The sequence below is a fragment of the Bacillus sp. SRB_8 genome, from assembly GCF_003264205.1.
Classification (GTDB): Bacteria; Bacillota; Bacilli; order Bacillales; family Bacillaceae_G; genus Bacillus_A; species Bacillus_A mycoides.
In genome coordinates, this window is the sequence record NZ_NADT01000063.1 from 57,672 (window position 1) to 115,342 (window position 57,671).

Consider the following 57,671-nt stretch of genomic DNA (forward strand, 5'->3'; position numbering starts at 1 on the left):
TACGCATTTGCATACATTCTTGAAGGAACAACAATCGAAATATATTGTTCAGAGCAAGTAAGATTCGTTGCAAAGCAAGATGCGATGGTAGAAGCGATAAGTCCTTTTGATGATGTCGCTAATTTTAAAATTTGATTTACAATTGAGCGAAGAATGCCAGTATGTTCTAGTACTCCGCCGAAAGTCATAGCGACAATTGTCATAGAAACTGTATTCATCATAGAGCTTAAGCCACCACGGTTAAATAGTTCATCTACTAGCTTGTTTCCAGTGTCTATGACAAATCCACTTTGGAGTGCACCGACAGCTGATGAGACAGAGCCACCTTGAATAAAGACTTGTGATAAGAATCCTAAAATAACACCTACGAGAATAGCTGGTATAGCAGGGACTTTTTTAGCGACCAATACCATAACGACTACGGGTATAATTAATAGGAAAGGCGAAATAACAAAGTTTTGTTGCAATACTTGTAACGTTTGATCGATGCTTTTTGCATCGATATTGTTATCGCCGAAGCTTCTTCCTAAGAAAGCATAGACGATAAGAGTAATAATTAAACCTGGAATTGTAGTAAATAACATATGACGAATATGTGTGAATAAATCTGTATTTGTTAATCCCGCTGCTAAGTTTGTCGTGTCTGAAAGCGGTGACATTTTATCGCCAAAATAAGAACCGGAAATTATAGCGCCAGCAACCATTGGAGCTGGGATTCCCATACTTAGGCCAATTCCCATTCCAGCAACACCGATTGTTCCCATTGTAGACCAAGAGCTACCGATTGCTAATGCAACGATAGAACAAATAATTGTAATTGAAACTAAAAATAGTGATGGAGTTAAAAGTTTTAAGCCGTAATAAATCATAGTAGCGACGATTCCGCCGCCAATCCAAGCACCGATCGTTAAACCTACAAGAATAATGATAACGATAGCGGGTAATGCAAGGCGAATTCCTTTATACATCGATTCTTCAATGTCATTCCATTTGTAACCGTACCGCCAAGCGACGATCGAAGCAACGGTTGTACCGATAATAAGTGGGACGTGAGGGCTTTGTTCTAATACAACAATTGTAACCATCATAACTGCAACTGTAATGATAATAGGGATTATTGCTATGCCAAAAGGTATTTCTCTTTTCATAAACTGCCTCCTCATTATGTATGTTTGTATTTTTAGAATTGTCGCAAAATAGACGTTATTAAGTTATAATAACTAAAAATAGATGTAAGCGTCAATATAAAAACAGAAAATATAGAATCTTCTATTTGTATGGATATCTTTATAAGATGAGTTGAAATCGGGTATTAACGGTATTGAAAAATAAACAATTGACTTTTTTCTTAAAATTCAATATGTTCATAAAAACATCTGTTTTTCATAAGTATAATTAATCTGAATGGTTTGTAATTAGGGGAAGGAGAATGAAGCTTTGAAAACATTAGAACTACAAGAGCGTTTAACTGAAATTTTTCAGCATTTACATGAAAACCCTGAAGTAAGCTGGAAGGAATATGAAACGACAGCTTATATTACTAACTTTCTAAAAGAAGAAGGAATTTCATATAAAATATTTGATGATTGCCCTGGCGTGATTGCTGAAATCGGAAGAGGGAATCCAGTTATCGCGATTCGTGCTGATATGGATGCACTATGGCAAGAAGTAGACGGAGAATTTAAAGCGAATCACTCGTGCGGCCACGATGCTCATATGACAATTGTGATGGGCCTTATTTTACAATTGAAAAATATGAGATGGGATAGTGGTACTGTTAGATTTATTTTTCAGCCGGCAGAGGAAAAAGGAAATGGTTCCTTAAAGATGGTAGAGAAGGGCGCCGTGGATGATGCTGATTTCTTATTTGGTGTTCATTTAAGGCCGATTGAAGAACTGCCTTTGAAACAAGCAGCCCCATCTATTCGTCACGGAGCTGCAGCATTTTTAGAAGGGATGATTCATGGAGATGATGCACACGGGGCACGCCCACATCAAGGTATAAATGCAATTGATGTCATTTCGATGATCAATATTGGATTGAAAAATATATGGTTACCGCCGCAGACGTCTTATTCTGTTAAGATGACGAGATGCCAAGCTGGTGGTGATAATCTAAATATTATTCCAGGTAACGGGCACTTTAGTTTAGATGTAAGAGCAGAAAATAACATATTACTAGATGAATTGAAGCGAAAAATAGAGCAAGTAATTCAGTCAGCTGAATCAATGGGATCTAAACTTTCTTATGAGTGGATTGATCTCGCACCAGGAGCTGAAGTGTCAGAAGAAGCTGAGCGTTTCATGCGGAAAGGCATTCTTGAAGTGTACGGGGAAGAGGGATGTACTGGACCACTGTATACGACAGGAAGCGATGATTTCCATTACTATACAGTGAAAAGACCCCATTTAAAAGCTGTCATGCTTGGACTAGGGGCGAACTTACAACCTGGATTACACCATCCGTATATGAAGTTTGATCATAGCTGTATAATGGATGGAGTAGAAATATTGAAACAAACTGTATTGAAAGTATTAGAAGACAGGGGCTAGAAAGCTCCTGTTTTTTTGGTAGGAATTTGTTGTTAAGTCGATATATTCGATTCCGCGATAATATAATTTCACGTACCAATTAATTTGATAAAAATGAGCATTCAGTACGTGGTGTATAATAATAGTAATATTTCTTAATAGGAGCAAACGAATGAACGAACAATATTACGATGCTGTATTAAATATAAAAACTGTCGGCGAGCAAAAAGGATTTAATAAGTCTATGCATTATCACCGTTATGAACCGACGCCATATAGCGGATTAGATGAGTTATTGAATCAATATGAAATAACAAGTAGCGATCGAATTGTAGACTTTGGGTGCGGAAAAGGGAGATTGAATTTTTACATGCACCATAAGTGCGATGCATTAGCGGTTGGAATTGAAATGAATGAAGAGTTTTATAAAGAAGCAATGGATAATCGTGATCGTTATGCGCGAAAAGTGAGAAACAGTAAAGATAAAATTCGGTTTGAATGTTGTTTAGCGCAGGAATATGAGATTGATCCACGTGATAACCGGTTTTATTTCTTCAATCCATTTTCTGTACAAGTGTTTATGAACGTAGTGAATAACATTTTGCTTTCAGTAGAAGCGGTGGAGAGAGAAATTGATATTATTTTATACTACCCTTCTGAAGATTATATTTTCTTCTTGGAGAATCAGACTGCATTTGAATTGAAGAAGGAAATAAGATTACCGGGTGCTTATGAGAAGAATGGGAATGAGAGATTTTTAGTTTATACATTAGGATTATAAAAAAAGCAGGTGCCTTGGCACCTGCTTTTTTAAAACTCACGTTTATATAATTAGTTACGGATTAAGTAATCAAATGCACCTAAAGCTGCATTCGCACCTGAACCCATAGAGATGATGATTTGTTTGTACGGATTATTTGTACAGTCACCTGCACCAAACACTCCTGGTACGTTTGTAGCGCCGTGCTTGTCTGTTACGATTTCACCGCGAACGCGTTCAACTGTTTCGCCTAACCAGTCTGTGTTTGGCACAAGACCGATTTGAACGAATACACCTTGTAATTCAACATGGTGTACTTCTTCAGTTTCACGATCGATGTAAGAAATACCGTTTACTTTATCAGTACCAGTGATTTCTTTCGTTTGAACGTTTTTCAGAACAGTTACGTTTGGTAAGCTGTTAAGACGTTCTTGTAATACAGCATCAGCTTTTAATTCTGGCATGAATTCAAGAACAGTTACGTGCTTAACAATACCTGCTAAGTCGATAGCTGCTTCAATACCAGAGTTACCACCGCCGATAACCGCTACATCTTTTCCGATGAATAATGGACCGTCACAGTGTGGGCAGTATGCTACACCTTTGTTTTTGAACTCAGCTTCACCCGGTACGCCAACATTACGCCAGCGAGCACCTGTTGAAACGATTACGCTCTTACTTTTCAGAATAGCGCCGTTTTCAAGTTCCACTTCAATAAGTTCTTTTTTCTCTAAACGTTTCGCACGTTGTAGATTCATTACATCGATGTCGTATTCTTTTACGTGCTCTTCAAGGCTTGCTACTAGCTTAGGACCTTCAGTGCGTTTTACGCTGATGAAGTTCTCAATACCCATAGTATCCATTACTTGACCACCGAAGCGCTCAGCAACGATACCAGTACGGATGCCTTTACGTGCTGCATAAATTGCTGCACTTGCACCAGCTGGGCCGCCACCAACAACAAGAACATCGTATGGATCTTTATCAGAAAGCTCTGATGCATCTGGACCGTTACCCATTTTAGCTAAAATTTCTTCAAGTGTCATACGACCGCTTCCGAAAGATTCGCCATTTAGGTAAACAGTTGGTACTGCCATGATGTCTTTACTTTCTACTTCCTCTTTGAATGCAGCGCCATCAATCATAGTATGTGTAATACCAGAGTTTAGAACGCTCATTACGTTAAGAGCTTGTACAACATCAGGACAGTTATGACAACTTAGGCTGATATAAGATTCAAAATGATATTCGCCTTGAATGTTTTTGATTTGATCGATTAATTTTTGTTCAACTTTTGGAGCACGTCCACTAACTTGTAGTAAAGCTAACACTAATGAAGTAAATTCGTGTCCTAATGGAATACCAGCGAATACGACACCAGTTTCTTCACCAGGGCGATTTACGCTAAAGCTTGGTGTTCTCTCTAGTTCAACTTTTTCTACTGTAATCTTAGATGACATAGTAGCTAATTCATCTACTAGAGATAACATATCTTTAGATACGTTATCGTCTCCTGCGCTTACTTTAAGTAAAATATCGTTCTCCATTAACTGAAGGTATTGGGATAGTTGTGTTTTTATATCTGCATCTAGTATCATTTTGATCGAACTCCTTAGATTTTGCCTACAAGGTCAAGGCTTGGTTTAAGTGTTGCAGAACCCTCTTGCCATTTAGCTGGGCAAACTTCACCTGGGTTGTTACGTACGTATTGAGCTGCTTTAATTTTGTTAACAAGGATGCTTGCGTCACGGCCGATACCGTCAGCATTGATTTCCATAGATTGGATAACGCCGTCTGGATCGATGATGAATGTACCACGAGCAGCAAGACCTTCTTCTTCCATTAAAACGTTGAAGTTTGTAGTGATTGTGCGAGTTGGGTCACCAATCATAATGTATTCGATTTTGCCGATAGTTTCTGAGCTATCATGCCATGCTTTGTGAGTGAAGTGAGTGTCTGTAGATACAGAGTATACTTCAACGCCTAAGTCTTTTAGAGTTGCGTATTGGTTTTGTAAGTCTTCAAGTTCAGTTGGACAAACGAATGTGAAGTCTGCTGGGTAGAAACAAACTACGCTCCATTTTCCTTTTAAACTTTCGTCAGTAACTTGGATAAATTCTCCATTATGGTAAGCATTAGCTTTAAACGGTTTTACTTCTGTGCCGATTAATAACATATTAAAATTCCTCCTAAAGGTTGGTTTTGAGCATCGGAAATTAGTTTGCTCATAAAATATATTTTTTAATTAACTATAATAATTCTAATTCGATATTAATTATCATATAGAAGTGGTTATTTTGTCAAGAGAATAAACCAACTTTATACCAATTTAATTAATATTTATTCTCAATTAAGGCTACTAGGGAATTAAAAGGTAATTTTCAAGTCATAAATTTTCAATGAGTGTTTGAAAGAGTAGTGTGTATGTTAGAGACATGGTGTAAGTATAAATTCTTAGGAAGGAAATATTTCTTAGAAGTTGTGGATTTGAAAAGGAACTGCTTACTTCTATTTTACAAAGAATTGTGCAATAAATAAAACAAAATGTATCGGAATCTTTGTGAACAATTATTGTCATCATAAATATATATAATAAGAAGTATATTGCAATGAGAAATAGAAACATTGACGCTCATTTCTAACAAGATATAATAAAAGCGAGATATGTATTGCAATAGTGAAGATATAGTATAGATTGAAAAAGTTTCAGTCTATTATTTTTTACGGCTTTTAGAAAACGTTTACATTTAGTGTGGAGGGGAAACCATGTCTAAGTTCACGAAGTATTTTTTAATGGAAGCTAAAGATGTGATTGCATATGTGCAAGAGAAATTACCTAAGTTCGAGCATGCAAAGGGGCTAAAGTGTAAAGAAATAGGTGATGGTAATTTAAATTATGTGTTCCGCGTTTGGGATGAACAGAAGAACATTTCTGTCATTGTAAAGCAAGCTGGGGATACAGCGCGTATTTCAGATGAGTTTAAGTTGTCGACGAATCGAATCCGTATAGAATCAGATGTTTTGCGATTAGAAGGAGAGTTAGCATCTGGACTCGTGCCAAATGTATATTTGTTTGATAGTGTGATGAATTGTTGCGTGATGGAAGATTTATCAGATCACACAATATTGCGTACAGCACTCATAAATCATCAAATGTTTCCGAGGCTTGCTGATGATTTAACTACTTTTATGGTAAATACTCTTCTATTAACATCAGATGTTGTAATGAATCATAAAGAGAAGAAGGAACTCGTGAAGAATTATATAAATCCTGAGTTATGTGAGATTACAGAGGACCTCGTATATTCAGAGCCATTCACAAACCATAATAAACGCAACGAATTGTTTCAATTAAATGAAGGATGGATTAGGGAGCATATTTATAGTGATAAAGAGCTTCGTATGGAAGTAGCAAAACTTAAGTTTTCGTTTATGACGAATGCACAAGCGCTACTTCACGGTGATTTACATACTGGTTCTGTTTTTGTAAAAAGTGATTCTACAAAGGTTATTGATCCTGAATTTGCTTTTTATGGACCTATGGGATATGACGTTGGGAATATAATGGCGAATTTAATGTTTGCTTGGGTGAATGCAGATGCAGTGATGCAATCTGGTATTGAGAAAGATACATATATGAACTGGATAGAATCTACCATGATAGATGTAATTGATTTATTTAAGAAGAAGTTTTTAGATGCTTGGGATATTCATGTGACAGAGATTATGGCGAAGGAAGAAGGCTTTAACCGAGTTTATTTACAATCTGTATTAGAGGATACATCTGCAGTGACGGGTCTTGAGTTAATTCGTCGTATTGTTGGTCTAGCGAAGGTAAAGGATATGACTTGTATTGAGAATGAAGAGGCGCGTGCTAGAGCGGAGCGAATTTGTCTTCAGACAGCGAAGAAGTTTATTTTACAAGCGAATCAATATGAAACAGGTAGTAGCTTTGTAGAAACGTTAAAAAAACAGTCAATGCATAGTGCGAAATAAGGGGAGAAGATGATGGCAGAGCAATTAATACCAATTCAGTGGAAAGATGATGCTTTAGTGTTATTGGATCAAACGGTATTACCGAACGAAGTAGTCTATGAATCTTTTAAAACGGCTGAGGGTGTGTGGGATGCGATTCAAGTAATGAAAGTACGAGGAGCGCCGGCAATAGGTGTTTCAGCAGCCTACGGTGTGTATTTAGGAGTAAAGGAAGTTGCGGAAAGTTCGGTGGAAGAATTCATAGCGGAAGTAAAAAAGGTATGTGCATACTTAGCGACATCAAGACCGACGGCAGTAAATTTATTTTGGGCGCTTGAAAGAATGGAAAGTGTCGCGAAAGAGAATGCTCACTTATTAATTGCGCAGTTGAAAGATAGATTATTAGAAGAAGCAAAAGAGATTCATAGAGAAGATGAAGAAATTAACCGTCAAATTGGAGAACATGCATTAACATTATTCCATAATGGCATGGGGGTATTAACGCATTGTAATGCAGGTGCGTTAGCAACGACTAAGTATGGCACTGCGACAGCTCCAATGTACTTAGCGAAAGAAAAAGGATGGGACTTAAAAATCTATTCCGATGAAACACGCCCTAGATTACAAGGTTCAACGTTAACGGCATTAGAACTACAGCGAGCGGGAATTGATGTAACGGTCATTACAGATAATATGGCGGCAATGGTCATGTCACAAGGGAAAATCGATGCAGTAATCGTTGGATGTGATCGTGTAGCAGCAAACGGGGATGTAGCAAATAAAATTGGAACATTAGGTGTTTCGATTTTGGCTAAATATTATAACATTCCGTTTTATGTAGCAGCACCAACGCCGACAATTGATTTGAAAACACCGACAGGAAAAGAAATTCCAATTGAAGAAAGAGATGCTTCTGAAGTGATCAATCGTTTTGGACAATATTCTGCTCCGAAAGAAAGTAAAGTATACAATCCGGCATTTGATGTCACGCCATATGAAAATGTAACAGCGATTATTACGGAAAAAGGGATTGTGAGAGCACCGTTTATGGAGAATTTAAAAAAGCTATTTCAATAAGTAGATAGTTTTTAGAAAAATAGTCATCATAAGTTTCTTACTAGGGGGATGTATATGTTACTGCAAAAAGAAAGAGAAGAAGTTGTAGCGTACGGAAAGAAAATGATTTCTAGTGGTTTAACAAAGGGGACTGGCGGTAATATTAGTATTTTTAATCGTGAACAAGGTCTTGTTGCAATTAGCCCAAGTGGTCTAGATTATTATGAAACGACGCCTGAAGATGTAGTTATATTGAATTTAGATGGTGAAGTGATAGAAGGAGAGAGAAAACCATCAAGCGAATTAGATATGCACCTTATCTATTATAGAAATCGTGAAGATATAAATGCGCTTGTACATACACATTCTCCTTATGCGAAGACAATCGCATCATTAGGATGGGAACTTCCTGCTGTATCATATTTAATTGCTTTCGCAGGCCCGAATGTACGCTGTGCACCATATGAAACATTTGGTACGAAGCAATTAGCAGAGGCAGCTTTCGAGGGCATGATTGATCGCCGTGCAGTTTTACTTGCGAACCATGGTTTAATGGCCGGAGCGAATAATATAAAAATGGCGTTTACTATTGCAGAAGAAATTGAGTTTTGTGCTCAAATCTATTACCAAACGAAAAGTGTTGGGGAACCAAAATTATTGCCAGAAGACGAGATGGAGAATTTGTCGAAGAAGTTTGAAGGGTATGGACAGCAGTAAAATGAAATGAAAACACCCTCAAGAAAAAATCTTGAGGGTGTTTCTTACACTTTCTTAAGCAACAAATACATAAAGTAAGGTGCACCAATTAAAGCAACGACAATACCAGCTGGAATACCGCTAGGTTCGACGATATTTCGTCCAATTGTATCCGCTAGTAGTAATAACCATCCGCCGATTAAAACGGCGATAGGGATGAATATTTGATGCCTTGGACCTACTAAAGATTTGGCGATGTGAGGAGCCATAAGTCCGATAAAGCTAATGCCTCCTGTTACGGAAACAGCAGCGGCAGCAAGTGCAACGGCTGCGATTAATAAGTATCTTCGTTCTTTTTCAATTTCAATTCCAACACCGATTGCTACTGGCTCGTTTAATGCTAGTATATTTAATCTATTTGCCTTATAGAAAACAAATGGGATTAATACGATTAGCCAAGGAAGCATTGCTAAAACAAATGTCCAGTCATCTCCCCAAATGTTTCCGGCAATCCATTTAGCGATAAAGTCTACTTTCATACGATCTGCAGATGAAATAAGTACAATCATCGCGCCAGATAGTGCAAAGGAAAAACCGATGCCGGTTAATGTTAATCTTATTGGCTGAAGGCCTGTGGATTTGCTATATGAAAATACATAAATTAGAACAGCTGTTAGAAACGCACCGATAAATCCAACGACTGGTAGTAGGTAAAGGAATGAACCTACGTCTATCGGGAAGTATAGAAAGAAAAAAGCAACTGCAACACCAGCACCAGCGTTAATGCCGAGAATACCAGGTTCAGCTAAATCGTTTCGGGTAATACCTTGTAATACAGCACCTGATAAAGCGAGTGCCATACCAGCTAATAATGTAATGACGATTCTAGGTAGCCTTAAAGAATATAAAACGAATTCTTCTTTAAATGAACCTTGTCCCATAAGTGTTGGGATTAATCTGTCATAGGAGAGAGCGGCAGAACCGAGCCCCATTCCAATTACAATTGTTGTGATGGTAAGTATGAGTAATGCAAGTATGATAAGGCGTTGTTTCTTTAGAATAGATTGCATCATGAGAAAGATCTTCCTCCTTTACGTACAATAAATAGGAAGAATGGTAATCCTACAATTGCGACGATTGCAGCAACTGGTGTTTCATACGGAGCGTTAATTGTGCGTCCGATTGTATCTGCGAGCAGCATAAAGGAAGCACCAGCGATCGCTGACATCGGTATAACAAAACGGTAATCTGGTCCAACGATTGGACGAACCATATGAGGTATCATTAAGCCGATAAATGCCATGTTTCCGACAAGCGCTACAGAAGCACCTGCAAGCAAGATAATAATGATAAATAAAATCGTTTTAATGACGATAATCTTTTGACCGAGTCCAACAGCAACTTCTTCACTGAAACTAAGAACTGTTAATTTCTTTGCAAGTAAGATAGCGATAAATATACTTATTGAAATAACCGGAATAATAATTTTTAATTGGCTCCAACTCGTTCCAATTACGCCCCCAGCCGTCCACATTGATACATCTTGTGAAATTTTAAAGTAAATGCCAACACCTTCTGAGATTGCAAGTAGAAATGCTGAAACAGCAGCACCAGCTAATACAATTCGAAGAGGGGAAAGTCCGCCCTTTTTCACCATGCCAATTCCAAATACCATAATAGCGCCAATTGCAGCACCGATAAAGCAAGCTAGTGTTAAGTAAAGATAGCTTATAGAAGGATTGAAGGCAAGTGTTAGTGCAAGTGCAGCATTTGCGCCACCAGTTAGGCCAAGTAATCCAGGATCGGCAAGTGGGTTTCGCGTTAATCCTTGCATAATTGCACCAGAAACAGCGAGTCCAGCTCCTACAAAAATAGCAGCAACTTCACGTGGTAAACGTATTTCACGAAGGATGGATAGCTTATCTCCTTTAGCAGAGGAAGTAAGTGCTAACCATACGTCTTTTATAGAAGTATCTGCAGCGCCTAACACCATTGCAAACATAAAAATAAGAAAGAATGCAATGATACTCAAAATTAATTTGTATGTAAAAGCGTTGGAACGTAGGTTGTCTTGCTCTTTTTTCATTCGTTTCACATCTTTTCTTTTCATAGAATAAAGGAAGAGGAATTCTTAAATTAAGAATTCCTCATGTTTGTATTATTGACCAAGAAAGCTCTTCTTGAAGAAGTCTAGTTGGAAATCTAATGTAAGTGGATCATTGAAATAGAATTCCATCATGTTTGCTTCATATACACGATTATTTTTTACTGCTGGAATGTTTTTATATGATTCTGTCTCTTGGAATGAGTTATCAGTATCTTTGTTTTTACTTACGATTAAGTAATCACCAGCAAACTCAGGTAATACCTCAGTAGATAATGCGTAGTATCCTTCTTTTAAAGCTTTTTCTTTTACTTTTTCAGGCATTTTTAATTTCATTTCTTGGTAAAGAATTTCTGTTCCGCGGCCCCAGTTTTCGCCGTATACGTAAAGCTGTTTGTTGAAGTTTTCAACAACAGAAACTGTTGCATCTTCACCAATCTTCGCTTTAATGTCTTTTCCAGCTGTTTGTGCGCGTTTCTTGAAATCATCAACCCAAGTTTTTGCTTCTTTTTCTTTATTTAATAATTTACCGATTTCTAAGTGTTGTGTTAAGTAATCAACTTTTCCGTAAGTGTATGTTACAGTAGGAGCGATTTTCTTTAACTTATCAACATTTTTAATATTTGATAAACCAATGATTAAATCTGGATTTAATTCTGCAATCTTTTCAACATTTTCATCTGATACTTCAGCGACATTTTTCAGTTTGCTATCGAAACGTGGGTTTTGTTTAGACCATGAATCTACCCCAACAAGATTTACACCTAATGACATTACGTTACCAGCGAATGATGATAGGACAACAACACGTTGTGGATTTGCTGGAACTTCTACTTTACCATTTTCAGATTGGTATGTAATTGTTTCTGATTTCTTACCTTTTGCGTCGTTCTTCTTGTCTGTTGAACCGTTGCTACAAGCACTCATAACAAGGACGAACAGAACTGTTAGTGAAATAAATAATTTTTTCATCGTCTTTCTCCTTTAAATAGATGATATGTGTATACAATAATTTGTTTAACTGCAATCTTTTTGAAAGAGTAGTGGTAATACAGAATACAAAATATTTATTAAAAATCTTGAATATGAGATTTCATAATATAGTATTGACCATATTAATGAAAGAAGATGTAATCCTAAATTTGCTAATTATTAACAAACTGATAATGATTATCACTATTGATTCTTTAAATAATATAATTTTATATAGGTGTATTGTCAATAGTAATTTTGATTGTAAATTTTGCGGAAACAGGTTATATTTTATTGAGAATGATAATCAATTGCTAATAGCTGAGGAGTGGGCACGAATGAATCGAGAAGAATTGTTTGATGTAACTGTGATAGGCGGAGGACCTGCAGGGCTTTATTCAGCTTTTTATAGTGGACTCAGAGAGATGAAAACGAAAATAATAGAATTTCAACCACAGTTAGGTGGAAAAATACATGTTTATCCGGAAAAAATGATTTGGGATATTGGCGGATTGTTACCGGTTACTGGTGAGAAATTAATTGAGCAACTTGTACAACAAGGATTAACATTTCAGCCTGAAGTTGTATTGAATACAAAAATAGAATCAATTATTCGTAATGAAGAGGGTATTTTTACGTTGAAAACAAGCTCTGGGGAAGAACATTTTTCAAAAACAGTGATCGTCGCAACTGGGAGTGGTATATTGAATCCACAAAAGTTATCAATTGAAGGTGCTGAGAGATTCGAAGTCTCAAATTTAAATTATACAGTTAAATCGTTAAAACGTTTCAAAGATAAAACGGTAATTATTTCAGGCGGAGGGAACTCTGCAATTGATTGGGCAAATGAATTAGAACCGATTGCGAAAAAAGTTTATTTAACATATAGAAAAGAAGAATTATCTGGTCATGAAGCACAAGTAAAACAACTTATGAACAGTTCGGCAGAATGTTTCTTTAATACATCGATTACAAAATTAATTGCTGGTGATAACCATGAAGCGATTGAATATGTAGAATTAACAAATCATGAAACAGGAGAGATTTCTCATTTATCTATCGATGAAGTTATTATTAATCATGGATATGAACGTGATATTACATTATTGGAAAATAGTGAGTTAGATGTTGCTATTGTTGATAATTATTATATTGCAGGGAATGCAAATAGTGAGTCGTCTGTAGATGGATTATATGCTGCTGGAGATATTTTAAAGCATGACGGGAAATTACATTTAATTGCAGGGGCATTCCAAGATGCTGGAAACGCTGTGAATAAAGCGAAACAATTTATTCAACCTGATGCAAGTGAGTACGGAATGGTTTCTTCCCATAATGAAGTATTTAAGAAGAGAAATCGAGAATTGATTAAGCAGATGATGAAATAATAAAGGAACAAGTATACCCCCATTTACATCTCTATTTCTATGGACGAGAGATACAAATGGGGTTTTTCCTGTTTACTATATTTTCAATCATTTTCATGACACCGTTTTCATTAGTTCATGTCATATGAATGTATTTCTATAAAAAGGGAACACAAAGACTTGAACATTTTATTTGTAAATATTTCTAGGAAACAATGAATCTATAGTTGGTTTGTGCGGACCATTATTAAATTATGCTGTCCCTTTTTCCTGTTCATTAGGAAATGGGATATTTTGTATAGAAACAATATATTGTTTTCCATGTTGTCGAGCTAATGATTCTAATATTTGACGAACGCGTTTTGTAAGATTGCCTTGTTTTTTTATAGCTTCACAATATGCATCATAGAAAACGTATTTAGCCCAAAGGAAATCATCTTGTTGGAATAAGAAATGATTTTTGTACCATTCACCAATCGTATGATAACAATTATTTTCATGTACTGCTGCACTTTGTGAAAGAATACGATCGGATAAAGACTTAGATAGATGAGAAATTGTGTTTTCTGTTTCAACTCGTAATGTTTTTTCTAACATTGTAATGATGTGACGAGTAGCCATATGTTAACTCTCCTTTGTGTAAATGGGTAATACCATTCTATATTTAAAAAAATACTTACTATACTATTATACAATATATGGAATGCATCTACCTGCTTTTTAATTTGTATTTACAAAATCTTTTTTATTTGTTTACAAAAATAAAGTAAGATACATTATGTATATGAAAAAATAATAAAGGAATGAACACATTGTATATAACGATAGAAGAGGCTGCGGAGTATTTGAAATTACCAAAATCGTATGTTGAAGACTTAATTCAGCAAAAGAAAATTCGTGCACTGTTTGATGGAGAGCAATATTTAATAAATAAGGAACAGTTTAATACACATTTAGAACAAATGGAGAAATATAAGCAGTTAGTGGAAGAAATATTAAATGAACCAATTCCAGAAGATATGGATGTTAAAGACGAAGATTAAATTTATAAAAAGCCCCCGTATTAAGNNCTTAATACGGGGGCTTTTTATATTAAGGGATGAAAAAGTCATCCGAAATCCTAGAGTTACTTTAAGGGAAAGAAGATTTTATGGGGATTAGTATTATTGGTTAAAAGCATATTTTTTCATAGCGGGGACAAACATAGCGAACATAACCTGTACAGATACATATACTATCAGTGCAAAAGCTTATAAATTAATGGAAGGGGTTTTCTCGTGAGTTTATTTCATTGGGATTTTTTGAAAGAATTAATTGGATCTTATGTAAGAGTAAACAGAGGTGGACCGGAATCTCAAAAAGGAATAATAGTGTCAGTATGTACGGACTACGTCGTATTACAGAATGAAAAAGGAGAGTACCATTACTACCAGCTTCGCCATCTGAAAAGCATTACAAAAAATACGAAAGATGGTGGGATAGGTGATTCTGTATGGTCGGAAGAAGACAGTGCAGAAGACTTTGAAACGCTACTTCAAGGCTTCAAATACCGCTGGGTGAAAATTAATCGTGGTGGTCCAGAGAAAGTTGAAGGTATTTTACAAGACGTTTCTTGCGATTATGTAACGTTAATTATAAAAGAAGAAGTGGTATTAATTGCACTATCTCATATTAAGAGTGTTAATTATAATGCACCAGTAAGTGGAGAGAATAGTGATGAGAGTAGCGATGAGAAAAGTAATGAAAACAGTAATAATTCAAGTCGCGCTCGTGCACAAAGACAATCAAGTAGAGGAAGATAATAAGAAAGGAGGGTACAAAATTGGAGAGTGTATTATGCTGTGATCAAATTAAAGGTTTAGTCGGTGAAAATGTAAAAGTAAATCTTCGCGGACCAGAAAGTAGAGTAGGTGTACTCGTATCATTAGGAAAAGATTACCTTACACTACAATTGCCTCTTGGAGAATTAGTATATTACCAGTTGAAACATGTGAAGAGTCTAGTTAGGAAAGTGAAAGAAGCACCGGGAGAATATGGTTCATATTTCTATGCTGATGAAGATACTTTTTTAGATGTATTAAATGACTTGAAGTATAAATGGATAAAGATTAATCGTGGTGGACCAGAGTGTGTGGAAGGTTTATTAAGTGATATACATGATGGAAGTATTACACTAGTAAACGGTGATGAGGTCATTTATATAATTAATTCTCATATTAAGAGTGTGAGTCAAATAGTTAAAAACAAAAAGAATGAAGAAGAATAATGTTTAATAAATAAAAGGGGCATTATGATTGAAAGTGAAGAACGATTTCATATTTTGCTGCAATAATTTCGCGGTATATGAAAAAGAATTCTTACTATTAAAAGACGGAACATTGCCCCTGATTATTTTTTTGAAATGGAAGACAGAAAAGCGCAATTTCATAGAAAGGAGGATATAGATGAATGAGTTAAACAAGAATATTGGAGAAAACATATACGTTAAATTGATCGGTGAAAAAAAATTTAAAGGTGTATTAATTGATGTAGGAAATGATATTGTAGTTCTTTACAATGGACAAGACTATGTATATATATCTTTATATCATATTCAATATTATAGATTTTTAAGAGAGTATGATGAAGAAATATTAAAGCCTGGTGTGGACTCTGTAATTAAGAGGGAATCACCTTCAATTTCTTTGAGAAAAGTATTAATCACATCTAAAGGGATTTTTACAGAAATTTATGTGGCAGGAAATGTTCCGATACACGGTTATGTTACAAGTGTAATGAACGATTATATTGTTTTTTATAGTCCAGTTTATAAAACGGTATATATATCTTTAAAGCATTTGAAATGGCTAATTCCTTATAAAGAGAACCAAGTCCCTTATTCCCTCAATAAAAATGAACTCCCCGTAAATCCATTAAATATTACTTTAGCGAGAACGTTCGAAGAGCAGCTTATTAAAATGTCTGGGAAAATTATGGTGTTTGATTTAGGTGAAGAATCTAATAAAATCGGAAAGATGGCGAAAATTGATGAAGGGCATATTGAAATATTAAAAGCACGTGATGCAAAAATGTATGTAAATATTCAACATGTAAAATCTGTCCATTGTCCGTAGACTAGTTGAAAGGGCTGGCTTTTTCTTTTATATATAGGGAAGAAAAGGTCGAGCCTATTTGTTTCATTCGATTTGGATATGAGGGGGAAATGAATTGAATATCATATAGGTATGTTAGTGTGATCTTTGAAGGGGCAATCTTGTACTAAAGGTGTACGAGCTACCTTTTTGTGTATTCAACTCACTTTTGAGGAAGTGCTGCTCAACTACTTTATTAAAGGGGTTTTGTTTGTGGAGCAGTTTCCAGATTCGTTTTCGATTACATTACTTGGCAGTGCGGGTGGAGCAGCAAAAGCAGTGTTAGCAATTTTGAATCAAGCGGTAGTAAATGAAAAAGATCCAATTTATGAAGTGATAAAGAATGTGAACTTCCATTTAGTGGATATAAAACAAAAAGATAAAAGTTATTATGATGAGTTGTTTCCAAATTTGAAAGAGCAATTTTTTTTATATGAAATAAACCTTCAAGATGTGGTCAAATTTAAACATCATTTAAAGGAAAAAAGAACGAAGGTTGTTATTGATGTTTCAGGTGCAGATACAATTAGGGTACTGAGTTGTTGTAATGACCTTGGCATTTGTTATATTAATTCGGCTTTGGAAAATGAGGCAGTAGATCAAGACGATAGTTTACTTGGTTTTCAGCTTACGGAAAGGTATACGAGGTTTGAGAAGGAGAAAGAAACATTTACAAATACAAGAGCGATTATAGGCTCAGGTATGAATCCTGGTGTTGTTCAATGGATGGTTGTTGAGCTTATGAAAGAACGTCCAAATGAAAAGCCGCGAGCATGCTATATTGTAGAACATGATAATTCATTTTTGAATGATAAAGAGCTTATAAAACCTCATACACTTTATGCATCATGGGCAGTTGAGCGTTTTCTTGATGAAGCGATATGGAGTTATCCTATGTATATGAGTCATCATCGTCCACTTTACTTTTATGAGGATGTATATGCTTCAGAGTATAAAGTAAAGTTAGATGAAAAAGAATTTTATGGTTGCTTAATGCCACATGAAGAAGTTTTAATTTTAGGGAAATCTTTTAATATGGAAGTGGGTTTTCTTTATCGGATCAATGAGTATACAACAAACTTAATTAGACAGAACTTAGATAAAGTGGAAGATTTATGGAATTGGAATCGTAAAGTATTTAATCCAGCAGAAGATGATATTATAGGAGAAGATTTAGTCGGTGTGTTACTCGTTTATGAACATAATGAGACATACATGTATAATGTAATGAATAGTAGCCAAGTTTTTCAAAAATATAAAACAAATGCGACGTACTTCCAAGTAGGGTGTGGAATTTATGCTGGCTTATGTAGTTTACTGTTAGATACTTTTGGACAAGGCGCTTATTATGTAGAAGAATTATTATTAAATACTGAAAGTAAGTATGGGGAATATTTAAATTTATATATGAAGGATTTTGTAGTAGGACATAATAATTTTACAGATGGATTGCTAAATGATAGGGTAAGATGGATATAAATTGTAACTGAAAAGGAAGGAGCTGTATCTCCTTCCTTTTAGTATTAGAAGGTTACATGTTGCCCTGAAAGCAATTTCATAATTATAATTTAAAGAGATAACACTTGAAATGTTTTTTTGTATTGATCAAGAGGAGTTTTTATATGAACAAATACAAGAGCTTGATTTATGAAGAAAGAGAAGCTTTAAAAGTATTTATATTATTATTCTATATTATATTCTTTTTATATGACGTTATCTATTATTTTGTTTATCCCGCTATGAATATTAATGAAGCAAGGGTAGGGTGGCCAGAAGGTGGTATGGGAATAGGTGTATATATATTAGTAATATCTTTATTTCCTATTTCAATATATCTTCAAAAACAAGGTTATGTATATTTTGTGAAATACTTATTTTTAATTGGGTACATGCTTATTGATCTTATTAATAACTTAATGATTTATTTACACAGTGATCGTGTTTTTGAAAATGGAAATATGGTTGAAATATTTTTAATTCTATTTGCACCGATTTTCGTGAACAGAAAATATTTTTATTTCGTTTCCTGTAGTGTAATTGGAAAATATGTATTTTTTACTTTAATATTACAAGATGTAAAAGTTGTGATTCCGCTTGTATTATGTATATTCTTTTTCATCATTTCGCATTCTTTATTAAAGAGATTTCAATCTTATGTAAGGACAGTTGTTGAGATGATGAACAGTATGAAAGAGACAGAAAATTTAGCGGTTATTGGGACTATGTCTACAACAATCGCTCATGAAATTCGAAATCCATTAACAGCTTTAAAAGGATTTACACAAATTCAAAAAGAAAGAAATCCTGAAGATACGATGAGCTATGAGATTATGCTGCAAGAAATTGAGAGAATTAATGGGTTTGTTAGTGAATTGATGTTATTAGGAAAACCGAAACCAACAAATTATGAATGGTGTAATATAGGGGAAATCCTTTTATATGTTGTACAGTTAATGGAAAGCTATGCGACTCAATATAAAGTTAAATTTAATTTGCAAGTAGATGGAAATTTACCCGTTATAAATGGTGATGATAAGCAATTAAAACAAGTGTTGTTAAACATCATCAAAAATGGAATTGAATCGATGCCAGGAGGCGGGAGTATTCGGATTCTGGCATATGAAAAGGCTGGAGAGAACTTGTGTATTTCTGTTGAAGATCAAGGTCTTGGGATAGAAAATGAGAAAATAGAAAAGATCGGAAAAGCTTTTTATACAACAAAAGAGAATGGTACAGGTCTTGGATTAATGATTACATATAAAATTATTGAAGAACATCAAGGGAGTATCGCGATTGAAAGTAGTATGGGGATAGGAACGAAAGTGGAAATTTATTTACCAACAGTGTAGTGCATTAGACGAAATTACTTTTCAGAAAAGTGTTCTTGTTGTGTAAATATAAACATTTTATAAAATGTTTCAAGAAGGGTTTTTTTTATAAAAAACTTCGTTTATAATGGAGGAAAATATCGACATAGAGCTTTTAGCTCATGTAACGGTTCAGTAGTGTTATGAAAAGAAAAGAAGGGGTGCACGCGCATCCTTTTTTCTATGCGGATATGATGAAAGGGGTGGTATGATGGAATTAACATTAAATTCGACTGTATGTTTACACACGATTCAATTTCGAAAAGAGCAAAAGAACTATATTGTAAAAGATACGATTACAGGAGAGACATATGAAATGCCGCCACTTTGGATTGATGCACTAGCAATGATGCGTGACGGTTTTTTATTGGGAGAAATTGAGGAGAAATTAAAAGAAGAATATCCAGCAGAAGAAGTAAATATGGTAGCATTTACGAGGCAACTGTTAGAGCTAGAACTTGTCGAAATGGTAGATGGAGAAGAGATAGCTTGTACAAAGAAGAAAGATAAAGATTATTTAGCTTGGATACGACCAAGGATGGAGCAATTCTTTTTTAACTTAAATAAAAAATATAAAAGCAAAGGTCAAAAGTGATCTTTGCTTTTTTTGTAGACCATGTTTAAAAAATAACAGCGAATGCCCTTGCGAAAGCACCGTCACTATTTTTAATTTTTAAAGGTGCTGCTGAGAAAAAGAATCGTTTCGCTTTAATGGCATCTAAGTTTGTTAAGTTTTCAATTAAGTAAATATTATTTCCTAACAGTATGTGATGAATCGGTGATGTTTCTGTCGTTACCTCATCAGGAGAAATAAAATCTAAACCGACAGATTTTACTTTTAATTGAACTAGTTCTTCAGCTAATTCTTCGGAAAGATAAAACGCTTCTTTCTCATAAGCTTCGGTATTCCATTTATTAGATAGATTGGAATGGAAAATGACAATATCGCCTTCTTTTATGTCGACAGTATGTAATACTTCCTTAGGTAATTTTCGCTCTTGAACATGAGTCACATCGATAAGAACAGCTTCGCCTACAAATTGATTTAGGGGTAATTGATCAATAGTGGTTGCGCCTGAAATGAAATGAGCAGGCGCATCACAATGCGTACCAACATGAACGACAGAATGAAAATTCGTAACTTGATAACCTGTTTCTTCAACGCTTGTAATGGCTTCTAGTTGGATTTTTGGTGTTCCAGGAAATTGAGACATATTATTTTCAAACGTTTGTGATAGATCAATTACTTTCATTTTACATACCTCCAATATATTTTTTTCAAATAATAAAAAGCCCATCCTTCATAATCAAGAAAGATGAGCTTTACATACTAGTTGAGTTTTATCTTCCAAAATGCAATGCATTTTGCAGGAATTAGCACCTATTCAGTTTGCATAAACTGAGGTTGCTGGGCTTCAAAGGACCGGTCCCTCTGCCTCTCTTGATAAAGGTTTATTCGATTTTAAATTCGGAATATTCGTGATATTTAAATTGTAATTCATTTCCTTTTTTCGCGCAATACAAATTAGGTGTTCACCCAAATAAAGTTGCTCGCATATTGTAGCTTATGTAAGTAGACTGTTGCGAAGGAGTGAGTGCAGTGACAGGGAATGTATTAAATTATTATGCCGGTGGAAATACAGCTAGAGGATTTCACAGCTTATACGAAGAGAATTTGAAGGGGCTAGACAGGTTGTTTATTTTAAAGGGAGGCCCAGGAACGGGAAAATCTTCTTTAATTAAGGCAATAGGTCGTGAATGGGTTGAAAAAGGATATGATATTGAACTTTTGCATTGTTCTTCTGATAATAAGTCAGTTGATGGGGTGATTATTCCGAAATTAAAAGTAGGAATTGTTGATGGAACATCACCGCATGTTATTGAGCCGAAAATGCCAGGAGTTATTGAAGAGTATATAAATTTAGGAGTTGCTTGGGACTCAGATAAATTAAGAAAGCAGAAGTTAGAAATTGAACGGTTTGTATTAGAAGCGGGCAAGGCTTTCAAATCTGCTTACGGATGTTTTAAAGAGGCGTTAGTTATACATGATGAGTGGGAGAAAATATATATTAATAACATTGATTTTAATAAAGCAAATGAACTAACAGAACAGCTAATTCAGAAATTATTTGCAGATAAAAAGGGAAAACAATCGATTGTGAAACATCGTTTTTTAGGAGCTGCTACACCGAAAGGAGCAGTTGATTTTGTTCCTAATTTAACAGAAGGATTACCACATCGTTATTTTATAAAAGGACGCCCGGGTTCTGGAAAATCAACAATGCTTAAAAAGTTATCGAAGGCAGCAGAAGAAAAAGGTTTTGACGTTGAAGTATATCATTGCGGATTTGACCCGAATAGTCTTGATATGGTTATCGTAAGAGAATTAGGATTTGCAATTTTTGATAGTACCGCACCACATGAATATTTTCCAAGTCGCGAAGGTGATGAGATTATAGATATGTATACTCTTATTGTTAAACCGGGGACGGATGAGAAGTATGCTACAGAAATTCGTGACGTTTCCATTCAATATAAAGCAAAAATGAATGAGGCAATGTCTTTCTTAGCAAAAGCAAAATCAGTTCGTGATAAATTAGAACGAATTTATATTGCTGCTATGGATTTTTCAAAAGTGGATGCATATAAAGAGGAGATTCAAAATGAGTTTGAACGCATTGCGGCTACTGTAATGGAAAAGAAAAAATAGGTGCTTTATTGAGCTGTCAGAAATTTTCTGACAGCTGTTTTGGTATATAGTAAAATTAGTCGTATATTTGTCGAATTACCAGGGAAATAATCAAAAAATGGAGATGGTATGAAATGAGAGAGAAAATTGAATTAGAACTAGAACGAATTGAAAAAGAGAATGATGTGAAAATTTTATTTGCAGTGGAATCAGGGAGTCGTGCTTGGGGGTTTCCATCGAAAGATAGTGATTATGATGTTAGGTTTGTTTATATACACCCTGTAGAATGGTATTTATCAATCCATGATAAGCGTGATGTAATCGAATATCCAATTAGTGATGATTTAGACATAAGTGGTTGGGATATTAAAAAGGCATTGCAACTATTCGCGAAGTCAAATCCAGCTTTACTTGAGTGGATTCGATCACCAATTTTTTATTCGAAAAACTCTAACTTTCCAGAGCAGCTTCAGCAAAAGAGTGAAAAGAATTTTGATCCAAAAGCAACGATATATCATTACTTACATATGGCTTCAAAAAATTATCGTGAATTTTTGCAAGGTGAAAATGTAAAGTTGAAAAAGTACTTTTATGTATTACGTCCTATTTTAGCTTGTCAGTGGCTAGAAGAGAAAGGGACATTACCTCCAGTAGAATTTGACCGATTACTTATAGAACTATCTATAGAACGTAGTGTATTGAATGAGATTGAGAAGTTGTTAGTAAAGAAAAAAGCAGGTACGGAATTAGATGTTGGATTGAAAGTTCAGGCGTTAAATCAATTTTTAGAAGAACAAATTGATTATTATCAGCAATACGTGAAAGGGATTGAAAAGGGATTAGGGATTGATATTGAGAGTTTGAATACATTATTTCGAAATATGTTGTTTGAAGTATATGAAAAAGAGCACAAGTGAGTTTGTGCTCTTTTTGTGTTTTAGGAATAAAGAAAACGGTGCTAGTTACGATTATTCTTACAAAAGGGAGTAAATGAAAACTCACGCTGAATCTGTAATTATTCGTTATCAACTCGCTTTAATGGTTGATCTGCTGGACCTTCCATAACATCCCCATCAATTGAAAAACGGGAACCGTGACAAGGGCAATCCCAAGTACAATCACCGCTATTCCATTCAACTTCACAGCCGAGGTGTGTGCAAGTTGTATCGACGATATGTAATTTTCCTTCTTTATCTTTATAAGCACCTGCTCGTTTACCGTTGACATGTACAACAGAACCCTCGCCAACTTCAAGATTTTCTGGCTTACGTAATGCGGTTTCAATTTTTCCTTCAATTAAGTGTTTAGCAACATCAATGTTCTGAGAGAGGAAAGTTTTTATATCCGGATTTGCATGAAAGCGTGATGGTGCAAACAGTTCTTTATATGGACTGTGGACTTTTAGAATGGAGTCCTTCAGTAAATGAGCTGCTGCAGTTCCAGTCGTCATTCCCCATTTACGATATCCAGTTGCCACAAATATATTTGGATTCCTTTCGTTAATATGTCCGATATAAGGGAGTTTATCTAGCGTGATTAAATCTTGCGCTGACCATCTATAAGGAATTTCATCTACTCCAAAAGTAGATTCAGCAAAGGAATATAGTGCATCATAATGAAGCATCGTATTAATTCCTTGGCCTGTTTTATGGCTCTCTCCGCCAATCAATATCAACTTTTCTCCATTGCTTGTCGTATAACGTATGGAGCGTTTTGGATCATCGATACTTAAATACATGCCCCCTGGATAATCCGTTTTTGCTTTTATTGCGAGGGCATAGGAGCGTTCTGCGTACATTCGCGTAAAGAAAAAGCTATTAGCATCATAAAAAGGAAAATGTGAGCAAGAGACAATATATTTACAAGTGATGCGATGGTCACCCTTTGTAATAACTTGTGGATAATCTCCTTTTTCCACATCAATGGCTGTTGTTTGCTCATAAACTTTTCCGCCCATTTCCACAAACTTTTCTAAAAGTGTTTTTAAATAAAGGAGGGGATGGAATTGCGCTTGATTTTTCATCACAAGTGCAGATTGTACGGGAATAGGAATCGACAGGGATTGAACATAGTCACAAGGAATATTTAATTTTTGATAGGCTTCATATTCTTTCGTTAAATTTCGCAGGCCATTATTGGTAGTTGTATATAAATACGAATCTTCATTTGTGAAATTACAGTCGATTTTATATGTTTGTACAGTCTCGTTTATGAATTGTAGAGCTTTACTATTTGATTCGTAGTAAAGCCTGGCTTTTTCGACACCAAAATTGTTTATTAATTCATCATAAATAAGATCATGTTGAGCTGTTACTTTTGCGGTTGTATGCCCAGTTGTTCCATTTAAAACAGAACCAGAATCAATTAAAACGACTTTTATTCCTTCTTTAGCGAGTAAATAGGCGGTGGTAATGCCTGTAATACCAGCTCCGATAACAGCAACTTCTGTCTTTATATTTTCGGATAAATGAGGAAAAGTAGGAAATTGAGTAGATTCAATCCAATAGGATGATGGTAACTGCGGAAATGTGTCATCTGTCATTTTGAAAACCTCCAAATTAGAACAATTTTCCTTTTAATATTTCCATATTATATGGAATTCATGTATGTTGTTTTCGTAGCGTTCTATTCTTACTAAATGAAAGAAAAAATATTTTAATATAATTATTTTATTGGGGCAGTATGAAGAAGTAGGATTTATATAAAGCTAAATTCAAGTGATTCCATTTGTTGATTACATAGAGAGTTCTTGAATAAGATAGAGTCTATGTTGTTTAAGTGGATATGTATATATACCTGATAAAGCCTTATGAAATCTATGCTTTTTCTTTAGTGAAATAAAGTATAATTATAAAAATATAACCAACTTTTATTACTAGGTCATAAAAGTTGTTGACAATATAGAAATTCTATTGTTATGATTCATCATGTGGAAAGGTTGATAGAGAGTAAAAAGAGAAATGTTTTTCATTGATAATAAAAGCGAAAATTAAGTGACGATAGAGTGAGTATATTTTCCTTATGATAAATGCTTTTTGGATCACGTAGTAAAATCAATCTGGAAGCAAGAATTGATATATGCAAGTTGCGCGGGGCGCGGCATAAGAAAGGGGCAAAAGGATGAAGGAGCTTCATACGTTTGGGTGGTATGCAGCACGTGTAGCACCACATTTGCCGAAAAAAGCATTTAAACCAGTTCCTAATCGATTATTTGGTGGACTGGCTTATTTACTTGTGGCATTGGCTGGTTTAATAACGATCGGTGTATTTGAATTGAATGTGTGGGCAAATCTAGGAATTGCAATTGTTCTTGGATTATGTTTTGCTTCACTTGGATTTTTAGGACATGAAATTTTACATGGAACAGTTGTAAGAAAGGCATGGCTTCGTGATTTTTTAGGTGCGATAGCATTTATGCCATTATCAACTGGCCCAAAACTTTGGAGAAAGTGGCATAATGCAACGCATCATGTTCACACACAGCATGAAGAGAATGATCCAGATGCATGGCCGACATTTGAGAAACTGAAAAAGAGTAAGTTTTTGAGCTGGGTATATCGCATGCCTCTTCATGTACGTTCATTCTTTAGTTTCCTGTCACTAACAATTCAATTTACGTTACATTCGACTCGAATGTTCTTTCATTTTATAAAAGAATTTAAGTCATCCAATCAAAAATCTGTATGGCTTCAACTTCTTTTGCCCTGGACAGTTTGGATTAGTTTATTGTTTATTATGGGACCTACAAAGTGGTTCTTTGCATACGTGATTCCGTTGTTAATTGCTAACTTTATTGTAATGGCGTATATCGCAACAAATCACCGCTTAAATCCTATTGTTCCAGTAAATGATCCTTTAGCAAACTGTTTATCAGTAACAGTACCGCGCTGGGTAGACGTTTTACATTTCAATTTCTCATACCATACAGAACATCATCTGTTTCCTGCTATGAGTTCTAAATACTATCCATTAGTAAAAGATAAAATTAAAGAAATGTGGCCGGAACGCTATCACGAAATGCCGATGACAAAAGCTTTGGCAGCACTTTGGAATACACCACGTGTGTATTATCACGGAAGTGAATTAGTTGATCCGCATAGGGAGCATTTCTATGGTTCTTTAGGAAATGGATTGGATCCTCATAATATTTCATATCGTGAGGAACATATAGAGGAAAAAGAGACTATAAAAAAAGTAAATCAATAATAGACATATCTTACGATGAAAAAGCAAGCTCTCTTAGAGCTTGCTTTTTGTTATAAAGAGACTTCTTTCTTGTTCTTCGTCTTGACCTGGACAGAGTTATTTTCTTTTCGTTGTAGTCGTTTTTCTAGAAGACTAACAAGATAAGTAAATAGAAGAACTAGTGCGAGATAGTATACACCAACAATGATATATGTATCTAATTGCTGGAAGTTACCTGCGGCAATTGATAAACCGGATCCCCATAATTCGGACATTCCTACATAAGCGACAAGTGAAGAATCTTTTAATCCAATAATAAATTGGTTCCCTAGAGGGGGAAGAGACAGACGAAATGCTTGTGGTAATATAATCCGGCGCATCGCTAAAGGGTAAGGCATCCCTAAAGAGCGAGCAGCTTCCAATTGTCCACGATCAACGGACTGAATGGATCCGCGGAAAATTTCAGTAATATATGCACCGTTATGGATTGCTAAAGCAATTGCTCCTGCCCAAAAAGGAGTGAAGACAATAATCGATGTAATACCGAAATAGAGAATGGCAATTTGAACAATTAAAGGTGTACCACGAATAATGGCGATATATACATGAGCAATACTATTTAAAACCTTATTGTTAGAGATTCGAAAGAAAGCGACTAGTAATCCAATTAGTGAACCGAGTAATAGGGATGTTAAAGTTAATTGTAATGTGACAATAGTAGCCTTTAAGAGTGTGGGATAGGTAGAGATAAAAATTTCAAACATATGTGTCACCTCATATTGTATGGATTTTAGTAGTGAATGAAGTGCCCCACATACAAAGTGGGGCATGATTTATGAAATCTCTAAATGGCTAACTTACTTTGTTTTTGCCTCGTCTCCAAGAATATTACGCCCAAACCATTTTTTACTGATCTTTTCATACGTACCATCTTTAATGATTTCATCTAAAGCTTTATTTACTTTCTCAACCATTTCTTTATCATCTTTACGAATAGCAATTCCCATTTCATCAAGATTTAATGGTTTTCCAGCTTCTTTTATATTTGATTTACCTTCTTTGATCATACGTAAACCGACCATTTGATCAGTGATTACTGCATCAATACGTCCAGGCTCTAAGTCCATAAGTGCAGTAATATCGCTATCATATTCTGTGATTTGATCTGTATGTTTTGCAACAAGGTCTTTAAAGGTACTAGCTTTTACAACCCCAATTTTCTTACCTTTCAAATCTTCTGGAGAAGAGATAGATGTATTCTTTTTAGCCACAAAAATTTGGGCACCAGAGCGATAATAAGGATTGGAGAAACTAACAGCTTTTAAGCGTTCTTCTGTAATTGCCATACTGCCCAATATAGCATCATATTTTTTCGATTGTAGACCTTGAATTAGCGTTTCCCATGGATTTGTAATAGGAGTGGGTTTCATATTCATTTTTTTCGCAAGTGCCTCACCAATTTCCACATCAAAACCGGCAAGCTTTCCGTCATTTTCTTTATAGTTAAAAGGTTTATATAATCCACTCATCGCATAACGAAATTCTTTTTCACCATTTGAAGAAGTAGTAGCACTTTCCTTACTACAGGCTCCTAGTATGAAGGATGTACATAATGTAATACTCGCAACAATGGTTAATAGTTTTCTTTTCATAAAACCCCTCCTATATATTGATCATACGGATGGTTTTAAGTATGTTACTGAGATATTTTATTTGGACAATTAGTTGTGCACCGTATGGATGTATTTCTTTTCATTTGAAACAGAAGTTACATTATAAAACGTTGCGTAAAAATTGTTTTGCTCGTTCATGTGATGGAGCTGAAAAGAATTGTGCTGGCGGAGCGTCCTCTACAATCTTTCCGTCATCCATAAATATGACGCGATCAGCTACATCTCTTGCGAAATTCATTTCATGAGTAACAATAATCATGGTCATTCCTTCTTCAGCAAGTTCTTTCATAACTTGCAATACTTCTCCAACAAGTTCAGGGTCTAAGGCTGAGGTAGGTTCATCAAATAGCATAATTTTAGGGTTCATAGCAAGAGCTCGTGCAATCGCAACGCGTTGTTTTTGACCACCTGAAAGTAGGTGAGGAGTTACATCCGCCTTATCTTGTAGGCCGACTTTTTGTAGGAGTTGATTCCCAACATCCTTCGCGTCTGCTGTCTCCAATTTTTTTACGTGAATAGGTGCTTCTATGATGTTTTCTAGTGAGGTCATATGAGGAAAGAGGTTAAAGTGTTGAAAAACCATACCGACATTTTCACGGACTTTGTTTAAATTTGAATGCTTCGGATCAATTCGTTCACCTTGTAAGTGAATTTCACCTTCATCGTACATTTCTAAAAAGTTAAGACAGCGAAGTAATGTACTTTTGCCGGAACCACTGGCACCGATTAAAACAACAACTTCTTTTTCTTTTACTTCTAAATCAATTCCTTTTAAAACATCAAGTGAGCCAAATGATTTTACTAGATTTCGAACTTGAATCATACAAAACCCCCAGTCAAAAATATATTTTACAAATGTTGCCCCTTATTTCTGTTATTAGTCATAAATTGTCAGAATCCTTTATTTTTTTGACGGGATTTGATATTCAAGGGAATTATGATTTTTAAAATCTCTATATCTTTCTATAACGAAAATATGGAAAATAATATATAGGTAGCACTTATATTGCTTATAAGAAGGGGGAAAGAAGAGATGGAAAAAGAAAGGAAGACATTTTCCTTTGGCTTACGTACACAACTTATGCTATTCACTACAGTTTTAGCTTTAATTACATATTCAACAAGTTTATTTTTTATTTACGTTATATATGATTATTTTCAAAGTTATGTAAGTCAAACTGTTTATAATATTATCGTTATGTTATTAGGTGTAGTATGGTCTGGAATTTTAGCGTATGGGGCAGCAATATTTTTAATTAAACCACTTCGAAAGTTGGAAGAAGCAGCAAGGAAAGCGGCTGATGGTGATATTCGTGAAGATGTCCCGTTGCCAAAAGTAGATGATGAGATTAAATCTTTAAGTGTTGCATTTAATATGATGCTCGAGAACTTAAGAGGTATGGTAAAAAATATTGATACTACATTTTCGTATACAAATAATCAAGTTCAGCAAATTAGAAGACAAACAGGGGAAGCGACAAAGCAAGCACGCGGTGTGTCTGAAACTCTTGCAGAGATTTCTTCTGGCGCCGAGCAATCAGCAGCTTCCATTCAGGCGATTGTTTCAACTGTCGATACAACAACCTCTATTGCGAGTGAAGTAGAAGAAAAAGCAAAAAAGTCCGACGAATTGTCTTTAGAAATGGTTCAAGCTTTAGGACAAAGTACACGTGTCTTTACTTCTTTAATTCAAGGCATTCAAACATTGGCAAAAGAGAATGAAGATTCGATGCAAAATGTACAGAAGTTAGAAGAACGAATGAAACAAGTAGAACATATTGTTTCTGTTGTGAGTGAGATTGCTAGTCAAACGAATTTATTAGCATTAAATGCTTCTATTGAGGCAGCTCGTGCTGGAGAGCATGGAAGGGGCTTTGCAGTTGTAGCTGAAGAAGTACGTAAACTTGCTGATGAAAGCGATCATTCTGCAAGAAATATATCGCAGTTATTACGAAATATGCAAGAGGAAGTGCAACAAGTCGCATTGAAAATGACGGAGCAAGTGAAAACAGCTAAAGAAGAGGCAAAACGAGGAGAAGCTACTGAATTCATTTTAAAAGAAATGTCATCAAGCATTATGGAAGTTGCCGATGCAACTAAGCAAATTAGTAGCTATATGAACGAGCAAGTGAGTCACATTCATCAAACAGGAGCACAGACGAAGGCTGTAGCAGCAATTGCTGAGGAAACATCAGCTGGTTCACAAGAAGTGGCACGTGTGACGTTGCAACAATCTAAAAATATGGTAGTAATCGATCAATTATTAAAGGATTTAGAGAAGCAAGCAGCGGACTTGAAACAAACCATTGAACGATTTTCAATGTAAAAAGGAGGAATGCTTTGTTGAAAACGAAAAACATTACAAGGGTCATATGCGGTCTTCACTTTACGCAACCTTTGAAAATTAGAGCCATAATAACTAGTTTGCCAATTTTTTATGTCAATATTGGGCCAATTGACATAGTCTCCTAGTGTGTAAGGATCTAAGCTTTCCCGTAAATCTTTAACCCAGCGTATATTTCGATTTTCTTCATCGTTGCATTTCCAAGAAGTAATATATTCTTGAGCAATAATTGCCTTGCGGTGGAAATAAGCTGTTTCATTAGGCGAAATGTTTTCTACAGCACCTACGAGTGATTGGTGCCAAATACTCGCATCTTTATTTGGTGCATGAGAAAGAAAATATTGTAAGATTTGAATACCTTTAAGAGGGATAGGTTTATATACGTAGGAACCAGAGCGTTTGAATTTTTCAGGAATATTTCCGCTATTAAAGAATTGAACAGCCTTTATATACGGGACTTCATCTATAAAGAGAGAAGGATTACCAGTTTCAAGAAGAGGAGATAATAGATGATAGAGTTCAGAAGGAGAGCCGACAAATTCACCTTTCACCTCGATTTTATTTCGTTGTTTAGAGAATAATTCAATTGATGAAGTGAGGCGTTCATCTATATAAGGTGCCCAGTTTTGCCAAGCTTGAAATGCAGCAATAAAGTCTTTCCATTCCCATGTAAGTGAGAAAATTGATACGTTTTTAATAGGGTGGACTCGAAAGGTTAAGGAAGTAACAATTCCGAAATTTCCACCGCCACCGCATGCCCAAAATAGGTTAGGGTTTTCTTGTTCATTTACACGAATGATTTTTACACCAAATTTCCCGCACGCTTGTACCATTTCGACTTCTACTAATTGATCACATGTTAGTCCAAATAAGCGTGAAAGCATGCCAATGCCACCGCCAAGTGTTAGCCCCACAATTCCGACACTTGCACTTGTGCCAGCTGGTATTGTAACACCATATTTCCAAAGTTCTTTATACACAGTGCCAAGATTTGCACCCGCTTCAATTGTTGCTGTTAATTTTCCTGTACTAACCGTAATTTGCTTCATTTCACTCACATCAATAATAAGCCCGCCATTTAAAAGAGAGAAATTTTCGTAGCTATGTCGTCCACTTCTTAAGCGAAATGGTATATGACGCTCACGTGCCCATTTTAAGGCGTTACACACATCATTTTTATTTTGACAAAAAACAATAATACAAGGAAATTTTGGAATGCTTAAATTTAAATTTATTCGGGCTATGTCATACCCAGGATCCGAGGGAACGACGATACGACCAGTTAATTTTGTTTGTTTCAATTTATATCTCCTTTCTGAAATAATATGAGCTTGTATTAGTATATGAAGAGTGTATTTAACACGCATGGACGAGAAGAAGAGAAGGGTTAGATTTATCCCGTTATTTGCGAGCAGTAAGACAATCCGGCTGAAACAAAGAAGATAGAGCTGCTCGTAAAAGCTCGATTGGTAAGGGCTAATAATCAGCGGGGAATGGACACCTCCTTAACGATTAAAGTTTCACTTTATCTTTGTGAGAAATAAATAAGGCATAAGAATAAGGAAACTACATAGAGTTCAATGAAAACAGTTGCAAACTATTCATATTTTGTTATGATAGTGTTACGAAAACGTTTGCATAAAAAATCCGATGGGATGCAAAAGGAGAGAATTAGTATGAATAAGACATGGTGGAAAGAAGCTGTCGCTTATCAAATTTATCCACGTAGCTTTATGGATTCAAATGGTGATGGTATTGGAGATTTACAAGGTATTATTGCAAAGCTGGATTATTTAAAAGATTTAGGTATAGATGTAATTTGGATCTGTCCAATGTATAAATCACCTAATGACGATAATGGTTATGATATTAGTGACTATCAAGATATTATGGATGAATTTGGTACGATGGAAGATTTTGATATGCTACTAGATGAAGTTCATAAGCGTGACATGAAGCTTATTATTGATTTAGTTATTAATCATACAAGTGATGAACATCCATGGTTTATTGAATCAAGTTCTTCTAAAGACAATCCGAAGCGTGATTGGTATATTTGGCAGGATGGTAAAGACGGCGCGGAACCAAACAATTGGGAAAGTATCTTTAATGGTTCTGCATGGGAATATGATGAAGTGACAGAGCAATATTATTTACATTTATTCTCGCGTAAACAACCAGATTTGAACTGGGAGAATAAAGAAGTTCGTGAAGTTTTATATGATACTGTTAATTGGTGGCTTGATAAAGGTATTGATGGTTTCCGCGTCGATGCGATTAGTCATATAAAAAAAGAAGATGGCCTCAAGGATATGCCAAACCCAAAAGGGTTAAAGTATGTGCCTTCTTTTGACAAACATATGAATGTAAATGGTATTCAGCCATTACTAGAAGAATTAAAAGAAAACACATTTGCTAAATACGATATTATGACTGTTGGAGAAGCAAATGGTGTGAAAGTTGAAGATGCTGATCTTTGGGTTGGAGAAGAGAATGGTAAATTCAATATGGTATTCCAATTTGAGCATTTAAGCTTATGGGATGCAGAAAAGAAGAAAGATCTTGATGTTGTTGAGTTGAAAAAAGTATTAACAAAGTGGCAAAAAGGTTTAGAAAATAAGGGATGGAATGCTTTATATATTGAAAATCATGATAAGCCACGTATTGTGTCTACTTGGGGAAATGATAAAGAATATTGGCGTGAAAGTGCAACGGCTTTAGGAGCGATGTATTTCTTTATGCACGGCACACCGTTTATTTATCAAGGACAAGAAATTGGTATGACAAATGTTCAGTTCCCAAATATTGAAGATTACGATGATGTAGCAATTAAAAATTTATATCGTGAGAAAATTGCAGAGGGCGTATCACATCAAGATATGATGGAAATTATATGGGCTTCTTGCCGCGATAATTCACGTACACCTATGCAGTGGAACGATGAAATGAATGCTGGCTTCACAACAAGTACACCTTGGTTTAGCATGAATCCAAATTACAAAGAAATTAATGTTGAAAAGCAAAAAAATGAAGAAAAGTCTATTTTCAATTTCTATAAGAAAATGATTGCCTTGAAAAAAGAGCACGATGTACTGAACTACGGTACGTACGATTTACTTTTAGAAGACGATCCACAAATTTATGCATATACACGTACGCTACAGGATGAAAAAGTCATTGTAATTAGTAATATCTCAAAAGAGGAAGCTGTGTATAATGAGAGTTTATTCGCATTAGAACGCAAACGTTTGCTTTTAAATAACTATGAAGTTGCGGAACATGAACAAATAACTACAATCACGTTGAAACCTTATGAAACAAGGGTTTATCGCATTTTATAATAAAAAAGGATGCTCCTTGAGCATCTTTTTTTATTATAAAAAATAAATTTCTATTGCAATTTGAAAACGCTTTTATTAAAATAGATTTATGAAAACGGTTGCGTAAAGAGGAAAAAGAAACATAAGGAATCGTTTTCATAAGAGAAACAGAAATTATAATTTAAATCATTATGTTGTTATAAATAAAGGGGAGGAAAAACAGATGAAAATTACGTCTTTTGATTTTTGGCAAAAGTTCGGGAAAGCGTTACTAGTTGTTGTAGCTGTAATGCCAGCAGCTGGTTTAATGATTTCCATCGGTAAGTTAATTGGGATGTCTGCTGGGGATGTTAACGCAGTTCATACCATTGCTCGAGTAATGGAAGACATCGGTTGGGCAATTATTACAAATCTACACATCTTATTCGCAGTAGCAATTGGGGGATCTTGGGCGAAGGATCGAGCAGGTGGTGCATTTGCAGCACTATTAGCATTCGTCTTAACAAACAGAATTACAGGAGCTATATTTGGCGTAAACGCTCAAATGTTAACGGATTCAAAAGCGACAGTTTCTTCATTTTTAGCAGGAGATTTACTTGTAAAAGATTACTTTACTTCTGTACTTGGTGCACCAGCATTAAACATGGGAGTTTTCGTAGGGATTATCACAGGTTTCTTAGGAGCTACTTTATATAACAAATACTACAATTATAATAAACTGCCACAGGCATTAGCATTCTTTAATGGAAAACGATTCGTACCATTCGTTGTAATTGTTTGGTCTACAGTCACTGCGATTGTATTATCACTTGTATGGCCATTTATCCAAAGTGGATTAAATGAATTTGGTCGCTGGATTGCAGCATCTAAAGATAGTGCACCAGTTATTGCACCGTTTGTATATGGAACGTTAGAACGTTTATTATTACCATTTGGATTACATCATATGTTAACGATTCCGATGAACTACACAGAGCTAGGCGGAACATATACGATGTTAACTGGCTCAAAGGTTGGACAAATTGTAGCGGGACAAGATCCGTTATGGCTTGCATGGATTACAGATTTAAATAACTTATTAGCAAATGGAGATACGAAAGCATATAACGATTTATTAAATAACGTTGTACCAGCTCGTTTCAAAGCTGGACAAGTTATCGGCTCAACGGCAGCGTTAATGGGGATTGCATTTGCGATGTTCCGTAATGTTGATAAAGAAAAACGTGCAAAATATAAACCAATGTTCTTATCAGCTGCATTAGCAGTATTCTTAACAGGTGTAACAGAACCAATTGAATTCATGTTCATGTTTATTGCACCAGTATTATATGTTGTGTATGCAATTACAACAGGACTTGCATTCGCATTAGCGGATTTAATTAATTTACGTGTTCATGCATTTGGATTTATTGAGTTAATTACACGTACACCAATGATGATCAATGCAGGTTTAACGAGAGATTTAATCAACTTTGTCATTGTTTCATTAGTGTTCTTCGGCCTTAACTTTACGTTATTCAACTTCTTAATTAAAAAATTCAATTTACCAACGCCAGGGCGTGCAGGTAACTATATTGATAATGAAGATGAGTCAACAGAAGGAACAGGAAATGTACAAGATGGTTCATTAGCAACAAAAGTTATTGATTTATTGGGCGGAAAAGATAATATTGCTGACGTAGATGCTTGTATGACACGTTTACGTATAACAGTAAAAGATTTAGATGTTGTTGCACCAGAAGCACAATGGAAACAAAATGGTGCTTTAGGACTTATTGTTAAAGATAAAGGTGTACAAGCCGTATATGGCCCGAAAGCTGACGTATTAAAGTCAGACATTCAAGATATGTTAGGTGCGTAATAATATGAAATTGCTAACTTTAAATTGTCACTCTTGGCAAGAAGAGAATCAAATTGAAAAAATAAAGTATCTTGCTAAAGCAATTCAAGAAGAAGATTATGATGTGATCGCATTGCAAGAAGTAAGTCAGTCTATACAAGCTGAAAATGTATGCGGTAACAAGAAAAAAGATAATTTTGGGCTTTTACTGCTAGAAGAGTTAAGAGCATTAAATGTAAAAGAATACAATATTATTTGGGATTTCTCTCATATTGGATATGATGTGTACGAAGAAGGATTAGCAATTATAACAAAGCACAACATTGTAAAGGAAGATACGTTCTTTGTCTCAGAAAATAAGGATACAACGTATTGGAAAACACGCAAAATTGTAAGTGCAACAATTGCTTATAATGATAAGAATATAACGTTTTATTCTTGCCATCTCGGTTGGTGGAATGATGAAGAAGAATCATTCAAAGACCAAGTTGATCGTTTAATGGAGCGTGTAAATAGCAATGAACTTTCCTTCTTAATGGGTGATTTTAATAACAATGCTCGTTTGGAAGGAGAGGGTTATGAGTATACGATGCAAAAAGGTTTATATGACACATATGAACTAGCGATAGAGAAGGATGAAGGAACAACTGTCCAAGGAGAGATTGCTGGTTGGGATGAAAATAAACAAAACTTACGAATCGACCTAATATTAAGCAATCGAAGTAAAACAGTTAATTCTTCAAAAGTCATTTTTAATGGAACAAATCGAAATGTAATTTCTGATCATTTCGGTGTAGAAGTACAATTAGATATATAATAGAAGAAACCCTCACAGATAATGAAAAGCTGGGAGGGTTTTTTGATAAATACAAGTATTCCCAAGAGAAAATACTTGTATTTTTTATGACATTTCCTATATATTTGTTATTATTGAATGTAAAACTAATTTGGTCATTTTGTATGCATACTTTTTTTACTTCGTTATATAATGAAGTAAGTGAAATATTTAATGGGAAAAATAGTATGTTTTCGTTTAATCCACGATGTAGAAAGTGATATAATTGCAAAATGTATGTATCATTTTCCAAAGAAAGAAAAATATATAATTAGGTGATTGCTTATATGAAACAGATTTGGCGTATTTATAAGACAGATTTACGGAATGTAGCCAAACATTGGGCTGCAATTGTTATTGTTTTAGGGTTAATGATTTTACCATCGTTATATGCATGGTTTAACATCAAAGCTTCTTGGGATCCTTACGGAAATACGAAAGGAATCCAGATTGCAGTTTCTAACCAAGATGTTGGATCAAATTTAAGAGGGAAAGATATTAACATCGGGAAAGAAATTGTAGATTCACTTAAGAAGGACAAAAATTTCGGGTGGAAGTTTGTTGATGAAAAGCAAGCAATTTATGGAGTAGAGCGTGGAGATTATTCCGCAAGTATTACTATTCCAAAAGATTTTTCTGAAAAGATTGCAACAGTCTTGAATGAAAATCCACAGAAGCCGGAAATTGATTACTATGTAAATGAAAAGGTGAATGCCATTGCACCGAAGATTACAGCTAAAGGTGCATCGGGTCTTACAGAAGAGGTTAGTAAAAACTTTGTTAAAACAGCAAACGGTGAGATTTTTAAAATCTTCAATGACCTTGGAATCGATTTAGAAACAAACTTACCGAGTATCGAGAAAGTAAAAGATCTTGTATTTAAGTTAGAAGCGCAGTTCCCAGAAATGAATACACTTATGGATAAGGCGTTAGATGATGCAACTCGAGCAGAAGATGTTGTGAAAGTAGCGCAAAAAGAGCTGCCAGTTGTAGAAAGTGTTATGAATGATGGTCAAGAAGCGTTAGGGAATTTAGATAAGTTCTTTGCAAACAACGATCAAACATTGCAAAATGCTCCTGGGACAATGAGAAATAATTTAACTGTAGCAAAAGATGTAATGGATAAAGCAAATGCTGTTACGAACTTTTTAATGAACCCAGGGGTAGACCTTTCTGGTATGAAGGGATTACCTGAGTTTCCAGCGCGTCCGGATCTTTCAAAGTTGAATGATGAAGGTTATAAAAATATTGCAAGAAATCTTAATCAAACAGTGAATAATGTTTTAAACTCGGCGCGTGCAGGAACATCATACGGGAAAAGTGTTGTAAACGGATTACAAAGTGGCCAGTTTGATCCGGAAAAGGCAAAGCAAGATCTTAATGCGGTTTCTGAGAATCTTCAAGGTCGTACAGATAGTGTTGCGTACCTTATCAATGTATTTACTGAACTTCAAAAATCGGCTACGACTGATTTTGGTCAAAGCTTTTTCCAAGGGCGAGTGGATCGCTTAACTAAGCTGAAAAGCGGTATGGAAAATGCAAATAACGGTATTAAAGATATTGTAAATGTTATTGGCACAGGACAAGAAGTAAAGAAAGATGTAACAGATGCAGCAAATCAAAAATTAGATGCAGCAAATGGATTAATTGATCAAGCTGAAAAAGATTATAATGAAACATTTGTAGCAGATTATAAAAAAGCAGTTAGCACAGTTGATCAAGCGAAAGCTGATGCAAATGAAGCATACGACACTGTGAAAAATGAATATGATAAGGCAAAAAATACTTTTGAAGGTGTTATAGCAGACGTAAATAATAGAGGTGTTAATGGATTAGATAGCACAAAAGTAGCTTTAAGCGATTTAAATGGTCAATTACAAGCTACTAAGAATCTAATTGGTGATGCGATTCCGGTTCTAGAAAGCACAAATAAGGTATTAGCAGATGTAAATAGTGACAAAAACCTTAATAATGGAATTGCAAAATTGAATAAAGCACAAAATACTGTTCAAAAAGGTATAGATGCAACGAATAAGGCAACTACACTAATTAACAATGGACAGAAGCCTACAAAAGAGGTTGTAGAAAGTATTAATGAAGCAACTAAAAATGCTTCAGCTCAATTAGGAGATTTCTTAGCAACATATGATTCAGAAATCGTTCCAAACTTTAACACAGCAATTGAGCGTACGAAACGTATGTCTAAAAACACAACTCAAATTTTAAGCGAAGCAGACAAAAAGCTTCCAGATGTTAAAAAATTACTAGAAGATTCATCAAAAGGCTTAGTAGACGGTAGAAAGAAATTAGCAGACATTAAAGCTGAAATGCCGGAGACTGAGAAAAAGATTAAAGAATTAGCAGATAAAATTCGTGATTTTGAATCTGAAGAGGATATAAAAGACATCATACGCTTATTGAAAAACGATGTTGAAAAGCAAAGTGACTACTTTGCAAATCCAGTAAATTTAAAAGAGAATAAATTATTTGCGATGCCGAACTACGGTTCAGCAATGTCACCATTCTATACAGTGCTTGCATTATGGGTAGGTGCATTATTAATGGTTTCATTATTAACGGTAGAAGTACACGAAGAGGGCGCGAATTATAAGAGCCATGAAGTTTACTTCGGACGTTTATTAACATTCTTAACGATAGGTCTTTCACAAGCGTTTATCGTATCGATGGGGGATATATTCTTACTCGGTACGTACGTAGTCGATAAATTCTGGTTCGTGTTATTTAGTTTATTTATTGGGGGAGTATTTGTTTGTATCGTGTACTCACTCGTTTCTATTTTCGGAAACGTTGGGAAATCGATGGCGATTATTTTACTTGTACTACAAGTAGCAGGATCGGGTGGTACGTTCCCAATTCAAATGACACCACCATTCTTCCAAGCGATTTATCCGTTCTTGCCATTCACATATGCAATTAGTGCAATTCGTGAAACAGTAGGTGGGATGCTTTGGGATATAGTAACTAGAGATTTACTTGTGTTAAGTGCTTTCGTAGTAATCATGGTTGTGGCTGCATTATTACTGAAAACACCAATTAACAAATCAAGTGAAAAGTTTGTTGAGAACGCAAAAGGAAGTAAAATTATTCATTAAAAATAAAAGGTTCCTACCGATAGTGGTAGGAACCTTTTTGTTTAATCAAATTTTAATTTCTTTAATGCTTCTGCGAATGGATTATTTAATGGTTCTTCTTCTTTGTTCTGTTGTTTCATATATTTTTGGACGTCACGTTTATCAGCTTTGCTGCCGGATTCTTTTTTACGTCTCTCTTGGAATGTAGAAAGTTTCTCACGATAGCCACATTTACATGCGAAAATTTGGCCCGCTCCTTCACCACGTAGTTCTAGTTTCTTCTTACATTGCGGACAACGAGCGTTTGTTGTACGAGATACATTTTTACGATGACCACACTCACGGTCTTGGCAAACGAGCATTTTACCTTTTTTGCCGTTTACTTCTAACATCGGTTTACCGCAGTCTGGACAAGACTTCGTTGAAATGTTGTCATGTTTATATTTTTTATCACTCGATTTAATTTCAGCAACAATTTCTTTCGTATAGTTCTTCATTTCTGAAATGAATACTTCTTTCTTTAATTTTCCTTTAGCGATAGCTTCTAACTTTTGCTCCCATTCACCAGTTAGTGTAGGAGATTTCAGTTCTTCTGGCACTAAATCAAGTAACTGACGGCCTTTTGAAGTAATATGAATATCTTTACCACGTTTTTCAAGTAAGAACGAATTGAATAACTTGTCGATAATATCAGCCCGCGTTGCTACAGTACCTAATCCACCAGTTGACTTTAACGTGTCAGCAAGTTGTTTGTTTTGCGTATCCATGTATTTTGTTGGGTTTTCCATCGCTGAAAGTAATGTTGCTTCATTAAAGCGTGCAGGTGCTTTCGTTTGACCTGATGTTTGGACAATTAGTTTTATGTTTAATGTATCGCCTTTTTCGATGCGAGGTAAGATTTGTTCTTTTACATCATCGATTGCATCATCATCTTCAAATCGATTTTCATAAACCTCTTTCCAACCAGCATGTAAAATCGTTTTTCCTCGTGCGATGAACGTTTCGTCACCAATTTTCGTGCGCAATGTTAGTTGTTCATATTCAAAGACCGGGAATAAAACAGCTAAGAAACGTTTTACAACTAAGTCATAAATTTTACGTTCTTTATCTGTGAAAGCTGAGAAGTTTACATAGCTCTCTGTTGGAATAATTGCGTGATGATCACTTACTTTACTATCATCAACAAATGATTTATTAGATTTTACAGGTTTCTGCAATACTTTATGTGCTAAAGGACGGTATTCTCCAACTCCACAAGCCTTCAGACGCTCTGGAAGTGTTCCGACAATATCAGATGAAATATAGCGTGAATCTGTACGAGGGTACGTTAAAACTTTATGCTGTTCATATAATTTTTGCATAATGTTTAATGTTTCTTTCGCAGAGTAACCAAATATTTTATTCGCATCACGTTGTAGCTCAGTTAAATCGTAAAGACCAGGAGCGAACGATTTCTTTTGTTTTTTATCAATGTCTACAACAGTAGCGTTTTGTTTACTAATTTTGTTCACGATTGCATCAGTTTTTTCTTTATTAAAGCTACGGCTATTTCCTTTTGTATCTTGCCAAGTTAGCTTTAATCTCTCAGCTGTTTGAGCTTCGATACCATAGAAAGTTTGAGCTTTGAAATGTTTGATTTCATCTTCACGGCTTGCAATCATGGCTACAGTAGGTGTTTGTACACGACCACAATTTAGTTGGGCATTAAAGCGAGTAGTTAATGCTCGAGTCGCATTAAGTCCGATATACCAGTCAGCCTCTGAACGTGCGACAGCTGAAGCGTATAGATTGTCATATGCTTTTCCTGGTTTTAAATTTGCGAAGCCCTCTTTAATTGCTTTATCGGTAACAGATGAAATCCATAGACGTTTAATCGGTTTCTGCATTTTAACTTTATCGATAATCCAGCGTGCGACCAACTCTCCCTCACGACCGGCGTCAGTAGCTATAATGATTTCATTTACATCTTTTCTAAGAAGCTGACTTTTTACAGCGTTAAACTGTTTCCCTGTTTGTTTAATAACGGTTAGTTTTAAACGCTCCGGTAGCATTGGTAAATCTTCTAAATTCCACTGTTTATATTTCACATCATAGCTTTCTGGATCAGCTAATGTAACGAGATGACCTAAAGCCCAAGTAACAATATATTTACTACCTTCAAGATAGCCGTTCCCTTTTTTATCACATTTCAGTACACGTGCGATATCACGTGCAACAGAAGGTTTTTCAGCAATTACAATACTTTTTGCCATATTTAAAAACATCCTTTCAAATTTCCATACGTTAAATATAGCATACATCTTTGTTCTATTCAGTCTTGCTGACGGTTTGAGTTATTTGTGGTGAAATATACGTGTGAGAGTTTTACTTATATAAAGGCGAAGAATGGTTGAACCAGGAGAGTTCTGATCTCTATCATTCTATAAAAGTAAAGAACTTGTTATTTTACTAGAATAAGAGTAGACTCTGAAGTAGATGAATAATAAACACATGGGAGTTTGTGGATGCAAACTGAGAGTATGACTAGTCCGTCATTGACCATTTGAACCTGTTGGATAATGCCAGCGTAGGGAGAGTGTAAAAGCACATGTTCAGGCACTTTGCGTACGCGCAAAGTGCCTTTTTGTGTATCTCCCATCACTATAGTTAGGAGATGAAAAGGATGAATATGAAAGAAATTAGTAAAGTAGTGGATTTGGTGAGAGAGTCTAATCCACTCGTGCATAATATTACAAATGTTGTTGTAACAAATTTTACAGCAAACGGTTTGTTAGCATTAGGAGCATCACCTGTAATGGCGTATGCAAAAGAAGAAGTAGCAGAAATGGCTAGCATTGCGGGAGCCCTTGTTTTAAATATGGGTACACTTCGTCCTGAAGAGGTAGAAGCGATGTTACTTGCTGGTAAATCAGCAAATAAGAATGATGTACCAGTATTGTTTGATCCAGTTGGGGCAGGAGCAACTTCTTATCGAACAGAAGTTGCGAGATATATTCCAGCTGAAATCGATTTAGCTGTTATCCGCGGAAATGCAGCTGAAATAGCGAACGTTATTAATGAGAGATGGGAAATTAAAGGGGTAGACGCCGGTGCTGGAAATGGCAATGTCGTAAGTATTGCAAGGCAGGCAGCGGATGAATTAAATACAGTAGCGGTGATTACTGGAAAAGAAGATGTTGTTACAGATGGAGAACGAACGATTCTTATTCGAAATGGTCACCCTATTTTAACGAAAGTTACGGGAACTGGTTGTTTACTAACTTCTGTAATAGGAGCATTTGTAGCAGTAGAAAAGGATTATGTAAAGGCAGCGGTAGCCGCATTAACATTCTATGGAGTAGCAGCAGAAATAGCGGCTTCGAAAACAGTAGAGAGTGGACCAGGAAGCTTTCAAAGTGAATTTTTAAATCAGTTAGCGAATACAACTTCAGATGATATTGAGAAGTATGGAAAGATTGAGCTTATATAGTAAGGAGGGGAACTAGATGCCGCGTATTACAAAGGCTGAAATGTCTAGGTTATTACCAGTATATTTTATTATGGGAAGTAACAATTGTACGAAGGAGCCACTACAAGTATTGAGAGATGCACTAGAAGGTGGTATAACAATTTTTCAACTTCGTGAAAAGGGAGAAGGGGCTTTAACGGGAGAGAAACGTATTGATTTTGCGAAAGAACTACAAGCGCTTTGCAAGGAGTACGGTGTACCATTCATCGTAAATGATGATGTGGAACTAGCCCTCGAGTTAGATGCAGATGGCGTGCATGTTGGACAAGATGATGAAGGACTTACATCTGTTCGTAAAAAAATGGGAGATAAAATTATTGGAGTATCTACACATACAATTGAAGAAGCACGCTGGGCGATTGAAAATGGAGCCGATTATTTAGGAGTTGGTCCAATTTTCCCGACGAGTACGAAAAAAGATACAAAAGCGGTTCAAGGAACGGAAGGTCTAAAGTATTTTAGGGAACAAGAGATTACAATACCGATCGTTGGGATTGGTGGGATTACAATTGAAAATACAGCTTCTGTTATAGAAGCGGGTGCGGATGGTGTTTCAGTTATTTCAGCGATTAGCTTAGCGGAATCTGCGTATGAAAGTACGAAGAAATTAGTTGAGGAAGTAAATAAGAGTTTGTAGAGTCGCAAAATGAGTTGTTTCGTTTATCCTGCTATTTGTGGGAGTCTTACGCCGGTAAAAGCCTGATTGGTGCGGGCTAATAATCAGTGGGGGGATGAACAAAACCCACTGATTAAAGTTTCAATTTATTTAAACAAACGTTTGATTAAAAAAGCACAAACCCTTTAAAATTGTAGGTTTGTGCTTTTATCCCGCTATTCGCCGGGCAGTAAAACTCCCACCTCAAAATTCGGCTTTAGCAAAGAGGTTAGGTGGGAGATCAACTGCCCGTAAACGCCCGATTGGTGCGGGCTAATAATCAGTGGGGGATGAACAAAACCCCCCACTGATTAAAGTTTCACTTTATTTAAAACATAATTGAAATTAAGAGCATTCCAATTCCGATAGAAGTGAATGTTGCGATTAGGCCAGGAATCATAAAGCTATGATTTAAAACATATTTACCAATTCCTGTTGTACCAGTACGGTCAAAGTTAATTGCAGCAACGATTGTCCCGTAGTTTGGAATGAAGAAATATCCATTTACTGCAGGGAACATCGCAATAAGTAATGCCGGCGGAATACCAAGTGATAGTCCGAGTGGCACTAAAGCACGAACTGTTGCTGCTTGGCTATACAGTAAAATAGATAGAATGAATAGTGCAATAGCAAATAGCCATGGTGCACTTGTCACTAAGTGTTGAATTGATCCTTGAATTATATTTAAGTTTCCGTTGAAGAAAGTATCTCCCATCCAAGCGATACCAAAAATAGCAACAACTGCTGTTGCGCCTGCTTTAAAGACGTTACCAGTTACAATGCTTTCCACATTTGGTTTACAGAAAATAATAATAAGAGCAGCAATGGTTAACATGACCATTTCAATTGTGTTTGGCATGGAAAGACGAGCTAACTTCCCATTAACCATCCATCCCGGACGAAGGGCTTCAAATGAACCAAGAAGTACGACAAGGAAAGTTCCTACTAGGAAAAGGATAACTGATAATTTAGCGCCTTTTACACCCGCAAATTCTTTTTTCTCTTCAAGTTTAGGGATCATTCCCTCTTTTAATCGCTTCAAGTATTCAGGGTCTTCATTTAATTCTTTTCCCATTTTACTAGCAACGAATGCAGCTACCATACAAGCAATAAAAGTAGAAGGGATACTAACTTTTAAAATATCTAACAAGGTGATTTTATAGTCGGCTAACATTGCTAAAAGTGCAACTGTTGCAGCCGATATTGGACTAGCTGTAATTGCCTGCTGGGAAGCGATAACGGCAATTGACATTGGTCGTTCAGGTCTAATTCCTGATTCGCGAGATACCTCGGCGATAACGGGAAGTACAGAATAAGCGACATGACCAGTTCCCGCGCATAGCGTGAATAAATAAGTAACAATAGGAGCAAAGAATGTAATGCGTTTTGGGTTTTTTCGTAATGCTTTTTCGGCGAGATGGACAAGATAATCCATTCCTCCAGCAGCTTGCAAAGCACCGGCAGCTGTAATTACTGCTAAAATCATAAGCATTACATCAATAGGAGGGGCTGTAGGTTGTAAGTGGAAGACGAAAACAAGTATTGCCATACCAACGCCACCCATTACTCCTAGACCAACTCCGCCTAAGCGTGCACCAATAAAAATGCAGAGTAGTAACGTAAGAAATTGTAGCCAAAACATGATAAACTACCTCCGAAATTCGTAAGTTAAGATATATTCGAATAATTTAATTTGAAAGAAAATTAAATTAATATCCGGAATAATCCTTGTGTTGTATACGTTTTTTATTATATAACACAAGAAATGTAACATTCACGAACTTTGTTAAATTATTTCGAAAAAATAATACATTAAAACTTTATATTTAAATCTCTAAATAAGTGGACATTTTAATTTTTATGTTGTAATCTTTGAAAGAGAATATTTAAATTCTCATAGAACTCCCATATCGTTCAACTCGTTCAGCGAGAAAGGCAAACTGATGGAAACATGAGGGCGCAAAACTACAGGGGCTAAGGTCAAATGACTATGCTAGCCAGTTACCGGACGGATAGGGTTGGTTTTGACCAATGCTTTTTCATTGGTCTTTTTTTTATTTGTAAACAAATGAGAATAGTTATCATTTATTGATGAGGTTTATATTTTAATAGTTTTATTTTATACTAAGTTAATTTAGAAAGGTGATGTTAATGGAAAAGTATTGGCACAAGCTATCATTTCTTCAAAAAAATGTATTGTTAACTGTATTAGTTATTTTGACGCTTGTTGGTAGTATGGGGGCGTTAAGTTTTAACATGTTTCAAAATAGTATGATGTCTATATTTGAAAGGCATTCTTTTGAAACAGGAGATACGGTATTACATAAATTAGACGCAGAAATAGTGAGAGATGTTGCAAAAGATCCAACGGCAGAAAGAGAAAAGAGAGAGAAGTTAACAGAGAAATTAGATGAATCAACGGAAGAATTGAACAGTGTTGGACAAACGTATATTGTTGGAGCAAAAGAAAATGAAAAAGGTGAGTTACAAATCGTCGACTTGTCTACAGACTTAGCAAATGTTGTTGAAGTAAAGCCGGGGGACTATTATAAACAACCAGATCTTTGGATGAAAGCATATGATAAGGTAATGAGCACGAAAAAAGCAAACATGACAGTAGTATATGAAGACGCATTAGGATCATGGGTAACGATATTAGAGCCAATTAAAGATGGAGAAGATAATATTGTGGCAATTGTTGCAGCCGATGTAGATGCCTCTATTGTTCCTATTACAAAGGGAAAATTCATTATACAAGGTTTAATGTTTATTTGTATTTCTGTTTTAATTGCAACTGTTATTCAATTCTTAATCGTACGTAACGCACTTGCTCCATTGCGGGATTTACGTGAAGGGTTGCGCAAAGTCGGTGAAGGTGATTTAAGTATTAAATTAGAGGAAAGACCAGATGATATTGGTATTATTAATGCGTATTTTAATAATACCATCGAGAAGTTTAAAGGAATTATAGATAAAGTGAAGCAGACAGCAGAACAGGTTTCCTCATCTTCAAAAGAATTGTCAGTGAGTACGAAAGAGAATAGCATGGCAGTTCAAGAAATCGTAAGTTCTATGGTTGAGTTAAGAGCTGGCGCCCAGTCACAAGAAACTTCAGTACCACAGTATTTAGGTATTGTATATGAAATGGAAGATAAGATGGAAGAGATAACGAATGCTGCAAAACAAATGGCGAAAGAGTCTGAAGGTATAGGGCATCATTCAGGAAAAGGAAATGGTGTTATTAAACAGGCAATTAATCAAATGAACATAATACAAAATGCAGTACAAGATTTATCTTCTATTATTTATTCTTTGGAAGCAAGATCAAAAGAAATTAGTGATATTGTAACTGAAATTACAGGTATTTCAAATCAAACTAATTCGCTAGCTTTACATGCTACTATTGAAGCTTCACGTGCTGAGGAAACTGGAGAGGGATTTGCCGTTGTTGCTGATGAAGTGCGTAAATTAGCAGAGCAGACGGAAGCATCAGCAAAAGATATAGCAAAATTAATTGGGGAAACACAAGCTGGAACGGAAGAAGCTGTTGTTTCAATGCAAAAAGCTTCAAAAGAAGTAGAATCAGGAATTAAACTTGTTGAAAGTAGTGGTGCTTTCTTTGAAAAAATTTCGAAATCAGCACAAACTGTTACCAATCAAGTTAGAGCTGTTTCTAGCAATTCAAGTGATATATTGCAAAATAGCCAAAATATTGTTCGTGTTGTAAATGAACTATCACTTATCGCAAATAAGTATGCGAATAGTAGTAGTAATGTTCAAGAAAGTATGAAAGAACAGGAAATGTCTGTACAAGATATTGCTGAATTAGCTAGTTCTTTAAGTTGGCTTTCACAGGAGTTACAAGAGTTAATTGGGGAATTCAAAAGTTAAATGAAGTGATTATGCATGCTTTTGTTTGTTCAATAAAATAAATCATGCTACAATGAAAACGAATTAAGAACCGGGGAGCCAATTGGCTGAGAGGATGTAAGTATACATCGACCCTCAACCTGATCTGGATAATGCCAGCGTAGGGAGTTACTTTAAAGTGATGTAGCATAAGTTATTATAGAATAACTTGTATACAAGGCTTTCCTACATGGTAGGAAAGCCTTTTCTTTTTTTGAAACCATATTTTGTAAGGGGGATTTTATTATGTCACAACAAGTTACAATTTCATTTTCAGTAGTACCACAAGCGAAGAACAAAGATGTGTATTCCGTTGTTGATAAAGCAATTGAAGTTGTACAACAGTCGGGAGTTCGTTATGAAGTAGGGGCAATGGAAACAACGTTGGAAGGAGAATTAGATGTACTTCTTGACGTCATTAAACGCGCGCAACAAGCTTGCGTCGATGCTGGAGCAGAAGAAGTAATCACTTCTATTAAAATTCACTATCGTCCAAGTACAGGCGTAACGATTGACGAAAAAGTTTGGAAGTACCGTGATGAATATGCAAAACCAGAAGCGATCTAAAATAATCACAACAATTTGGCTTATCCTTCTCATTGCTATATGGGAAGGATCTGTTTCATTATTTAAAATTGAGCCGTGGATTTTACCGAAGCCGTCTGCAATTGTGCAAGAGTTAATTGGAATGAAAGATTTACTATTACCGAATACAGTGCAAACGTTACAGGAAGTAATAATTGGGTTGTTTTTTGCAATTTTACTTGGGACGAGCATTGCTATCATTATGGATGTCATCCCTTTATTTCGGATTTTAATGAATCCATTGCTCGTTATTTCGCAAACAATTCCAATCGTTGTGCTCGCACCATTATTTATTATTTGGTTTGGATACGGAATGTTGCCAAAAGTAATGGTTGTTATTCTTGTTTGTTTCTTCCCAATTGCGCTTAGCATTTTAGAAGGTTTCCAAACGGTAGATAAAAATATGCTGAAACTGTTACAAACAATGAAGGCAACGAAATGGCAAGTTTACCAGAAAGTAAAGTTTCCAGCAGTACTCCCATACTTCTTCTCAGGTTTAAAAATTGCTGTTACATATAGTGTGATGGGGGCGATTATTGGGGAATGGCTTGGTGCCAGTGAAGGATTAGGAGTTATGCTTACAAGAGCAACAAAATCCTTTTTAACGGCTCGAGTATTTGGTGTTGCAGCGATTATCGTCATGGTGACATTATGTCTGTACTTTATTGTTGAATTTATGGCAAGAATAACAGCACCATGGATATACAGAAAGGGCGACAGAAAATGAAAAAAGGTTTAAAAATTATGTTAGCTGCATTATTAGCAGTAACTGTTGCCGGATGTAATCCGGCGAAGAAAGAAGAAAGTTCAAGTAAAGATAAAAAAGTAAAAGTCGTTTTAGATTGGTTTCCAAATACGAATCATACTGGCTTATATGTAGCACAAACGAAAGATTATTACAAAAAGCAAGGGCTTGATGTAGAAATTATCCAGCCTGGTGATAATGTAACGGCAGAGCAGATGATTGCTTCTGGGAAAGCAGACTTTGCGATAAGCGCACAAGAAAATGTAACATTAGCTCGTGTTGAAGGAATCCCAGTTGTTTCTGTTGGTGCAATTATTCAGCATAATACCTCTGCTTTTGCATCTCTAAAAAAAGATAATATGACGTCACCGAAAGATTTTGAAGGTAAACGTTATGGCGGTTGGGGGGGACCAGCAGAAGAAGCGACGTTAAAGACGATTATGGAGAAACATCAAGCTGATTTTAATAAAGTTGAAAAAATTATTCTTGGACAAACAGATTTCTTTAAATCAATCGGTCGTGATGCAGACTTTGAATGGATTTATTATGGATGGGATGGAATTGAAGCGAAGCGTCAAGGAAAAGAGTTAAATACAATTATGGTAAAAGACTTAGATCCAGCGCTTGATTTCTATAGTCCTGTTATTATTACAAGTGAAAAACATACGAAGCAAGATAAAGATTTTGTGAAAAAATTTATGACGGCAACGACAGAAGGTTATGATTTTGCAATTAAAGAACCGAAAGAAGCTGCGGATATTTTAATTAAAGCTGTTCCAGATGTGAATAAAGAATTAGTACAAGAAAGCCAAAAGTGGTTAAGTACAAAGTATCAAGATGATGCAAAAGCGTGGGGAGTACAGAAGGAAGAGATTTGGACAAATTACATGAATTTCTTATATGACAACAAAGTTATTAAAAAGAAAATCGATGTAAAAGATGCCTTTACAAATGAATTCCTTCCAAGTGAAAAATGAGTGGATTACAAATAAAAGATATTGTAAAAGCTTTCGATGGAAAGAATGTATTAGCAAATATTAGTGCTTCTATACAAGAGGGAGAATTCGTCTCTTTTGTAGGTCCAAGTGGTTGTGGAAAAAGCACTTTGTTAAATATGATCGCGAGTGTTGAAGAGCCAACGAGCGGAGAAGTGTTTTATAACGAGGAGTATGTAAAAAAACAAGATGTTGTTAGTTATATGCCGCAACAAGATTTATTACTACCGTGGCGATCGGCTTTGCAAAATATCGTTCTTCCATTGGAAATTGAAGGGAAGCCTAAAAAACAAAGGCTGACAGAAGGAATGGAAGCATTAAAGCAGTTTGAGCTAGATGAATATGCGGACCATTATCCAGATGAGTTATCAGGTGGAATGCGTCAAAGAATTAGTTTCCTTCGCACATATTTATGTGAAAAGCCAATTATGCTGCTGGATGAGCCTTTTGGAAAATTAGATGCATTTACAAAAATGGAAGTACACAGTTGGCTTTTAAATTCTTGGCATCAAGAAAAGCAGACAATTGTTATGGTTACACATGACTTAGATGAGGCAATTTTACTTTCTGATCGCGTATTTATTTTATCTCAAAGACCAGCATCAATAGTTGGCGAGGTACAAGTGGAATTACCTAGGCCGCGAACGATGGATATGTTAACATCTCTTGAGTTAAAGAAGGATAAGGAAGAAATTTTAAGAGTATTGGCTCCTTATATGAAAAAATAGAAAAAAGTCTTTTAACAGTTTTTTGTATAATTGCTGTTAAGAGGCTTTTTTCTATTGAAGGAGAAAGATGAAATCTATAGGGGAAATAGTGGATTCATTAACATCGGATAAATTGGAAGAAGGAACAAAAGAAAAAGTAGAGAATAGAATATAACAGAGTGGTTTATACTCTTAATATAACAAATGTTAAAGGAGTGAAAGGATAAAATGACTTTATCAACTGTTCTTCAAATGGTTTTAGCTTGATACGGGAGAAGTCTGCCCATTTTTAAAGATGAAGCTAAATTGAAGACAGCAGGTAAAGAACCTTAATCCTTTCTTACGATAATGTGTAATGGGTAAGGTGTATTCACCTTACCCATTTTTATATGTATAACTAAATAAGGCTTTATACTGTTGTTCTCTCTATTTAGCTTATGGATCATAAGAAAAGGAGAGAAAAAAATGAGTATATTAACAGTAGAAAATGTAAGTCATTCATATGGTGAGAAAATCATTTTATATAATGCGTGCTTTCGATTATTAAAGGGCGAACATGTTGGGCTAGTAGGGAAAAATGGAATTGGAAAATCCACATTATTACGCTTGTTAACAGGAGAACTTATACATGATGATGGAAACATTGAATGGTTTCCACGTGTGAAGATTGGCTTTTTACAACAGCATATAGATTTACAAGAAGGCATAACAATTGAAGAATACTTGCAAAGTGCGTTTTCTAACCTGTATGAGTTGGAACGTGACATGTTAAAACTTACAGAAGAGATGGCTGAAGCAGGAGAAGTAGCGAAATTGTTAGTAAGGTATGGAGAGTTACAAACTATATTGGAGAATTCTAATTTTTATCAAATTCATACAGAAATTGAGGAAGTAGCAACAGGCTTAGGCTTGTTTGAAATAGGATTGGAAAAGGATGTTTCAAAGTTAAGTGGTGGTCAGCGGACAAAGTTGTTACTTGGGAAACTCCTTTTAGAAAAAGCGGATGTTTTATTATTAGATGAGCCAACTAACTATTTAGATACAGCACATATAGAATGGTTGCAATCATATTTACAAATGTATGAAAAAGCTTATATTATCATTTCGCATGATGAAATATTTTTGAACAATATTACGAATGTTATTTATCATCTAGAAGAACGAAAGGTTAAGCGCTATGCGGGAGATTATGAAACCTTTTTGCAAAGTTATCAATTACAAAGGAAACAATTACAAGCGGCGTATGCGAAACAACAAAAAGAAATTGTACATTTAGAGGGTTTTATTCAAAAAAATAAAATTCGTAAAGCGAAACAAGCGAAAAGTCGTGAAAAAGTATTAGAGAAAATGAAAAAGGTTGAAAAGGTTAACGATGTACCTCGCGCCCGTTTTGATTTTAATGTTTATACTGAGCCAGTGAGTCGTATATTACAGGTAGAGAAACTGAAAATTGGTTATGGTGAACCGTTATTTCCGGAATTGGATTTTCAAGTGAAAAAAGGGGAAAAGATTGCGATTATTGGTCATAATGGGATTGGAAAAACAACAATGTTAAAAACATTACTAGGACAAATAAAACCGTTAGGCGGCTCAGTTTCTGTTGGGGAACGAGTAAAACCCGCTTATTTTGCACAAGAGGAATTTTCCTCAGAAATAACTGCACTAGAAAGAGTATGGGCAGGGAGACCAGATATGACAAGAAAAGAAATCCGACAAGCATTAGCAAAGTGCGGATTGAAAGAAGAACATGTATTAAAACCTATCCAGTTATTAAGTGGAGGAGAACAAACAAAAGTACGATTATGCGAACTTATCGTAACTAAAAGCAATGTTTTAATTTTAGATGAACCAACTAACCATTTGGATACAGAGACTAAGGCGGATTTACAGGAAGCGTTAAAACAATATAAAGGTACAGTTTTAATTGTTTCACATGAGCCCTCTTTCTATGAAGCATGGATAACGAAAATATGGAATATCGAAAAATGGAACGTTTAACAATAATCACAAAGAAAAGGCATTANNTAATGCCTTTTCTTTGTGATTAACATGATTTTCGAGAACTCTCAAATGAGAATTGTATGAAAAAGAACTCTTATGGTGCGCTTATAAGCGCACCATAAGAGTTCTTTTTCTTTGGTTATATTTATAATAATACTAGATGCCTTTCCCTAATAGGCTACTATCTTTTTTTATATATATAGATAGTTTGAAATGGAATGGAAATGATTCCTATATGTAAAGGATAATGTGATTAGTATGGGAAGACAATAGAACTTAAAGGAAATTCATGTAAAATTCAGATGAACTTCACGCGAACTTCATATTAGAAACTAAATATAATTATAATAGGTTATTATAATATAAATTGTGATTTTTCATAAAATTAAAAGTTTGAATTTAGGATAGAGCACTCAAACCTAAATTCAAACTTTAGTGAAATAATTAATGGAGGTTACGTTTAGTTTTCGTTAATGGATGCATTTACAAGTTCGGCGGGATTGCCTGTTCCTGCCCCTCCGATTGTAACTGATCCACCAGGAGGAATTTCACCATTCCATCCTGCATTCGTAATTACGTAATGATTATTTATTTTACTACTAATTTTAGAATCCCAAACTTGTGTTAAATTGCCGTTATAATCAAATTCTAATTTCCAGTTTTTAATAGGGGTCGTTCCGCTATTTTTAATTATAATTGAGAAGTTGTAACCACTTCCCCAATTTGAAGTGACTGAAAAGGTAGCATTGCCATTTCCACCAGGAGGTGTTGTGTTAGCATCATCTGTTTTTATAAGAATAGAAGTAGGTTGTGATTTGTTACCAGCAGCATCTTTTGCTAATACTGAAAATGTGTATTCTGTATTAGGTTTCAAGTTTTTAACTGTAATGCTATTTGTTGTTGTACTCCATTTCTCTTCTCCGGCAGTAATTTCATATTCAGTAACGCCTACGTTATCAGTAGATGCAGTCCAGTTTAATTGAACTGAGTTTGAATTTTTATTTGTAACAGCAATATTTTTTACGTTTGTTGGTGGTTCAGTATCTTTTTGAGTAATAGGTCCACCAAGTAATTCTTTTACTAGCGTATCAAGTAATTTTGGTCCACTACAACTATATTTTGGACTTGTACGGCAATCCCCGCTTAGTTCCCAAAACATTGCGCCACTTAAACCCTTTGTCTTTATATAGTCTGTTTTATATTTCATAGATTCATTGTCATCATAGCTAATAAAGGTTCCTGTAGTCGCATTATATAAATAAGGTACTTTCGCTACATCGTTCCATCCGCGAACAAAACCATTTTTATTCACATAATTAGATGCTAAATCACCATAATCGTACACACCTGTGTCACCGGTAGAATAATCATCCCAAGTACCTTTAGAAGCGAGCTTTCCGTCACTACCTGGTTTACAAGGTTGGTATTGCCCATTATTTTCTTTTCCGCAACTTTTCCATCCACGTCCGTAAAAAGGTACACCTAATACGAGTTTATCCGCTGGAACCCCTTCATTTGTATAAATGTCTATCGCACCATCTACGTAAAATTTCGTATCCGCTGCGGGGTCATTTGGATCTTTGTATAGTGCAGCATTATGGTTAGAAGTAGCTTCCCATCCACCGTGGAAATCGTATGTCATAATATTAATCCAATCCAGTATTTGAGAAATCTTCTTTAGCTCTGTATGATCCGCATAACGTTGGCTTGCACCTGACGCGATTGTTAGTAAATATTGTTTACCATCTTCTGCACCAGCTTTCGTTAATGCATTTCGAACATCTTGAAGCAGAAGGGTGAAGTTTTGTTTATCTTCAGGACGATAACTACCACCAGGAATCGTTTCAACACCCGGGTATTCCCAGTCTAAATCAACGCCGTCAAATCCATATTCGCGAAGAAAAGCTACTGTAGATTCAGCGAACACTTTTCTTGTTTTTTCATCAGCGGCCATATCAGAAAAGCGGTTAGACCAAGTCCAGCCACCAACTGAAATAATTGTTTTTAAGTGAGGATACTTAGCTTTTAATCGTTTCAGTTCTCCGAAATTTCCACAGCGGGCATATTTATCACAATCTTCCCAAGTTGTACCCGATCCCGGATAAGATTTTGTGACATCAGCCCATGGTTCACCGAGTACGAGAGTGCCATTAGGGACCTCTTTATTTTGCAGTGGTACACCAGATTCTTTACAGTTCCACGTTTGTTTATTTGGATTATCGGGGTGAGTAGAAGGGTTTCCATGTTTTCCATTCCAGCAAATATCAGCGAAAGCATAGTTTAAATGAGTTAGCTTTGATGCATCAATGTCTGCAACTTGATAATTACGTCCGTAAACGCCCCATGAAGGAAAATACCCAACAATTTTTTGACCTTGCTTTGGTGAATCTGCTAATGCGAAATTTGGAGTAATAAAGTTTGTGAGAAAAAGAGGTAAGAAAAGTAGTAGGGATAGTAATAGCAGCGTGAATTTTTTTGATCTCATAGTCATTTCTCCTTTCAAAATAAAAGATATATTTAAAGGCATGCGCCAATAAACCAAAGTGAATCTAGACGTATGAAACGTCTAGATAAAAATGATCAGACATCACGAAGTCTATACAAGGGAGCTGGGGGTGATTAAATCGTAGCAAATGCAAGATTTGGTGTAAACGCTTTATTTGATTCACAAAGATTTTCTCAATATTAAATGGCTCTAATACAGATTACACATGAAAATAAAATATTGATTAGGGAGGAAGAGGCTCCTTGTAATTAAATTTGAGAAAAAATTGTATAAAGTCAATTTGTAATAGCGTAGCAAGATGAGAAAATATCATGTAAAATAATAGTAAAAATATGTAAAGGAGCGAATGGTGTGGATGTCTTTTTGAGCATTGCTGAAGAAAAAATTCGACAAGCAATACGGAATGGTGATCTCGATCATATTCCGGGGAAAGGAAAACCACTACAATTAGAAGACCTTTCAATGGTACCTCCAGAACTTAGAATGAGTTATAAAATCTTGAAAAATGCAGGTATGATTCCACCAGAAATGGAACTACAAAAAGATATATTAAAAATAGAAGACTTAATTGCGTGCTGTTATGATGAAGTAGAGAGAAAAGAATTACAAGAAGAGTTAACAGCAAAAACGCTGCGTTTTCAGCAGGTAATGGAAAAGAGAAAGATTAAAGATAGTTCAGCTTTTCGTATGTATCAGGGTAAAGTATTTCGTAAATTACGCTAAGAGGGATAAGATGAATACATTTGAAACGATAGAAGAATTAGCGACATATATTGAAGGACAACAATTAGTACTGCTGTTTATTAAAACGGAAAATTGTGGTGTTTGTGATGTTATGTTAAGAAAAGTAAATTGCGTATTAGAGAATTATGATTACGTAGAGAAAGTAGAAATATTACTACAAGACATGCAAGAGATTGCGGGGCGATATGCAGTATTTACAGGGCCAACAGTTTTATTATTTTATAATGGAAAAGAGATTCTTCGTGAATCGCGCTTCATTTCACTTGAAAATTTAGAGAGAACCATTCAATTATTCGAAGATTAAGGGAGGCTTTTATATGGAATTTATTATTGTCATACTATTATTTGTTGTAGTTGGAACGATCGTAACAGCAGTTCAATCAAACAAAAAGAAGGTAAATCTTACAAAACAAAATAACATTCATAATTCATCCAACAGCTCATCACCATTATTTTTCTTTGCTGGATCGGATAATGATAGCTCGCACGATGGAGGTTCACATGATTGCGGAGGTTCTTTTGGTGGAGATAGTGGAGGTAGCTGCGGTGGTGGAGGCGGCGGTGATTGATGAGAATACGCCTTATAGGGGGCGTATTTCTTTTTAAACAAACGTTTGATTAGTTGGCTTACATATGCATAAAAACAGTTAAACAAACGTTTGATTAAATATTTTTAACATGCTAGGGGAAATGAAAAGGGAACCGTATTTCTTACTAAATTAGGATTTAAATTTGGAATAATACATATGATTCGAATGTGGTTTGAAAGTACGTTTTCTTAAATAAGGAGTATAGCCTCTTGCGATAGAGTTTTTTTATTTGTTATTATTAGACTGAACGGTCGGTTTAAAGAGGTGTGAATATGAGAAGAAGCGCAGAAGAGATAAAGAAAGAAATTGCCTATAAAGCAGAAAGTCTGTTTTCACAGAAGGGCTATGCAGCTACATCTATGGAAGAGATTTGTGAAATTACAGAGAGAAGTAAAGGAAGCATTTATTATCACTTTAAAAGTAAAGAAGAATTATTTTTATTTGTAGTGAAACAGCATACGTATGATTGGCTTGAAAAATGGAATGAAAAAGAGAAGTTGTATAGTACTAGTATTGAAAAACTATATGGTCTCGCGGAATATTATGTAGAGGACATACAGCAACCCATTTCAAATGCAATAGAGGAATTCTCTATGAGCCAAGTTGTAAGTAAAGAAATTCTGGATGAACTGTTAGCTTTAACTAGAGAATCATATGTTATGGTTGAGAAATTAATTGAAGCAGGTATACAGTCTGGAGAGTTTCAAGAAGATGATACGCGTGATCTTATGTATATTGTGAATGGATTATTATCGGGGCTTGGAGTACTTTACTACGAGTTAGATTATAAAGAGCTGAAACGTATTTATAAAAAGGCAATAGATGTATTGTTAAAAGGAATGGCAGCTGAATAATAGGTCAGTTGCTTTTCTTACAAAATAAATTAGACCGAACGGTCGGTTTATGAAAGGGGAATGAAAATGAACGCTTTATTTAAAAACCGAGCATTTATGCTCGTTATGGCATCTGATATTTTACAACAATTTGCAATTTGGATCAGAAATATGGCTCTTTTGTATTTCATAATGGAGCGAACGAATAATGATCCAGTTTCAGTTTCTTTATTATCGGTTATGGAATATGCACCTATTTTTATTTTCTCGTTTATCGGTGGGGCGCTAGCTGATCGCTGGAATCCGAAAAGAACGATGGTCGCTGGAGATGTATTAAGTGTACTGTCTATTGTAGGAATTGTCTTGTTGTTAAAGCTGGATTATTGGCAGGCTATATTTTTTGCAACACTCATTTCCGCGATTGTAGGTCAGTTTTCTCAGCCATCATCTTCGCG

Annotated in this window: 50 protein-coding genes, 2 pseudogenes and 4 riboswitches (2 of these 56 cut by a window edge); of the genes and pseudogenes, 36 read left to right on the plus strand and 16 right to left on the minus strand. The window is 35.4% G+C overall.

Annotated elements, in window-relative coordinates; genetic code table 11:
* Positions 1–1,148, minus strand: the 5' portion of a protein-coding gene (gene nhaC, locus B5P40_RS29710) for a Na+/H+ antiporter NhaC (protein ID WP_002010164.1). Its footprint begins 274 nt before the window's first position; 1,148 of the gene's 1,422 nt are visible here — the first part of the coding sequence; it begins with the start codon at positions 1,146–1,148; its stop codon lies beyond the left edge, outside the window.
* A gap of 289 nt (positions 1,149–1,437) precedes the next feature.
* Between nhaC and B5P40_RS29715 the strand changes: the two genes are divergently transcribed.
* Positions 1,438–2,553 carry a M20 peptidase aminoacylase family protein gene (locus B5P40_RS29715; protein WP_002124929.1) on the plus strand — a complete coding sequence of 372 codons (1,116 nt, stop codon included), beginning with the start codon at positions 1,438–1,440 and terminating at the stop codon, positions 2,551–2,553.
* Positions 2,554–2,704: 151 nt separating this feature from the next.
* Complete coding sequence (locus tag B5P40_RS29720) at positions 2,705–3,313, plus strand: SAM-dependent methyltransferase (protein ID WP_002029511.1); 609 nt, start codon at positions 2,705–2,707, stop codon at positions 3,311–3,313.
* A gap of 50 nt (positions 3,314–3,363) precedes the next feature.
* Here the strand turns inward: B5P40_RS29720 and ahpF are convergent, their stop codons facing one another.
* Together ahpF and ahpC are read right to left on the minus strand one after the other, a co-directional pair.
* Complete coding sequence (gene ahpF / locus B5P40_RS29725) at positions 3,364–4,890, minus strand: alkyl hydroperoxide reductase subunit F (RefSeq protein ID WP_002010172.1); 1,527 nt, start codon at positions 4,888–4,890, stop codon at positions 3,364–3,366.
* A gap of 14 nt (positions 4,891–4,904) precedes the next feature.
* Positions 4,905–5,468, minus strand: coding sequence for an alkyl hydroperoxide reductase subunit C (ahpC, locus tag B5P40_RS29730; protein ID WP_000924420.1), 564 nt, complete (start codon positions 5,466–5,468; stop codon positions 4,905–4,907).
* Positions 5,469–6,058: 590 nt separating this feature from the next.
* Between ahpC and mtnK the strand changes: the two genes are divergently transcribed.
* From mtnK to B5P40_RS29745, 3 genes are read left to right on the plus strand one after another with little or no spacing between them, the layout of a single operon-like run.
* Positions 6,059–7,288, plus strand: a complete 1,230-nt coding sequence (mtnK, locus tag B5P40_RS29735; protein ID WP_113710386.1) for an S-methyl-5-thioribose kinase — start codon at positions 6,059–6,061, stop codon at positions 7,286–7,288.
* Positions 7,289–7,300: 12 nt separating this feature from the next.
* Entirely contained in the window at positions 7,301–8,344 is a 1,044-nt protein-coding gene (gene mtnA, locus B5P40_RS29740) for an S-methyl-5-thioribose-1-phosphate isomerase (RefSeq protein ID WP_113710387.1), read from the plus strand.
* A gap of 54 nt (positions 8,345–8,398) precedes the next feature.
* Positions 8,399–9,040, plus strand: a complete 642-nt coding sequence (locus B5P40_RS29745) for an L-fuculose-phosphate aldolase (RefSeq protein ID WP_002010177.1) — start codon at positions 8,399–8,401, stop codon at positions 9,038–9,040.
* A gap of 44 nt (positions 9,041–9,084) precedes the next feature.
* On the opposite strand, the gene B5P40_RS29750 is transcribed toward B5P40_RS29745, so the two are convergent.
* Genes B5P40_RS29750 through B5P40_RS29760 form a run of 3 tightly spaced genes read right to left on the minus strand, consistent with a single transcriptional unit; the run spans position 9,085 to position 12,095 of the window.
* Positions 9,085–10,092, minus strand: coding sequence for a FecCD family ABC transporter permease (locus B5P40_RS29750; protein ID WP_002191791.1), 1,008 nt, complete (start codon positions 10,090–10,092; stop codon positions 9,085–9,087).
* Positions 10,089–11,129 (minus strand): FecCD family ABC transporter permease, encoded by a 1,041-nt coding sequence (locus B5P40_RS29755; RefSeq protein WP_002029518.1) that lies wholly within the window; start codon positions 11,127–11,129, stop codon positions 10,089–10,091. The genes B5P40_RS29750 and B5P40_RS29755 overlap by 4 nt, the downstream gene beginning before the upstream one ends.
* Before the next feature lie 48 nt (positions 11,130–11,177).
* Positions 11,178–12,095 (minus strand): iron-hydroxamate ABC transporter substrate-binding protein, encoded by a 918-nt coding sequence (locus B5P40_RS29760; RefSeq protein ID WP_000732562.1) that lies wholly within the window; start codon positions 12,093–12,095, stop codon positions 11,178–11,180.
* A 338-nt stretch (positions 12,096–12,433) separates the two neighbouring features.
* Here B5P40_RS29760 and B5P40_RS29765 point away from each other — a divergent pair, with 338 nt between their 5' ends.
* Positions 12,434–13,483, plus strand: a complete 1,050-nt coding sequence (locus tag B5P40_RS29765) for an NAD(P)/FAD-dependent oxidoreductase (protein WP_002191793.1) — start codon at positions 12,434–12,436, stop codon at positions 13,481–13,483.
* Positions 13,484–13,714: 231 nt separating this feature from the next.
* Here the strand turns inward: B5P40_RS29765 and B5P40_RS29775 are convergent, their stop codons facing one another.
* Complete coding sequence (locus B5P40_RS29775) at positions 13,715–14,083, minus strand: hypothetical protein (protein ID WP_002010187.1); 369 nt, start codon at positions 14,081–14,083, stop codon at positions 13,715–13,717.
* Between the two features lie 182 nt (positions 14,084–14,265).
* Between B5P40_RS29775 and B5P40_RS29780 the strand changes: the two genes are divergently transcribed.
* From B5P40_RS29780 to B5P40_RS29810, 7 genes are all read left to right on the plus strand, one after another.
* Positions 14,266–14,505 (plus strand): helix-turn-helix domain-containing protein, encoded by a 240-nt coding sequence (locus tag B5P40_RS29780; RefSeq protein WP_002029523.1) that lies wholly within the window; start codon positions 14,266–14,268, stop codon positions 14,503–14,505.
* Between the two features lie 234 nt (positions 14,506–14,739).
* Positions 14,740–15,264: a hypothetical protein gene (locus B5P40_RS29785; RefSeq protein ID WP_002029525.1), complete on the plus strand. Its 525-nt coding sequence runs from the start codon at positions 14,740–14,742 to the stop codon at positions 15,262–15,264.
* Between the two features lie 20 nt (positions 15,265–15,284).
* Entirely contained in the window at positions 15,285–15,728 is a 444-nt protein-coding gene (locus B5P40_RS29790; protein ID WP_002029527.1) for a hypothetical protein, read from the plus strand.
* A gap of 178 nt (positions 15,729–15,906) precedes the next feature.
* Positions 15,907–16,575, plus strand: coding sequence for an LSm family protein (locus B5P40_RS29795; RefSeq protein ID WP_002191795.1), 669 nt, complete (start codon positions 15,907–15,909; stop codon positions 16,573–16,575).
* A 231-nt stretch (positions 16,576–16,806) separates the two neighbouring features.
* On the plus strand, positions 16,807–18,072 hold the full coding sequence (locus B5P40_RS29800) for an S-adenosylmethionine decarboxylase related protein (RefSeq protein WP_113710388.1): 1,266 nt from the start codon (positions 16,807–16,809) through the stop codon (positions 18,070–18,072).
* A 143-nt stretch (positions 18,073–18,215) separates the two neighbouring features.
* Entirely contained in the window at positions 18,216–19,442 is a 1,227-nt protein-coding gene (locus B5P40_RS29805) for an ATP-binding protein (RefSeq protein WP_113710389.1), read from the plus strand.
* Positions 19,443–19,671: 229 nt separating this feature from the next.
* Complete coding sequence (locus B5P40_RS29810) at positions 19,672–20,055, plus strand: hypothetical protein (RefSeq protein WP_181462973.1); 384 nt, start codon at positions 19,672–19,674, stop codon at positions 20,053–20,055.
* 25 nt (positions 20,056–20,080) lie between these two features.
* On the opposite strand, the gene B5P40_RS29815 is transcribed toward B5P40_RS29810, so the two are convergent.
* The gene (locus tag B5P40_RS29815; protein WP_002091277.1) at positions 20,081–20,713 is read right to left on the minus strand and encodes a cyclase family protein; all 633 of its coding nucleotides are present in this window, start codon (positions 20,711–20,713) and stop codon (positions 20,081–20,083) included.
* A gap of 85 nt (positions 20,714–20,798) precedes the next feature.
* Positions 20,799–20,911: riboswitch (SAM riboswitch) on the minus strand.
* A gap of 149 nt (positions 20,912–21,060) precedes the next feature.
* Between B5P40_RS29815 and B5P40_RS29820 the strand changes: the two genes are divergently transcribed.
* Together B5P40_RS29820 and B5P40_RS29825 are read left to right on the plus strand one after the other, a co-directional pair.
* Positions 21,061–22,170, plus strand: coding sequence for a PRK06851 family protein (locus tag B5P40_RS29820; RefSeq protein ID WP_002191798.1), 1,110 nt, complete (start codon positions 21,061–21,063; stop codon positions 22,168–22,170).
* Positions 22,171–22,283: 113 nt separating this feature from the next.
* Positions 22,284–23,066 carry a nucleotidyltransferase domain-containing protein gene (locus B5P40_RS29825; protein ID WP_113710391.1) on the plus strand — a complete coding sequence of 261 codons (783 nt, stop codon included), beginning with the start codon at positions 22,284–22,286 and terminating at the stop codon, positions 23,064–23,066.
* 98 nt (positions 23,067–23,164) lie between these two features.
* Here the strand turns inward: B5P40_RS29825 and B5P40_RS29830 are convergent, their stop codons facing one another.
* On the minus strand, positions 23,165–24,691 hold the full coding sequence (locus B5P40_RS29830; protein ID WP_113710392.1) for an FAD-dependent oxidoreductase: 1,527 nt from the start codon (positions 24,689–24,691) through the stop codon (positions 23,165–23,167).
* 578 nt (positions 24,692–25,269) lie between these two features.
* Here B5P40_RS29830 and desB point away from each other — a divergent pair.
* The gene (gene desB, locus B5P40_RS29835; RefSeq protein ID WP_002091268.1) at positions 25,270–26,355 is read left to right on the plus strand and encodes a Delta(10) desaturase DesB; all 1,086 of its coding nucleotides are present in this window, start codon (positions 25,270–25,272) and stop codon (positions 26,353–26,355) included.
* Positions 26,356–26,405: 50 nt separating this feature from the next.
* Here the strand turns inward: desB and B5P40_RS29840 are convergent, their stop codons facing one another.
* The 3 genes from B5P40_RS29840 to B5P40_RS29850 form a co-directional block, all read right to left on the minus strand.
* A complete protein-coding gene (locus B5P40_RS29840; protein ID WP_002169270.1) occupies positions 26,406–27,098 on the minus strand; it encodes an amino acid ABC transporter permease in 693 nt (230 codons plus the stop codon).
* A 93-nt stretch (positions 27,099–27,191) separates the two neighbouring features.
* Positions 27,192–27,986, minus strand: a complete 795-nt coding sequence (locus B5P40_RS29845; protein ID WP_002091263.1) for an ABC transporter substrate-binding protein — start codon at positions 27,984–27,986, stop codon at positions 27,192–27,194.
* Positions 27,987–28,107: 121 nt separating this feature from the next.
* On the minus strand, positions 28,108–28,830 hold the full coding sequence (locus B5P40_RS29850) for an amino acid ABC transporter ATP-binding protein (RefSeq protein WP_002029539.1): 723 nt from the start codon (positions 28,828–28,830) through the stop codon (positions 28,108–28,110).
* A gap of 375 nt (positions 28,831–29,205) precedes the next feature.
* Between B5P40_RS29850 and B5P40_RS34475 the strand changes: the two are divergent.
* Positions 29,206–29,391 (plus strand): annotated as a pseudogene (locus tag B5P40_RS34475) (HAMP domain-containing protein); the annotation flags it as partial.
* Between the two features lie 15 nt (positions 29,392–29,406).
* The gene (locus B5P40_RS29855) at positions 29,407–30,333 is read left to right on the plus strand and encodes a methyl-accepting chemotaxis protein (RefSeq protein WP_419762248.1); all 927 of its coding nucleotides are present in this window, start codon (positions 29,407–29,409) and stop codon (positions 30,331–30,333) included.
* On the opposite strand, the gene B5P40_RS29860 is transcribed toward B5P40_RS29855, so the two are convergent.
* On the minus strand, positions 30,264–31,652 hold the full coding sequence (locus B5P40_RS29860) for an FAD-binding oxidoreductase (protein ID WP_113710394.1): 1,389 nt from the start codon (positions 31,650–31,652) through the stop codon (positions 30,264–30,266). The genes B5P40_RS29855 and B5P40_RS29860 overlap by 70 nt on opposite strands.
* 375 nt (positions 31,653–32,027) lie before the next feature.
* On the opposite strand from B5P40_RS29860, the gene B5P40_RS29865 reads away from it, so the two are divergent.
* From B5P40_RS29865 to B5P40_RS29880, 4 genes are all read left to right on the plus strand, one after another.
* Complete coding sequence (locus B5P40_RS29865; protein ID WP_061676158.1) at positions 32,028–33,692, plus strand: glycoside hydrolase family 13 protein; 1,665 nt, start codon at positions 32,028–32,030, stop codon at positions 33,690–33,692.
* A 202-nt stretch (positions 33,693–33,894) separates the two neighbouring features.
* Entirely contained in the window at positions 33,895–35,532 is a 1,638-nt protein-coding gene (locus tag B5P40_RS29870; protein WP_002029549.1) for a PTS transporter subunit IIBC, read from the plus strand.
* A 4-nt stretch (positions 35,533–35,536) separates the two neighbouring features.
* The gene (locus tag B5P40_RS29875; protein ID WP_002029550.1) at positions 35,537–36,328 is read left to right on the plus strand and encodes an endonuclease/exonuclease/phosphatase family protein; all 792 of its coding nucleotides are present in this window, start codon (positions 35,537–35,539) and stop codon (positions 36,326–36,328) included.
* Between the two features lie 305 nt (positions 36,329–36,633).
* On the plus strand, positions 36,634–39,459 hold the full coding sequence (locus B5P40_RS29880) for a YhgE/Pip domain-containing protein (RefSeq protein ID WP_113710395.1): 2,826 nt from the start codon (positions 36,634–36,636) through the stop codon (positions 39,457–39,459).
* A 41-nt stretch (positions 39,460–39,500) separates the two neighbouring features.
* Here B5P40_RS29880 and topB read toward each other — a convergent pair whose 3' ends face one another.
* Complete coding sequence (gene topB / locus B5P40_RS29885) at positions 39,501–41,690, minus strand: DNA topoisomerase III (RefSeq protein WP_113710396.1); 2,190 nt, start codon at positions 41,688–41,690, stop codon at positions 39,501–39,503.
* 228 nt (positions 41,691–41,918) lie between these two features.
* Positions 41,919–42,028: riboswitch (TPP riboswitch) on the plus strand.
* A 72-nt stretch (positions 42,029–42,100) separates the two neighbouring features.
* On the opposite strand from topB, the gene thiM reads away from it, so the two are divergent.
* Positions 42,101–42,907 (plus strand): hydroxyethylthiazole kinase, encoded by an 807-nt coding sequence (gene thiM, locus B5P40_RS29890; protein ID WP_113710397.1) that lies wholly within the window; start codon positions 42,101–42,103, stop codon positions 42,905–42,907.
* 16 nt (positions 42,908–42,923) lie between these two features.
* A complete protein-coding gene (gene thiE, locus B5P40_RS29895) occupies positions 42,924–43,583 on the plus strand; it encodes a thiamine phosphate synthase (protein WP_113710398.1) in 660 nt (219 codons plus the stop codon).
* Between the two features lie 346 nt (positions 43,584–43,929).
* Here the strand turns inward: thiE and B5P40_RS29900 are convergent, their stop codons facing one another.
* The gene (locus B5P40_RS29900; protein WP_113710399.1) at positions 43,930–45,243 is read right to left on the minus strand and encodes an anaerobic C4-dicarboxylate transporter family protein; all 1,314 of its coding nucleotides are present in this window, start codon (positions 45,241–45,243) and stop codon (positions 43,930–43,932) included.
* 282 nt (positions 45,244–45,525) lie between these two features.
* Positions 45,526–45,610, plus strand: a riboswitch (cyclic di-GMP riboswitch).
* A gap of 142 nt (positions 45,611–45,752) precedes the next feature.
* On the opposite strand from B5P40_RS29900, the gene B5P40_RS29905 reads away from it, so the two are divergent.
* From B5P40_RS29905 to B5P40_RS29930, 6 genes are all read left to right on the plus strand, one after another.
* Positions 45,753–47,492 carry a methyl-accepting chemotaxis protein gene (locus tag B5P40_RS29905; RefSeq protein ID WP_113710400.1) on the plus strand — a complete coding sequence of 580 codons (1,740 nt, stop codon included), beginning with the start codon at positions 45,753–45,755 and terminating at the stop codon, positions 47,490–47,492.
* A 61-nt stretch (positions 47,493–47,553) separates the two neighbouring features.
* Positions 47,554–47,655: riboswitch (TPP riboswitch) on the plus strand.
* A gap of 101 nt (positions 47,656–47,756) precedes the next feature.
* The gene (locus B5P40_RS29910; RefSeq protein WP_000082898.1) at positions 47,757–48,077 is read left to right on the plus strand and encodes an MTH1187 family thiamine-binding protein; all 321 of its coding nucleotides are present in this window, start codon (positions 47,757–47,759) and stop codon (positions 48,075–48,077) included.
* Positions 48,049–48,822, plus strand: coding sequence for an ABC transporter permease (locus tag B5P40_RS29915; RefSeq protein ID WP_113710401.1), 774 nt, complete (start codon positions 48,049–48,051; stop codon positions 48,820–48,822). Before B5P40_RS29910 ends, B5P40_RS29915 begins: the two co-directional genes overlap by 29 nt.
* Entirely contained in the window at positions 48,819–49,817 is a 999-nt protein-coding gene (locus B5P40_RS29920) for an ABC transporter substrate-binding protein (RefSeq protein WP_002124979.1), read from the plus strand. The genes B5P40_RS29915 and B5P40_RS29920 overlap by 4 nt, the downstream gene beginning before the upstream one ends.
* A complete protein-coding gene (locus B5P40_RS29925) occupies positions 49,814–50,563 on the plus strand; it encodes an ABC transporter ATP-binding protein (RefSeq protein WP_002139487.1) in 750 nt (249 codons plus the stop codon). The genes B5P40_RS29920 and B5P40_RS29925 overlap by 4 nt, the downstream gene beginning before the upstream one ends.
* A 444-nt stretch (positions 50,564–51,007) precedes the next feature.
* Complete coding sequence (locus tag B5P40_RS29930) at positions 51,008–52,540, plus strand: ABC-F family ATP-binding cassette domain-containing protein (protein ID WP_113710402.1); 1,533 nt, start codon at positions 51,008–51,010, stop codon at positions 52,538–52,540.
* A gap of 463 nt (positions 52,541–53,003) precedes the next feature.
* Here the strand turns inward: B5P40_RS29930 and B5P40_RS29935 are convergent, their stop codons facing one another.
* Complete coding sequence (locus tag B5P40_RS29935) at positions 53,004–55,028, minus strand: glycosyl hydrolase family 18 protein (protein WP_113710403.1); 2,025 nt, start codon at positions 55,026–55,028, stop codon at positions 53,004–53,006.
* Between the two features lie 372 nt (positions 55,029–55,400).
* Between B5P40_RS29935 and B5P40_RS29940 the strand changes: the two genes are divergently transcribed.
* The 6 genes and pseudogenes from B5P40_RS29940 to B5P40_RS29965 form a co-directional block, all read left to right on the plus strand.
* A complete protein-coding gene (locus tag B5P40_RS29940; protein WP_113710404.1) occupies positions 55,401–55,772 on the plus strand; it encodes a DnaJ family domain-containing protein in 372 nt (123 codons plus the stop codon).
* A 10-nt stretch (positions 55,773–55,782) separates the two neighbouring features.
* On the plus strand, positions 55,783–56,097 hold the full coding sequence (locus B5P40_RS29945; protein WP_002063639.1) for a thioredoxin family protein: 315 nt from the start codon (positions 55,783–55,785) through the stop codon (positions 56,095–56,097).
* Positions 56,098–56,110: 13 nt separating this feature from the next.
* Positions 56,111–56,362, plus strand: coding sequence for a hypothetical protein (locus B5P40_RS29950; RefSeq protein ID WP_002010197.1), 252 nt, complete (start codon positions 56,111–56,113; stop codon positions 56,360–56,362).
* 129 nt (positions 56,363–56,491) lie between these two features.
* A pseudogene (locus B5P40_RS29955) lies at positions 56,492–56,575 on the plus strand (histidine kinase); the annotation flags it as partial.
* 80 nt (positions 56,576–56,655) lie between these two features.
* Positions 56,656–57,237 (plus strand): TetR/AcrR family transcriptional regulator, encoded by a 582-nt coding sequence (locus B5P40_RS29960; protein ID WP_113710405.1) that lies wholly within the window; start codon positions 56,656–56,658, stop codon positions 57,235–57,237.
* 66 nt (positions 57,238–57,303) lie between these two features.
* Positions 57,304–57,671, plus strand: partial view of an MFS transporter gene (locus B5P40_RS29965; RefSeq protein WP_002124988.1) — the 5' portion only. 850 nt of this gene lie beyond the right edge of the window; the window shows 368 of its 1,218 coding nt (coding positions 1–368); its start codon is at positions 57,304–57,306; the stop codon falls past the right edge of the window.

What these genes read in the sequence shown, in the direction of transcription:
- B5P40_RS29765 (WP_002191793.1), top strand. Translation starts at nt 12,434, where the DNA reads ATGAATCGAGAAGAATTGTTTGATGTAACTGTGATAGGCGGAGGACCT.
- B5P40_RS29855 (WP_419762248.1), top strand. Translation starts at nt 29,407, where the DNA reads ATGGTAAAAAATATTGATACTACATTTTCGTATACAAATAATCAAGTT.
- B5P40_RS29745 (WP_002010177.1), top strand. Translation starts at nt 8,399, where the DNA reads ATGTTACTGCAAAAAGAAAGAGAAGAAGTTGTAGCGTACGGAAAGAAA.
- mtnK (WP_113710386.1), top strand. Translation starts at nt 6,059, where the DNA reads ATGTCTAAGTTCACGAAGTATTTTTTAATGGAAGCTAAAGATGTGATT.
- topB (WP_113710396.1), bottom strand. Translation starts at nt 41,690, where the DNA reads ATGGCAAAAAGTATTGTAATTGCTGAAAAACCTTCTGTTGCACGTGAT.
- B5P40_RS29935 (WP_113710403.1), bottom strand. Translation starts at nt 55,028, where the DNA reads ATGAGATCAAAAAAATTCACGCTGCTATTACTATCCCTACTACTTTTC.
- B5P40_RS29810 (WP_181462973.1), top strand. Translation starts at nt 19,672, where the DNA reads ATGGAATTAACATTAAATTCGACTGTATGTTTACACACGATTCAATTT.
- B5P40_RS29945 (WP_002063639.1), top strand. Translation starts at nt 55,783, where the DNA reads ATGAATACATTTGAAACGATAGAAGAATTAGCGACATATATTGAAGGA.
- B5P40_RS29920 (WP_002124979.1), top strand. Translation starts at nt 48,819, where the DNA reads ATGAAAAAAGGTTTAAAAATTATGTTAGCTGCATTATTAGCAGTAACT.
- B5P40_RS29905 (WP_113710400.1), top strand. Translation starts at nt 45,753, where the DNA reads ATGGAAAAGTATTGGCACAAGCTATCATTTCTTCAAAAAAATGTATTG.
- B5P40_RS29910 (WP_000082898.1), top strand. Translation starts at nt 47,757, where the DNA reads ATGTCACAACAAGTTACAATTTCATTTTCAGTAGTACCACAAGCGAAG.
- thiM (WP_113710397.1), top strand. Translation starts at nt 42,101, where the DNA reads ATGAATATGAAAGAAATTAGTAAAGTAGTGGATTTGGTGAGAGAGTCT.
- thiE (WP_113710398.1), top strand. Translation starts at nt 42,924, where the DNA reads ATGCCGCGTATTACAAAGGCTGAAATGTCTAGGTTATTACCAGTATAT.
- B5P40_RS29805 (WP_113710389.1), top strand. Translation starts at nt 18,216, where the DNA reads ATGAACAAATACAAGAGCTTGATTTATGAAGAAAGAGAAGCTTTAAAA.
- B5P40_RS29815 (WP_002091277.1), bottom strand. Translation starts at nt 20,713, where the DNA reads ATGAAAGTAATTGATCTATCACAAACGTTTGAAAATAATATGTCTCAA.
- ahpF (WP_002010172.1), bottom strand. Translation starts at nt 4,890, where the DNA reads ATGATACTAGATGCAGATATAAAAACACAACTATCCCAATACCTTCAG.
- B5P40_RS29915 (WP_113710401.1), top strand. Translation starts at nt 48,049, where the DNA reads ATGAATATGCAAAACCAGAAGCGATCTAAAATAATCACAACAATTTGG.
- B5P40_RS29760 (WP_000732562.1), bottom strand. Translation starts at nt 12,095, where the DNA reads ATGAAAAAATTATTTATTTCACTAACAGTTCTGTTCGTCCTTGTTATG.
- B5P40_RS29925 (WP_002139487.1), top strand. Translation starts at nt 49,814, where the DNA reads ATGAGTGGATTACAAATAAAAGATATTGTAAAAGCTTTCGATGGAAAG.
- B5P40_RS29750 (WP_002191791.1), bottom strand. Translation starts at nt 10,092, where the DNA reads ATGATGCAATCTATTCTAAAGAAACAACGCCTTATCATACTTGCATTA.
- B5P40_RS29870 (WP_002029549.1), top strand. Translation starts at nt 33,895, where the DNA reads ATGAAAATTACGTCTTTTGATTTTTGGCAAAAGTTCGGGAAAGCGTTA.
- B5P40_RS29795 (WP_002191795.1), top strand. Translation starts at nt 15,907, where the DNA reads ATGAATGAGTTAAACAAGAATATTGGAGAAAACATATACGTTAAATTG.
- B5P40_RS29865 (WP_061676158.1), top strand. Translation starts at nt 32,028, where the DNA reads ATGAATAAGACATGGTGGAAAGAAGCTGTCGCTTATCAAATTTATCCA.
- B5P40_RS29755 (WP_002029518.1), bottom strand. Translation starts at nt 11,129, where the DNA reads ATGAAAAGAAAAGATGTGAAACGAATGAAAAAAGAGCAAGACAACCTA.
- B5P40_RS29830 (WP_113710392.1), bottom strand. Translation starts at nt 24,691, where the DNA reads ATGACAGATGACACATTTCCGCAGTTACCATCATCCTATTGGATTGAA.
- B5P40_RS29840 (WP_002169270.1), bottom strand. Translation starts at nt 27,098, where the DNA reads ATGTTTGAAATTTTTATCTCTACCTATCCCACACTCTTAAAGGCTACT.
- desB (WP_002091268.1), top strand. Translation starts at nt 25,270, where the DNA reads ATGAAGGAGCTTCATACGTTTGGGTGGTATGCAGCACGTGTAGCACCA.
- B5P40_RS29780 (WP_002029523.1), top strand. Translation starts at nt 14,266, where the DNA reads ATGAACACATTGTATATAACGATAGAAGAGGCTGCGGAGTATTTGAAA.
- B5P40_RS29960 (WP_113710405.1), top strand. Translation starts at nt 56,656, where the DNA reads ATGAGAAGAAGCGCAGAAGAGATAAAGAAAGAAATTGCCTATAAAGCA.
- B5P40_RS29930 (WP_113710402.1), top strand. Translation starts at nt 51,008, where the DNA reads ATGAGTATATTAACAGTAGAAAATGTAAGTCATTCATATGGTGAGAAA.
- B5P40_RS29850 (WP_002029539.1), bottom strand. Translation starts at nt 28,830, where the DNA reads ATGATTCAAGTTCGAAATCTAGTAAAATCATTTGGCTCACTTGATGTT.
- ahpC (WP_000924420.1), bottom strand. Translation starts at nt 5,468, where the DNA reads ATGTTATTAATCGGCACAGAAGTAAAACCGTTTAAAGCTAATGCTTAC.
- B5P40_RS29825 (WP_113710391.1), top strand. Translation starts at nt 22,284, where the DNA reads ATGAGAGAGAAAATTGAATTAGAACTAGAACGAATTGAAAAAGAGAAT.
- B5P40_RS29775 (WP_002010187.1), bottom strand. Translation starts at nt 14,083, where the DNA reads ATGGCTACTCGTCACATCATTACAATGTTAGAAAAAACATTACGAGTT.
- B5P40_RS29900 (WP_113710399.1), bottom strand. Translation starts at nt 45,243, where the DNA reads ATGTTTTGGCTACAATTTCTTACGTTACTACTCTGCATTTTTATTGGT.
- B5P40_RS29875 (WP_002029550.1), top strand. Translation starts at nt 35,537, where the DNA reads ATGAAATTGCTAACTTTAAATTGTCACTCTTGGCAAGAAGAGAATCAA.
- B5P40_RS29845 (WP_002091263.1), bottom strand. Translation starts at nt 27,986, where the DNA reads ATGAAAAGAAAACTATTAACCATTGTTGCGAGTATTACATTATGTACA.
- B5P40_RS29950 (WP_002010197.1), top strand. Translation starts at nt 56,111, where the DNA reads ATGGAATTTATTATTGTCATACTATTATTTGTTGTAGTTGGAACGATC.
- mtnA (WP_113710387.1), top strand. Translation starts at nt 7,301, where the DNA reads ATGGCAGAGCAATTAATACCAATTCAGTGGAAAGATGATGCTTTAGTG.
- B5P40_RS29720 (WP_002029511.1), top strand. Translation starts at nt 2,705, where the DNA reads ATGAACGAACAATATTACGATGCTGTATTAAATATAAAAACTGTCGGC.
- B5P40_RS29880 (WP_113710395.1), top strand. Translation starts at nt 36,634, where the DNA reads ATGAAACAGATTTGGCGTATTTATAAGACAGATTTACGGAATGTAGCC.